This is a genomic window from Polaromonas sp. Polasp52 (assembly GCF_059491565.1).
Map to the genome: position 1 here is coordinate 2,120,203 of NZ_CP168513.1, position 53,642 is coordinate 2,173,844.

General features: G+C 63.6%; 64 protein-coding genes and 1 riboswitch (2 of these 65 only partly in view). Of the genes, 21 read left to right on the top strand and 43 right to left on the bottom strand.

Annotated elements, in window-relative coordinates; all coding sequences use genetic code 11:
• From ACEN9P_RS09865 to ACEN9P_RS09880, 4 genes are all read right to left on the bottom strand, one after another.
• On the bottom strand, window positions 1-153 hold the beginning of the coding sequence (locus tag ACEN9P_RS09865; RefSeq protein WP_495621848.1) for an AbiU2 domain-containing protein. 402 nt of this gene lie to the left of the window's left edge; 153 of the gene's 555 nt are visible here — the first part of the coding sequence; the start codon lies at window positions 151-153; its stop codon lies beyond the left edge, outside the window.
• Between the two features lie 196 nt (window positions 154-349).
• On the bottom strand, window positions 350-1,093 hold the full coding sequence (locus ACEN9P_RS09870) for a hypothetical protein (RefSeq protein ID WP_495621849.1): 744 nt from the start codon (window positions 1,091-1,093) through the stop codon (window positions 350-352).
• 114 nt (window positions 1,094-1,207) lie between these two features.
• Window positions 1,208-1,678, bottom strand: coding sequence for a GIY-YIG nuclease family protein (locus ACEN9P_RS09875; RefSeq protein WP_495621850.1), 471 nt, complete (start codon window positions 1,676-1,678; stop codon window positions 1,208-1,210).
• Window positions 1,679-1,738: 60 nt separating this feature from the next.
• Complete coding sequence (locus tag ACEN9P_RS09880; RefSeq protein ID WP_495621851.1) at window positions 1,739-2,188, bottom strand: GIY-YIG nuclease family protein; 450 nt, start codon at window positions 2,186-2,188, stop codon at window positions 1,739-1,741.
• A 277-nt stretch (window positions 2,189-2,465) separates the two neighbouring features.
• Between ACEN9P_RS09880 and ACEN9P_RS09885 the strand changes: the two genes are divergently transcribed.
• From ACEN9P_RS09885 to phnD, 8 genes are all read left to right on the top strand, one after another.
• The gene (locus ACEN9P_RS09885; RefSeq protein WP_495621852.1) at window positions 2,466-3,698 is read left to right on the top strand and encodes a CaiB/BaiF CoA transferase family protein; all 1,233 of its coding nucleotides are present in this window, start codon (window positions 2,466-2,468) and stop codon (window positions 3,696-3,698) included.
• Window positions 3,699-3,728: 30 nt separating this feature from the next.
• Complete coding sequence (locus ACEN9P_RS09890) at window positions 3,729-4,463, top strand: alpha/beta fold hydrolase (RefSeq protein ID WP_495621853.1); 735 nt, start codon at window positions 3,729-3,731, stop codon at window positions 4,461-4,463.
• The gene (locus ACEN9P_RS09895; protein WP_495621854.1) at window positions 4,460-4,942 is read left to right on the top strand and encodes a thioredoxin fold domain-containing protein; all 483 of its coding nucleotides are present in this window, start codon (window positions 4,460-4,462) and stop codon (window positions 4,940-4,942) included. Before ACEN9P_RS09890 ends, ACEN9P_RS09895 begins: the two co-directional genes overlap by 4 nt.
• Window positions 4,943-4,964: 22 nt before the next feature.
• Complete coding sequence (locus ACEN9P_RS09900) at window positions 4,965-5,498, top strand: GrpB family protein (RefSeq protein ID WP_495621855.1); 534 nt, start codon at window positions 4,965-4,967, stop codon at window positions 5,496-5,498.
• A gap of 194 nt (window positions 5,499-5,692) precedes the next feature.
• A riboswitch (glycine riboswitch) is annotated at window positions 5,693-5,802 on the top strand.
• Window positions 5,803-5,910: 108 nt separating this feature from the next.
• On the top strand, window positions 5,911-7,224 hold the full coding sequence (locus ACEN9P_RS09905) for a D-amino acid dehydrogenase (RefSeq protein ID WP_495621856.1): 1,314 nt from the start codon (window positions 5,911-5,913) through the stop codon (window positions 7,222-7,224).
• 70 nt (window positions 7,225-7,294) lie between these two features.
• The gene (locus ACEN9P_RS09910; protein WP_477663911.1) at window positions 7,295-7,504 is read left to right on the top strand and encodes a DUF1737 domain-containing protein; all 210 of its coding nucleotides are present in this window, start codon (window positions 7,295-7,297) and stop codon (window positions 7,502-7,504) included.
• A gap of 14 nt (window positions 7,505-7,518) precedes the next feature.
• A complete protein-coding gene (locus tag ACEN9P_RS09915) occupies window positions 7,519-8,034 on the top strand; it encodes a DinB family protein (RefSeq protein ID WP_477663922.1) in 516 nt (171 codons plus the stop codon).
• Window positions 8,035-8,248: 214 nt separating this feature from the next.
• Entirely contained in the window at window positions 8,249-9,208 is a 960-nt protein-coding gene (gene phnD / locus ACEN9P_RS09920; RefSeq protein ID WP_495621857.1) for a phosphate/phosphite/phosphonate ABC transporter substrate-binding protein, read from the top strand.
• Window positions 9,209-9,433: 225 nt separating this feature from the next.
• On the opposite strand, the gene ACEN9P_RS09925 is transcribed toward phnD, so the two are convergent.
• The 3 genes from ACEN9P_RS09925 to ACEN9P_RS09935 form a co-directional block, all read right to left on the bottom strand.
• Window positions 9,434-12,265 (bottom strand): DAHL domain-containing protein, encoded by a 2,832-nt coding sequence (locus ACEN9P_RS09925; protein ID WP_477663913.1) that lies wholly within the window; start codon window positions 12,263-12,265, stop codon window positions 9,434-9,436.
• Entirely contained in the window at window positions 12,262-13,182 is a 921-nt protein-coding gene (locus tag ACEN9P_RS09930; protein ID WP_495621858.1) for a cytochrome-c peroxidase, read from the bottom strand. Before ACEN9P_RS09930 ends, ACEN9P_RS09925 begins: the two co-directional genes overlap by 4 nt.
• A 318-nt stretch (window positions 13,183-13,500) precedes the next feature.
• Window positions 13,501-14,214, bottom strand: a complete 714-nt coding sequence (locus tag ACEN9P_RS09935; RefSeq protein WP_477663915.1) for a DUF4197 domain-containing protein — start codon at window positions 14,212-14,214, stop codon at window positions 13,501-13,503.
• Between the two features lie 13 nt (window positions 14,215-14,227).
• Between ACEN9P_RS09935 and ACEN9P_RS09940 the strand changes: the two genes are divergently transcribed.
• On the top strand, window positions 14,228-14,743 hold the full coding sequence (locus ACEN9P_RS09940) for a TlpA disulfide reductase family protein (RefSeq protein WP_477713839.1): 516 nt from the start codon (window positions 14,228-14,230) through the stop codon (window positions 14,741-14,743).
• Window positions 14,744-14,899: 156 nt separating this feature from the next.
• Here ACEN9P_RS09940 and ACEN9P_RS09945 read toward each other — a convergent pair whose 3' ends face one another.
• Window positions 14,900-15,355 carry a c-type cytochrome gene (locus ACEN9P_RS09945; RefSeq protein ID WP_477663916.1) on the bottom strand — a complete coding sequence of 152 codons (456 nt, stop codon included), beginning with the start codon at window positions 15,353-15,355 and terminating at the stop codon, window positions 14,900-14,902.
• Window positions 15,356-15,556: 201 nt separating this feature from the next.
• Between ACEN9P_RS09945 and ACEN9P_RS09950 the strand changes: the two genes are divergently transcribed.
• On the top strand, window positions 15,557-16,243 hold the full coding sequence (locus ACEN9P_RS09950) for a cytochrome b/b6 domain-containing protein (RefSeq protein ID WP_477663917.1): 687 nt from the start codon (window positions 15,557-15,559) through the stop codon (window positions 16,241-16,243).
• Window positions 16,244-16,334: 91 nt separating this feature from the next.
• Window positions 16,335-16,823: a GNAT family N-acetyltransferase gene (locus ACEN9P_RS09955; protein ID WP_477663918.1), complete on the top strand. Its 489-nt coding sequence runs from the start codon at window positions 16,335-16,337 to the stop codon at window positions 16,821-16,823.
• Window positions 16,824-16,898: 75 nt separating this feature from the next.
• Here ACEN9P_RS09955 and ACEN9P_RS09960 read toward each other — a convergent pair whose 3' ends face one another.
• The 22 genes from ACEN9P_RS09960 to ACEN9P_RS10065 form a co-directional block, all read right to left on the bottom strand.
• Window positions 16,899-17,405 carry a peroxiredoxin gene (locus tag ACEN9P_RS09960; RefSeq protein ID WP_007866529.1) on the bottom strand — a complete coding sequence of 169 codons (507 nt, stop codon included), beginning with the start codon at window positions 17,403-17,405 and terminating at the stop codon, window positions 16,899-16,901.
• Between the two features lie 213 nt (window positions 17,406-17,618).
• Window positions 17,619-17,888, bottom strand: a complete 270-nt coding sequence (gene rpsQ / locus ACEN9P_RS09965; RefSeq protein ID WP_007866526.1) for a 30S ribosomal protein S17 — start codon at window positions 17,886-17,888, stop codon at window positions 17,619-17,621.
• The gene (rpmC, locus tag ACEN9P_RS09970; protein ID WP_007866523.1) at window positions 17,885-18,094 is read right to left on the bottom strand and encodes a 50S ribosomal protein L29; all 210 of its coding nucleotides are present in this window, start codon (window positions 18,092-18,094) and stop codon (window positions 17,885-17,887) included. Before rpmC ends, rpsQ begins: the two co-directional genes overlap by 4 nt.
• Window positions 18,095-18,106: 12 nt before the next feature.
• Complete coding sequence (gene rplP / locus ACEN9P_RS09975) at window positions 18,107-18,523, bottom strand: 50S ribosomal protein L16 (protein ID WP_007866520.1); 417 nt, start codon at window positions 18,521-18,523, stop codon at window positions 18,107-18,109.
• A 24-nt stretch (window positions 18,524-18,547) separates the two neighbouring features.
• The gene (rpsC, locus tag ACEN9P_RS09980; protein ID WP_007866518.1) at window positions 18,548-19,453 is read right to left on the bottom strand and encodes a 30S ribosomal protein S3; all 906 of its coding nucleotides are present in this window, start codon (window positions 19,451-19,453) and stop codon (window positions 18,548-18,550) included.
• A gap of 12 nt (window positions 19,454-19,465) precedes the next feature.
• Complete coding sequence (rplV, locus tag ACEN9P_RS09985; protein WP_007866508.1) at window positions 19,466-19,795, bottom strand: 50S ribosomal protein L22; 330 nt, start codon at window positions 19,793-19,795, stop codon at window positions 19,466-19,468.
• Window positions 19,796-19,804: 9 nt separating this feature from the next.
• Window positions 19,805-20,083, bottom strand: a complete 279-nt coding sequence (gene rpsS / locus ACEN9P_RS09990) for a 30S ribosomal protein S19 (RefSeq protein ID WP_007866503.1) — start codon at window positions 20,081-20,083, stop codon at window positions 19,805-19,807.
• Between the two features lie 9 nt (window positions 20,084-20,092).
• The gene (gene rplB, locus ACEN9P_RS09995; RefSeq protein ID WP_074578631.1) at window positions 20,093-20,917 is read right to left on the bottom strand and encodes a 50S ribosomal protein L2; all 825 of its coding nucleotides are present in this window, start codon (window positions 20,915-20,917) and stop codon (window positions 20,093-20,095) included.
• A complete protein-coding gene (gene rplW / locus ACEN9P_RS10000; RefSeq protein WP_007866498.1) occupies window positions 20,917-21,252 on the bottom strand; it encodes a 50S ribosomal protein L23 in 336 nt (111 codons plus the stop codon). Before rplW ends, rplB begins: the two co-directional genes overlap by 1 nt.
• Window positions 21,249-21,869, bottom strand: a complete 621-nt coding sequence (gene rplD / locus ACEN9P_RS10005) for a 50S ribosomal protein L4 (RefSeq protein WP_007866495.1) — start codon at window positions 21,867-21,869, stop codon at window positions 21,249-21,251. The genes rplW and rplD overlap by 4 nt, the downstream gene beginning before the upstream one ends.
• Complete coding sequence (gene rplC, locus ACEN9P_RS10010; protein WP_007866493.1) at window positions 21,869-22,552, bottom strand: 50S ribosomal protein L3; 684 nt, start codon at window positions 22,550-22,552, stop codon at window positions 21,869-21,871. Before rplC ends, rplD begins: the two co-directional genes overlap by 1 nt.
• A gap of 217 nt (window positions 22,553-22,769) precedes the next feature.
• Window positions 22,770-23,084, bottom strand: a complete 315-nt coding sequence (gene rpsJ / locus ACEN9P_RS10015) for a 30S ribosomal protein S10 (protein WP_068836214.1) — start codon at window positions 23,082-23,084, stop codon at window positions 22,770-22,772.
• A 24-nt stretch (window positions 23,085-23,108) separates the two neighbouring features.
• The gene (tuf, locus tag ACEN9P_RS10020; protein WP_036840184.1) at window positions 23,109-24,299 is read right to left on the bottom strand and encodes an elongation factor Tu; all 1,191 of its coding nucleotides are present in this window, start codon (window positions 24,297-24,299) and stop codon (window positions 23,109-23,111) included.
• A gap of 147 nt (window positions 24,300-24,446) precedes the next feature.
• Window positions 24,447-26,549: an elongation factor G gene (gene fusA / locus ACEN9P_RS10025; protein ID WP_413330606.1), complete on the bottom strand. Its 2,103-nt coding sequence runs from the start codon at window positions 26,547-26,549 to the stop codon at window positions 24,447-24,449.
• A 222-nt stretch (window positions 26,550-26,771) separates the two neighbouring features.
• Complete coding sequence (gene rpsG / locus ACEN9P_RS10030; RefSeq protein WP_011481226.1) at window positions 26,772-27,245, bottom strand: 30S ribosomal protein S7; 474 nt, start codon at window positions 27,243-27,245, stop codon at window positions 26,772-26,774.
• A gap of 236 nt (window positions 27,246-27,481) precedes the next feature.
• Window positions 27,482-27,859: a 30S ribosomal protein S12 gene (rpsL, locus tag ACEN9P_RS10035; RefSeq protein WP_007851137.1), complete on the bottom strand. Its 378-nt coding sequence runs from the start codon at window positions 27,857-27,859 to the stop codon at window positions 27,482-27,484.
• A 248-nt stretch (window positions 27,860-28,107) separates the two neighbouring features.
• Window positions 28,108-29,322, bottom strand: coding sequence for a D-alanyl-D-alanine carboxypeptidase family protein (locus tag ACEN9P_RS10040; protein ID WP_495621859.1), 1,215 nt, complete (start codon window positions 29,320-29,322; stop codon window positions 28,108-28,110).
• 53 nt (window positions 29,323-29,375) lie between these two features.
• Complete coding sequence (locus ACEN9P_RS10045) at window positions 29,376-30,017, bottom strand: alpha/beta hydrolase (protein WP_477664295.1); 642 nt, start codon at window positions 30,015-30,017, stop codon at window positions 29,376-29,378.
• A gap of 27 nt (window positions 30,018-30,044) precedes the next feature.
• Window positions 30,045-30,383 (bottom strand): (2Fe-2S) ferredoxin domain-containing protein, encoded by a 339-nt coding sequence (locus ACEN9P_RS10050; RefSeq protein ID WP_074578239.1) that lies wholly within the window; start codon window positions 30,381-30,383, stop codon window positions 30,045-30,047.
• Window positions 30,384-30,426: 43 nt separating this feature from the next.
• A complete protein-coding gene (locus tag ACEN9P_RS10055; RefSeq protein WP_083336882.1) occupies window positions 30,427-30,699 on the bottom strand; it encodes a DUF2798 domain-containing protein in 273 nt (90 codons plus the stop codon).
• A 177-nt stretch (window positions 30,700-30,876) separates the two neighbouring features.
• Complete coding sequence (locus ACEN9P_RS10060; RefSeq protein WP_477664294.1) at window positions 30,877-31,989, bottom strand: VanZ family protein; 1,113 nt, start codon at window positions 31,987-31,989, stop codon at window positions 30,877-30,879.
• Window positions 31,990-32,135: 146 nt separating this feature from the next.
• Complete coding sequence (locus ACEN9P_RS10065; RefSeq protein ID WP_477664293.1) at window positions 32,136-32,564, bottom strand: CopD family protein; 429 nt, start codon at window positions 32,562-32,564, stop codon at window positions 32,136-32,138.
• A 464-nt stretch (window positions 32,565-33,028) separates the two neighbouring features.
• Between ACEN9P_RS10065 and hemB the strand changes: the two genes are divergently transcribed.
• Genes hemB through ACEN9P_RS10090 form a run of 5 tightly spaced genes read left to right on the top strand, consistent with a single transcriptional unit; the run spans window position 33,029 to window position 37,183 of the window.
• Window positions 33,029-34,045 (top strand): porphobilinogen synthase, encoded by a 1,017-nt coding sequence (gene hemB / locus ACEN9P_RS10070; protein WP_477664292.1) that lies wholly within the window; start codon window positions 33,029-33,031, stop codon window positions 34,043-34,045.
• A 3-nt stretch (window positions 34,046-34,048) separates the two neighbouring features.
• Complete coding sequence (locus ACEN9P_RS10075) at window positions 34,049-35,164, top strand: magnesium transporter CorA family protein (RefSeq protein WP_495621860.1); 1,116 nt, start codon at window positions 34,049-34,051, stop codon at window positions 35,162-35,164.
• Between the two features lie 40 nt (window positions 35,165-35,204).
• Window positions 35,205-35,813 carry a DUF2799 domain-containing protein gene (locus ACEN9P_RS10080; RefSeq protein ID WP_495621861.1) on the top strand — a complete coding sequence of 203 codons (609 nt, stop codon included), beginning with the start codon at window positions 35,205-35,207 and terminating at the stop codon, window positions 35,811-35,813.
• Between the two features lie 11 nt (window positions 35,814-35,824).
• Window positions 35,825-36,592 (top strand): DUF72 domain-containing protein, encoded by a 768-nt coding sequence (locus ACEN9P_RS10085; protein WP_495621862.1) that lies wholly within the window; start codon window positions 35,825-35,827, stop codon window positions 36,590-36,592.
• Between the two features lie 33 nt (window positions 36,593-36,625).
• Window positions 36,626-37,183, top strand: coding sequence for a DUF1003 domain-containing protein (locus tag ACEN9P_RS10090; protein ID WP_495621863.1), 558 nt, complete (start codon window positions 36,626-36,628; stop codon window positions 37,181-37,183).
• 4 nt (window positions 37,184-37,187) lie between these two features.
• Here ACEN9P_RS10090 and ACEN9P_RS10095 read toward each other — a convergent pair whose 3' ends face one another.
• The 4 genes from ACEN9P_RS10095 to ACEN9P_RS10110 are packed head-to-tail and all read right to left on the bottom strand — an operon-like array spanning window position 37,188 to window position 40,089.
• Window positions 37,188-37,850, bottom strand: a complete 663-nt coding sequence (locus ACEN9P_RS10095; protein WP_495621864.1) for a glutathione S-transferase family protein — start codon at window positions 37,848-37,850, stop codon at window positions 37,188-37,190.
• Window positions 37,851-37,854: 4 nt separating this feature from the next.
• Window positions 37,855-38,733, bottom strand: coding sequence for an amidohydrolase family protein (locus tag ACEN9P_RS10100; protein ID WP_495621865.1), 879 nt, complete (start codon window positions 38,731-38,733; stop codon window positions 37,855-37,857).
• A gap of 2 nt (window positions 38,734-38,735) precedes the next feature.
• Complete coding sequence (locus tag ACEN9P_RS10105) at window positions 38,736-39,425, bottom strand: dienelactone hydrolase family protein (RefSeq protein ID WP_495621866.1); 690 nt, start codon at window positions 39,423-39,425, stop codon at window positions 38,736-38,738.
• Window positions 39,426-39,480: 55 nt separating this feature from the next.
• Window positions 39,481-40,089: a 2-hydroxychromene-2-carboxylate isomerase gene (locus tag ACEN9P_RS10110; RefSeq protein WP_495621867.1), complete on the bottom strand. Its 609-nt coding sequence runs from the start codon at window positions 40,087-40,089 to the stop codon at window positions 39,481-39,483.
• A gap of 139 nt (window positions 40,090-40,228) precedes the next feature.
• Here ACEN9P_RS10110 and ACEN9P_RS10115 point away from each other — a divergent pair, with 139 nt between their 5' ends.
• From ACEN9P_RS10115 to creC, 4 genes are all read left to right on the top strand, one after another.
• The gene (locus tag ACEN9P_RS10115) at window positions 40,229-40,975 is read left to right on the top strand and encodes an SDR family oxidoreductase (protein WP_495621868.1); all 747 of its coding nucleotides are present in this window, start codon (window positions 40,229-40,231) and stop codon (window positions 40,973-40,975) included.
• Between the two features lie 155 nt (window positions 40,976-41,130).
• Window positions 41,131-41,763, top strand: a complete 633-nt coding sequence (locus ACEN9P_RS10120; protein WP_477664282.1) for a MarC family protein — start codon at window positions 41,131-41,133, stop codon at window positions 41,761-41,763.
• A 6-nt stretch (window positions 41,764-41,769) separates the two neighbouring features.
• Window positions 41,770-42,468: a two-component system response regulator CreB gene (gene creB, locus ACEN9P_RS10125; protein WP_495621869.1), complete on the top strand. Its 699-nt coding sequence runs from the start codon at window positions 41,770-41,772 to the stop codon at window positions 42,466-42,468.
• A 1-nt stretch (window position 42,469) separates the two neighbouring features.
• A complete protein-coding gene (gene creC, locus ACEN9P_RS10130) occupies window positions 42,470-43,864 on the top strand; it encodes a two-component system sensor histidine kinase CreC (RefSeq protein ID WP_477664280.1) in 1,395 nt (464 codons plus the stop codon).
• 14 nt (window positions 43,865-43,878) lie between these two features.
• On the opposite strand, the gene creD is transcribed toward creC, so the two are convergent.
• The 6 genes from creD to ACEN9P_RS10160 form a co-directional block, all read right to left on the bottom strand.
• The gene (creD, locus tag ACEN9P_RS10135; RefSeq protein WP_495621870.1) at window positions 43,879-45,240 is read right to left on the bottom strand and encodes a cell envelope integrity protein CreD; all 1,362 of its coding nucleotides are present in this window, start codon (window positions 45,238-45,240) and stop codon (window positions 43,879-43,881) included.
• Window positions 45,241-45,346: 106 nt separating this feature from the next.
• Window positions 45,347-45,940, bottom strand: coding sequence for a Crp/Fnr family transcriptional regulator (locus ACEN9P_RS10140; protein ID WP_477664278.1), 594 nt, complete (start codon window positions 45,938-45,940; stop codon window positions 45,347-45,349).
• Between the two features lie 13 nt (window positions 45,941-45,953).
• The gene (locus ACEN9P_RS10145; RefSeq protein ID WP_495621871.1) at window positions 45,954-46,628 is read right to left on the bottom strand and encodes an ABC-type transport auxiliary lipoprotein family protein; all 675 of its coding nucleotides are present in this window, start codon (window positions 46,626-46,628) and stop codon (window positions 45,954-45,956) included.
• Window positions 46,625-47,557, bottom strand: a complete 933-nt coding sequence (locus ACEN9P_RS10150; RefSeq protein ID WP_477701134.1) for an MlaD family protein — start codon at window positions 47,555-47,557, stop codon at window positions 46,625-46,627. The genes ACEN9P_RS10145 and ACEN9P_RS10150 overlap by 4 nt, the downstream gene beginning before the upstream one ends.
• Before the next feature lie 12 nt (window positions 47,558-47,569).
• Window positions 47,570-48,358, bottom strand: coding sequence for an ABC transporter ATP-binding protein (locus tag ACEN9P_RS10155; protein WP_495621872.1), 789 nt, complete (start codon window positions 48,356-48,358; stop codon window positions 47,570-47,572).
• Window positions 48,355-49,485 carry an MlaE family ABC transporter permease gene (locus ACEN9P_RS10160; RefSeq protein WP_495621873.1) on the bottom strand — a complete coding sequence of 377 codons (1,131 nt, stop codon included), beginning with the start codon at window positions 49,483-49,485 and terminating at the stop codon, window positions 48,355-48,357. The genes ACEN9P_RS10155 and ACEN9P_RS10160 overlap by 4 nt, the downstream gene beginning before the upstream one ends.
• Window positions 49,486-49,818: 333 nt before the next feature.
• Here ACEN9P_RS10160 and ACEN9P_RS10165 point away from each other — a divergent pair, with 333 nt between their 5' ends.
• Entirely contained in the window at window positions 49,819-51,552 is a 1,734-nt protein-coding gene (locus ACEN9P_RS10165) for a GMC family oxidoreductase (protein ID WP_495621874.1), read from the top strand.
• A gap of 20 nt (window positions 51,553-51,572) precedes the next feature.
• Here ACEN9P_RS10165 and ACEN9P_RS10170 read toward each other — a convergent pair whose 3' ends face one another.
• From ACEN9P_RS10170 to ACEN9P_RS10180, 3 genes are all read right to left on the bottom strand, one after another.
• Window positions 51,573-52,031, bottom strand: a complete 459-nt coding sequence (locus ACEN9P_RS10170; RefSeq protein WP_477664273.1) for a MarR family winged helix-turn-helix transcriptional regulator — start codon at window positions 52,029-52,031, stop codon at window positions 51,573-51,575.
• 117 nt (window positions 52,032-52,148) lie between these two features.
• Complete coding sequence (locus tag ACEN9P_RS10175) at window positions 52,149-53,138, bottom strand: Bug family tripartite tricarboxylate transporter substrate binding protein (protein WP_477664272.1); 990 nt, start codon at window positions 53,136-53,138, stop codon at window positions 52,149-52,151.
• 93 nt (window positions 53,139-53,231) lie between these two features.
• Window positions 53,232-53,642, bottom strand: the 3' portion of a protein-coding gene (locus tag ACEN9P_RS10180; protein WP_495621875.1) for an acyl-CoA thioesterase. Its footprint extends 9 nt past the window's final position; 411 of the gene's 420 nt are visible here — the last part of the coding sequence; its start codon lies off the right edge, out of view — the gene reads right to left on this strand; it ends in the stop codon at window positions 53,232-53,234.

The window sequence follows — 53,642 nt, forward strand, 5'->3', positions numbered from 1 at the left end:
GTCGTAGGAAGCAAAAAAGAAGTCGCTGTGAGCGTTCATCGCCGCGAGCAACTGGGGTTTGGCCTCGCTAGCCTGCGCCCACCATACTTCGTAATGGACCTTCGCTGCTATTGCCGAATCCACCAAGTCATTCAGAATTTTTGTCGGCACCATAGAAATTACGTCGCAGGGTGGAAGATTCGACGCAGCGTGACAAAGCTCCTTTGTACGCATGCATTCCAGGCCTTTCCGAGATTTTTAAATCGCCCTCTTATGCAATTTAGATTTGACATGAAAAACTCACTCTCGACGAGCTTTGGCGAAGCTCTATCGATTGCCGGGTTGCGCGACGGCGAAATTGGCTCTGATATTAGGAGTTGAATTCTTTGCTTTGCAGAATCAGCTGAGAGATCACGCCGCCTATACCGCCGACATGCGTGATCAGCCGTGGCATAACGGCCATGAAGGCGTGCGTACCAGCATAGAACTCAGCGGCGGTCTGGACAATGGCGAGACTGTCAAGCTCGGTGATCTTTCGGTACTGAGTTAATGCGTCAGCGTCACGGTGAGCAATCGTCGAATGGCGAAGATTGGCGAACTGCTTCTGAGCCTTCTGCTGCGCTGCTCTAATCAATCGGAGCGCTGCCGTTACTTCTTGCCTTAGCTCGGGGCTAACGCCGGTATCGTCTAGCGCCTGCCGTAATCGATTACCGCCCGCCTTATCCAGCTCAAGCTCATGAATTGTCAGCAGGATCACGCGTGCGCAAAGAGATCGAGTCCAAGCATCTGAGTGCGTGAGAGCGTCAATCTTTACGGTCTGAATATCACGTTCGGCGACGAGGAAATATAAAGCGAGATTGAACACTGCTTCTGAAGCAGAGAGCCGATTTCGCCTAGCTCGCATGGCCTCGCGACCGCAAGCTTCAAGGGCGCCGTTTAGCGCCTTCAAGCGGAGGCGTTCAGTGCGCCTCATTTTCCGTCTAGACAATCGTCGTGCGAGTGCTCGACCAATCTCGCGCCCTTTGCGGATCATAAATATCCGCACAAATCGACGAATCAGTTCAGGCCGCTGCTTGAACAGGTTTCGCTTCTCGGAGGAGTTTCGATCACGCATGAGATAGCCAGCTCCACTCGGACGCCTAACGTCGGAGTTGACCGGCGACCGAGAGAAGCATGCGCGAAACGTACAGGGGTACTTGGAAGTCCGTATCGAACGAACTCTTAGAGTTCATGCGTGCGTGTTCCACGGCAAGTTAGCCTTGTTTGAAGCAATGATGGCCTCCTCGATATACAGGCGCAAGGACTCTGGCTGAACCTTGATAAAAGAGATCGCAATGCTTTCCCCCGCTGTAACTGCAGTTTGTACCGCGGCGAGCATCGAGCCGGTCTGCTCGTTCCTTGAAATTAAATGATGACTGATGCGCTCCCGAAGACTGATGCTCTTTCTCTGGCCAACGTAGACGGGAAGCCAATCTTCGTCTTTGGATGCCCTCACATATAGAGCATAGACATTTCCACGACCTCGGAGCCTTCCGAGGAGAGCCGTATTTGCGCGCTTGATTTCCGACACAGGCCAATTCGTGAGCGAGCAACCGATCGGGCACTTGAATTCGTGCCGCTCCCCGCCCAGGAGGGCGCCCGCACATTCTGCAGCGAACTCGTCGAGCCCTTCCGGGCCAATATGAGTAGGCGGGTGCATGTGAGCTTAATGTGAAGCTAGCGAGCAGCGTCTTATCTTTGGTTCTAATGGATTACGAAATCAGGCTTCAACCTGCATGCGAATTGGGATCAACTTCTTAAGGTCTACAGGACGCTCATTCTTCAATGTTTGCAGACGAATTTTGACGCCTTGAATGTTAATCAGCTCATGCCCTTCATCCACAAAATGCCGAATTAAGAGTTTTTCCGCCGCACGGATAGCTGATGCAGCTTTCTGGCCAGGTTTGAGAACAATCTCGCCATATGCGAGATGTCTAGCGCCGTTTGAGGCGTACTTTATTCCGTTCATAAGCTTGAGATTATTCAACTGCCCTTTTAGTCGAGACCGGAGATTGAGCGCCTTACCTACATAGAAGACCTGAAAAGTCGAACCATACTTTCTATAGAAGACGTAAACGCCTGGGGACTTGGGAATGAGGTCGAGATTCGGCGCATATGGATACGACCTAAGAGGCTGCGGCTTACGCCACAGAAGGGATGGATTGATCATTTATTTAGGAGGCCTTGTGAGATGTGAAATGCAACCTGCCGCAATGTGTGCAGCAAACCCTATCGTGAGACCGGACACCGAGTGACTAACTTGAACTGCTCGCCAGCAAATTCTAGGCCGGAGACGAATTTGGACCATCCCCTAATCAGAGGAGTGTGTCCCCTATTGGCGCAACCAATCTACTCACATACCCGCTCTTATTTGTTTTTGCGAGCAGCTAAGAGAGTCTCACTTACCGCGATCAAGAATTTTTCAGCGTTAAAGGCAAAATGCCCCCATGAACTCTTTAGACGGCATCCGCATCCTAGACCTCTCCCGCGTGCTCGCGGGCCCCTGGTGCACCCAGACTTTGGCCGACCTCGGGGCCGATGTGATCAAGATCGAGCGGCCCGGCACGGGCGACGATACGCGGACCTGGGGGCCGCCCTTCTTGAAGGATGCCGATGGCGCGGACACCGAAGCGGCCTATTACCTGGGCACCAACCGCAACAAACGCTCCGTGACCTGCGACATTGCCCAGCCCGCGGGCCAGGCGCTGGTGCGTGAGCTGGCCGCGCATTGCGACGTGTTTGTCGAGAACTTCAAGGTCGGCGACATGGCGCGTTACGGCCTGGATTACGCCTCGCTCAAGGCCATCAACCCGCGCATCGTGTACTGCTCGGTCACGGGTTTTGGGCAGAACGGGCCTTATGCCGAGCGCGCGGGGTATGACTACGCGATCCAGGGCATGGGCGGGCTCATGAGCGTGACGGGCGAGCGCGACGACCTGGGCGGCGGGCCGCAAAAGGTGGGCGTGGCGGTGGCCGATTTGATGACGGGCATGTATGCGACGGTGGCCATCCTGGCCGCGCTGCGCCATGCCGAAAAAACCGGCGGGGGCCAGCAGGTGGACATGGCGCTGCTGGACACGCAGGTGGCCATGCTGGCCAACCTGGGCGCCAACTATCTGGTCAGCGGCAAGGCGCCGGGCCGGGCCGGCAATGCGCACCAGAACATCGTGCCCTACCAGGTGTTTGAGGTGGCGCCGGCGGCTGACGGAAGCAAGGACCATTTGATCCTGGCCGTGGGCAATGACTCGCAGTATGCGAAGTTCTGCGCGGTGGCCAATATCCCCGAACTCGCGACCAACCCGCTGTTTGCCACCAACCGCAACCGGGTACAGAATCGGGCCAAGCTGGTGCCCATCCTGGAAGCCGTGATGAAGACGCGCGGCAAGGCCGACTGGCTGGCGGCGCTGGAGGCGGCCAAAGTGCCTTGCGGCGCGATCAACAACCTGGCCGAGGTGTTTGCCGACCCGCAGATCGCGGCGCGCGGCATGGTGACCGAGTGGCAGCATCCGGTGAAGCAGGACTTGAAGCTGGTCTCCAGCCCCATTCGCCTGAGCGCGACGCCGGTGCGCACCGATTTGCCGCCGCCGCTGCTGGGCCAGCACACAGATGAGGTGCTGCGCGAGCTGCTGAACTATTCCGAGGCGAAACTGTCCGAACTAAAGGGCGGCAAGACAATTTGAGGCGGCAAACCCCAAGCAGGAGGTGATGCAATGAAACACAATTTTGTTCTGGTGCATGGCGCATGGCATGGCGGCTGGTGCTGGCGGCGTGTGGCGCAGGTCTTGCAGCTGGACCACCACAAGGCTTTTGCGGTGACGCTGACGGGCCTGGGCGAGCGGGCGCACCTGCTGTCGCCCGCGATCAACCTCGATACCCACATCAACGACGTGATCAATCTGATCGAGGCCGAGGAGCTGCACGAGGTGACGCTGGCCGTGCATTCCTACGCGGGGATGATAGGCACGGCGGTGGCGGATCGCCTGGGCGAACGGCTCAAGCACCTGGTCTATGTGGATGCGGTGCTGCCGCAGCCGGGCGAAAGCTGGAGCAGCACGCACGATGCCGCCACGCAGCAAAAGCGCATGGTGGCGGCGCAGGCCTCGACCTGCTTCAGCTTTCCGCCGCCCGACCCCGAGGTGTACGGCCTGGCCGGCGCCGACCACGACTGGGTGCAGCGCCGGCAGACGCCGCACCCGGGCAACACCTACCAGGCGCCGCTGGATTTTGATGTGCAGCGCGTGGCGGCCGTGCCGCGCACTTTTGTGAGCTGCACCGCGCCGGCGCTGGCGACCATCACGCCCAGCCGGCTGCGTGCGCGCGACCCGCAATTCTGGGGCGGTGCCTGGCTGCCGAATTCGCGTGTGCTGGAGCTGGCCACCGGCCATGACCCCATGGTCACCGAGCCCGCGGCGCTGGCGCGCATCCTGCTGGAGTGCGCCGAATGAAGACGGTGGGCCGCCGCGGCTTCACGGCCGCGCTGGCAGGCAGCCTGGCCTGGCCGCTGCAGGCCCAGGCCAAGGACAGCGCCCTGCCCGTGCCGGCTTCGCTGCCCGAGGCGGCCGGGCTGGCCGCCGCGCGCAGCGAGCCGCTGGTGCTGCTGGTCACCCTGCCCGGCTGCCCGTATTGCGAGCTGGTGCGGCGCAACTACCTGCTGCCCGCGCGCCAGGAAAACGGCCTTCAGGCCTGGCAGCTCAATGTGACCGACAACCGCACGCCGCTGGCGGGTTTTGACGGCAAGCCCACGACGGCGGCCGCCTGGACCCGGGCCGCCAAGGCGACGTTCACGCCCACGGTGCTGTTTCTGGGCCCGCAGGGGCAGGCGCTGGCCGAGCCGCTGGTGGGCGCGGCGATTCCGGATTTTTACGGTGCCTACCTGGACGAGCGCCTGGTGCTGGCGCGCCGGGCCGTGGTGGCGCTGCGCTGAAGGCGCTAAAGCGGGGAAGGCCATGACGGACGCTGAGTCGCTGCAGGCCGCCATCCACGAGGAGGTGGCGCTGCGGGCCTACGACCCGCACTGGCCCGCGATGTTTGAGGCCGAGCGGGAACGGCTGCTGGCGCTCTTTCCCGGCGACTTCATGGCGATTGAGCACATGGGCAGCACGGCGGTGCCGGGGCTGGCGGCCAAGCCGGTGATAGACATCCTGGGCGGTGTGGCCTCCATGGCGGCGGCCAGGGCGCTGGTGGCGCCGCTGTGCGCGCAGGGTTATACGACCTCAGCCGAATTCAACGCGACGCTGGCCGACCGCCAGTGGCTGATGCGCTGGGCCGACGGCCACCGCACCCACCACCTGCACCTGGTGGTGCACGGCGGCCCGGTGTGGGCGCAGCGCCTGCAATTTCGGGATGCGCTGCGCGCCGATGCCGCGCTGGCCTGGCACTATGCGGCGCTCAAGGCCGAGCTGGCGGCCAAATACCCGGCCGACCGCGAGGCCTATACCGAGGCCAAGGCGGCCTTTGTGCGGTCGGTATGCGAAGGCTGAAGCCCCCGGCTGCACCCTGGCTACTATTAAGCCGCCAAATCACCCCGCTGGACCTGTACTAATGCCCCCTGGGCCCTTGGCGAACAGGGCTTAGGTGGTAAATTCAAGCCGTTCAAGCAGGAGAGCGCTGCCGCAAGGCAGCCACCGAAGGCGCAAACTTCCATAATCGCTCAGGTCCCGTACTGCCCGGAAACACACAGCCGTCTGGAGAGACGCCGCATGCAAGGTGCGGCGCACCGAAGGAGCAAAGCCCCAAGCGTAAGCCGCGGCTGAATCTCTCAGGTAACAAGGACAGTGGAAGCGGCCGCAAGCACCTGATGGCTTGGCGGTTGCCATGATTCTTTTTTTGATTCAAGCACCCCCAGGCCATGGCGCTTGCGCAACTGCCATTTCTGCTTGAGAAGGAATCACCATGAAAGTCATGGTTTTGGGTGCGGGTGTCACGGGGGTCACGACGGCCTGGTATCTGGCGCAGCGCGGACACGAAGTCACGGTCATCGAACGGCGCGGCGCGGCCGCGATGGAAACCAGTTTTGCCAACGGCGGGCAGATTTCCGTCAGCCATGCGGAGCCCTGGGCCAACCCGGGCGCGCCGCTCAAGGTGCTGCAGTGGCTGGCGCGCGAGGACGCGCCGCTGTTGTTCCGGCTGCGCGCCGATGTGAACCAGTGGCTGTGGGGCCTGGAGTTTCTGCGCAACTGCACGCCGGCGCGCACCGCGCAAAACATCCGCCAGATCGTGAACCTGGGCATGTACAGCCGCGGCGCGCTGCAAAAACTGAGGGCCGAACTGGGCCTGCAGTACGACGCGAAGACCCAGGGCATTTTGCATTTCTACACCAGCCAGGCCGAGTACGACGCCGCGCAGGAGCCGGCGCGCATCATGCGTGAGCACGGCTGCGAGCTGGACATGAAAACCGCCGAAGAGTGTGTGGCCATAGAACCCGCGCTGGCGCAGTGCCGCGCCAGCATCGTGGGCGGCAGCATGACGCCCAGCGACGAGTCGGGCGATGCCCAGGCCTTTACCACCGCGCTGGTCGCGCGCTGCGAGCAGGCGGGCGTGAAGTTTCTCTACAACACCACCATCCTCGATGTGCAGGCCAGCGGCGGGCAACTGGACGGCGTGCAGGTCGCCCGAGGCAGCGGCGAAGCTGGCGGGCGTGTGGAGACCCTGAAGGCCGACGCCTATGTGATGTGCCTGGGCGCCTTCAGCGCGCCCTGGGCCAAAAAACTGGGGCAAAGCCTGCGCATCTACCCGGCCAAGGGTTATTCGGTGACGCTGCCGGTGATCAACGCGGCGGCCTCTTACCAGGTGAGCCTGACCGACGACGAGTACAAGCTGGTGTTCTCGCGCCTGGGCAATCGCCTGCGCATCGCGGGCACGGCGGAGCTCAACGGCTACAACACCGAGCTGAACCTGGTGCGCTGCCAGGCCATCGTCCGCCGCGTGAAGCAGCTCTTCCCGGAGATGACAGACGGTGAAGGTGCGCAGTTCTGGACCGGCCTGCGCCCGGCCACGCCCAGCAACGTGCCTTACATCGGCAAAAGCAAAACGTCCAATCTGTTCCTCAACACGGGCCACGGCACGCTGGGCTGGACGCATGCCTGCGGCTCGGGCGCGGCGATTGCCGACATCGTGAGCGGGCGCGTGCCGGAAGTGGATTTTGCGTTTACCGGCATGCCGGCGCGGGGGCACGGCATGCTATTGCCGGGCATGGCGAAAGCCTGAGGGCGGGCGCCTGTGCAGCATGGGGGCGAACACGGTAATATCGCCCTCCGTTCACCAGCCCCATGCCGCCATGACATCAGCCACGAACATGCCGCCCGACGGCCTTCCCATCTACCGACTGCTGACCGGCCCGGATGACGCGAGTTTTTGCCACCGGGTCAGCGAAGCGCTCGCGCTCGGTTACACGCTTTACGGCTCGCCGGCGGCGACCTTTAACGGCGAGCGTGTCATCGTGGCGCAGGCGCTGCTCTGGCCTTCGGCGCACAGGAGCGCTCAATGAGCGTTCCCGCGCCGCTGAACCCGGCAACCCTGCAGGCCATGGCGGATTTCCCGCGCCAGCTGGAGCTGTTTTACGCGGCCATTCCTGAAAGCCACCGCAACTGGACACCTTCGTCCTGGGACGGCATCCCCAGCGAGACCTTCTCGGCGCTGGGCCAGGTCTGCCATGTGCGGGACATAGAGATCGATGGCTACCATGTGCGCATACAGCGCACGCTGGCGGAGACAAACCCGCTGCTGGCATCGCTGGACGGGTATGCGCTGGAGCGCGAACGCGGCTACGCAACAGCCGACGCGCGGGAAGCCCTGGCGGCTTTTCGCGCGGCGCGCGCCAAGACCCTGGAGCTTCTCGCGAGCGTCACGCCAGAGGCACTGGAGCGCACCGCCGAATTCGAAGGCTATGGCGCGCTGACCTTGCGCAGCCTGGTGCACTACCTGTGCAGCCACGACCAGCAGCACCTGGCCGGACTGCAGTGGCTGCTCGGCAAGATCGATGCGTCGCGCGCCACGACCGCCGGCCGCGATTTGTAACGCCGACTTATCAGAAAAGGCGCTTGGCGCGCTACCTTGGCGCCCTCTTCTTTCGACAAAAAAACCACGGATCACCCCGGGGTATTCCCGCTGCTTGTCGCTTTTGCGTCCGTCTTTTTGTAAGTAAAAGTTGGTTTGGCCGCACACTGGGTGCACGGCCCTGCGGCCGTGCTTGCCGTGGGATGCGGTTCATCAATGACTAGGGGCGATCAACATGATGGTTTTATTGCGTAATGTGGCGGTGCTGTCGGGTGCGGCGCTGGCTCTGGCTTCTGCCGTGGCACAAACCGAAACCCCGCCCTCGAAAAAAACCAAGGCCACGGCCGCGCCGGCGGTGGAAAAATTCACCGGCCCACGCGAAAAAATGGTGGTGGCCATGCCCAAGACCTACGGCAAGACCGAGACCATGGCCTTGTGGGGCGACTACTTCAGCCACCTGTCGCGCTGCGCCAATGTGGAGCTGCAAAATGCCCAGGGCGATTCCCTGGAGCGCACCAGCAACGTCGACATCCTGGGCGAAAAAGAGCTGATCGAGGCTCTTTCGACCGGCAAGGCCCAGATCGGGCAGGTGAACCCGGGGCTGGCCGCGCAAATGGTGACGGCCGGGCAGGCGCCGCCCTTCGCGGTGCCGGGCAACAAAGCCACGGGCCAGCGCAACTCCTACAAACTGATCCTGATCACGCGCATCGACAGCCCCTACCGGGAACCCAAGGACCTGGTCGGCAAGAAGATCGCCCACACCACGCCGACCTCCAACTCGGGCAACCTGGCGCCGCGCGCGCTGTTCCCGGCCCTGGGCCTGACGCCGGACAAGGACTACGAGGTGGTGTTCTCCAACGGCCATGAGCGCTCGGTGACGGGCGTGATGCACGGCTTCTTTCCGGCCGCGGCCGTGGCCAGCGATTTGTACCAGCGCATGGTCGTCAAGGGCGACGTCAAGGGATCGAGCATACGCACGATCTGGGAGAGCCCACCCTTCATGACGGAAACCTGGACCATGAACAAGGACGTGTCGCCCGAGCTGCAGGCCAGGGTCAAGAAATGCTCGTTCAACTACAGCTTCTCGGCTACGCTGAAGAAGCAGCTGCCCGGCAACGACACCTTCCTGCCGATCAACTTCGACCGCGACTTCGCCACGGTGATGCAGGTCTACCGCTCAAGCCAGAAGAAGTAGCACCCCGTCCGGGCTCACTGCGTGTAGCCCGTTCCCCCCTCAAGGGGGCGGCGCCTGGGGCCGGCGAAGCCGGACCCTCGGCCCCCACTGGCGGACTGTGCCCATTGAATACACCCTGAATCTGCAACCCAGCAGGGGCCGCGGGACTGGCTTTGCCAGACCGCAGGCGCCGCCCCCTGGAAGGGGGGAAGGCGCTACACGAAGTGAGCGTCCGACGGGGGTGGGCTAAACACTCAACGGCGGATGCACCGTCCCCCACAGGCTTTCGTCGAGCACGCGCTGCAGGGTGCGCAGCAGCTGGTCGTTGGAGGTGTGGGCCTTCACCAGCACGGCCTCCACGCGGTCGCTGTCCAGGGCCACCGCGTCGCTCGCGGAGAACACGACCACTGGCGGCGCCGGGTTGAGGTCCTCTATGGTGTCCAGCAATTCCCAGCCCGAGCCGTCCTTGAGCGTGAGGTCCAGCAGCACCAGGTCGTAGTGGTGTTTGCCCAGCTGTTCGCGCGCTTCGCGCAGGCTGGCGGCGAACTCGAAGGTGGCGAAGTCCTGGGCGATGGTGGCGGCGATGCGCTGGATGTCCAGGTCGTCCTCGACATGCAGGATGCGCGGCCTGCCTTCGGCCATGTTGGCGATGGCGCGTTGCAGGCTGAGGATCAGCTTGTTTTCGTCGATGGGCTTTTCCAGCCAGGTCGACACCGCCAGCGGCTGGTTGTTGAATTCGAGCTCGCCGGCTTCGGCGTTGGCCGACACCACGACGATGGGCAGCTCGCGCGTGCGCTCTTCCAGGCGTAGCTTGCGGATCAGGCTGATGCCGTCCAGGTCCGGCAGGCCCAGGTCGACGGTCATGGCGGCGTAGGGCCGTTTCACCACCTGCTCCATGGCCTGCGCGGCGCGGTAGACCATGTCTGAATCGAACCCGCCCTTGTCGAGCATCAGCTTGATCAGGTGGGCGATGTCGGGGTCGTCCTCGCAGACCAGGATCAAGGGCCTGGGCGGTGAGCCGGCCTTGGTTTTGCTTTCATCGACGCTGGCCTCTTCCACCGGCCGCGCCACTGCTTCGGGCAGTTCGAAATAAAACACCGTTCCCACGCCGGTCTGCGAGGTGAAGCCCACGCTGCCGCCCATGCGCTCCACGATGGCGCGCGAGATGTTCAGGCCCAGGCCGGTGCCGCCTTTTTGCCGGGTGTCGGAGGTGTCGGCCTGCGAGAACTTCTGGAAGATGCGCTTGCGGAATTCCTCGGGGATGCCGGGGCCGCTGTCGGCGACCTCGACCCGGACCCGCCTGTTGCTGCACAGCAGCCTGATATAGACAAAGGAATCCGCCGGTGAGAACTTCACGGCGTTGGAGATCAGGTTGGTGGCGGCCTGGGTCAGCCGGTCGCTGTCGACACTGACCATGACCCCTTCGGCCTGGACATCCAGCGCCAGCTTGACCTTGTGCTGCTCCGCGAAGCCTTCATTGGCCACCAGGACCTGGGCCAGCAGCGGCGCCAGTTCCGTGACCTGCATGTCAAAGCGCATCTTGCCGGATTCGATTTTTTCGCTGTCGAGGATGTCGTTGATCAGCCGGATGAGCCGCTCGCAGTTGCTGGTGGCGATGCCGACCAGATTTTTGGCCATGGGCGGCAGCTCCCCGGCGACGCCGCCGACGATCAGGCCCAGCGAACCGCGTATGGAGGTCAGCGGCGTGCGCAGCTCGTGGCTGACGGTGGAGACGAACTCGCTCTTCATGCGGTCGACGCGCTTGAGCGCGGTCACGTCGGTGCCCAGCGAATAGAAGCCCAGCACCTTGCCCTCATCCTCGCCCTCGCCATAGCGCGGGAAGTACTGCATGACGTAGTCGTGCAGCTGGCCGTCGGCGGCTTCCTGGGTGCGGTCGTACTCCGCCGCGTAGCCCGCCAGGGCTTCCTGGATCTTGCCGCGCTCTTTCTCGTAGAGCTCGTGCCCCATCATCTGCCGCATGGTCTTGCCGTGGATCTGCTCGCGCTTCAAGCCAAAGCGTTCTTCATACGCCAGGTTGTGAAACTGGAAACGCTGGTCGGCGTCGATATAGGCAATCAGGGCCGGCACCGTGTCCGTGATCAGGTGCAGCTGGGTTTCGCTGGCATGCAGCGCGAGGGTGCGCTCCCGCACGCGCTGCTCCAGGGTTTCATTGGCGCCCTGGAGCTCCTCGTTGACGCGCCGTATGGTCGAGTGGCTGCGCAGGAGGTCGACCGCGGCGTACAGCAGCAGCGCCACCAGCACCGCCGAGAAGATCAGCAGGTAGCGGCCGTAGCGCTCGCCCTCCACGCCGGCCTGCTGCTGCTCGACCGTCAGGGCGTCGTTGGCGTCATCAAGCAGCTTTCCGGTGGGCGCCACGGAAATGCCGGCGAGGAGCTCATTGACGGTTTTCTGCTCGCGCAAAATGGCCTGGACATGCGCACGAAAGATATCCAGCCTGTCGCGTATGCCCGGCGGCGCAAGGTGCAGCGTGCCATCCAGCCGGCCCAGCTCGTCGTGTATTTCGGCGCCCTTCTCACCGGTCGGGCTCTGGCTGTACAGCATGCTTGCGAGCAGCAGCCTGCTCACGCCGGCCGAAATCAGCTGGAACGCCGGCTGCGCGGCGCCGCGGCCGGTTCCGAGCGACTGCTGGACGTCCTCCGCCGCGGTGGGGAGAAAGGCCAGCGAGTTGCGCAGCACCGAGTTGTGCGACTTGAACTGCTCGATCAGCTGGGCCTTGTCCTGGATGGCCCGTTGCAGCGCCGCGAGCTTGTCCGCCCGCCCGGGCGCATCGTGGTGATGCTCGTCCGTTTCCGACTGCAGTTGTTCCATGAGCCGGGCCATCTCGCCCTGGTTGTCGGCCAGCGCGTCGTAGTGCGTGGTGATGCCTATCCTGGACTTGAGCACGTCCAGTTCCCATTGCGCGTCGAGCTGCTTGAGGTGGCGCAGCACGGCGATATCCTCAAAGTAATGCGACTCGTCGAAGCTCTGGGTCTTGGCGAACAGAAACACCAGGATGGACAGCAGCACGGCGGTAACCGCCGCCATGGGCGCCCAGGCCAGTCGATTCGTTTTTTTCACGGTTTGGGATCCAGTTCACCGGTGAGTGTGTTGAGGAAGCGGATGATGGCCTCCTTGTCTTCCTTGGAAGCGACGCGGCCGAGCTGGTAACGGAACATGATGTCGACGGCCTCGTCCAGGGTTTTTGCCGAGGCGTCGTGGAAGTAAGGTGCGGTCAGCGCGATATTGCGCAGGCTGGGAACCTTGAAGACGTGCTTGTCGCTTTCCACCTTGGTGACCAAGTAGCGGCCCAGGTCGGCTTCCGTCGGGTTGCCGCGTTTGGCGAAGTAGTCGCCCATGACGCCGAACTTCTGGAACATATTGCCGCCGACATTCACGCCCTGGTGGCAGGCGACGCAGCCATACTGCTTGAACTTCGCATAGCCGGCTTTCTCCGCGGCCGTGATCGCGTTGGCGTCGCCGCGCAGGTATTTGTCAAAACGCGAGTTAGGCGTGATCAAGGTGCGCTCGAAAGTGGCGATCGCATTCTGGATGTTGGCTTTGGTGACGCCGTCCTTGTAGGAGGCGGCGAACGCGGCCTTGTACTTGGGGTCCTGCGAGACCTTCTGGACCACCTCCGCCCATTGCGAGCCCATCTCGACCGGGTTCTGCATGACGTGGTCGGCTTGCGACTCGAGCGATTCGGCGCGGCCGTTCCAGAATTGCTTGAAGTTGAGCGCGGCATTGAGCACGGTCGGGGCATTGACGCTGGTGAGGCCGCCGTGAAGGCCGACCGAGCGGTCGCGCCCGTCGCCGCCGCCCTTGCTGATGTCGTGGCAGCTGGCGCACGAGATGCGGCCGTTGCCGGACAGGCGGGTGTCACGAAACAGCTGGCGCCCGATGTCCGCGCGGGCCGGGTCCTGTTTAAGCGTCAGGGGAACCGGTTGTATTGGTTCGTCGAGCAGGGGCGCGGCGATAGCGGTGGGAGCCGTCCACACAGCCGCAGCCGCTAGAAGCAGTGCCGCAAGACGCGCTGCGGCCAGGTGTGCACCGGCCTTCGCAGGCCGTATGCAGTGCCTGCTCCCGCGGACGTACGCCAACACCGACTTTGTTATTTGCACGGCTGCTGTCCTCCTGATCGTTAACTGCAACCAGTCTCAATCAGAGCACGTTTATCCGCCGTGCCGCAAGGGCATTTCCCGTGTGGGCACATTTACCAACACTATGTAAGGAAATGCTTCGCCTCCTCCAAATAGAGGAGAGCCGGAATCGCCGATCCGCTCAGTCTTTCGTCACACCCGGTTCGTTAGAACTTTTTATTTCATTGACCCGAAGACCTTCTTGAGGATCGCGCTGCCGGTGCCCACCGGATCCTGGCGGATCTTCTTTTCTTCCTCGCCGATGATGAGGTAGAGGCCGTCCAGGGACTTGCCGGTGACATATTGCTGGATGTTGGCGTCTTCTTTTTTGACCAGGCCGAAACCGGCGGCCTTGCCGGCAAACTCGTTGTACTTGTTGGCCAGCCCGACCTTTTCGGTGGCCTTGGTGACCACGGGCAGGAATTTGACGCCCAGCGGCGCGCGCGTTTTTTCCGCGAAAAAGGCGGTGACCGAGGTTTCGCCGCCGGTCAGGATGTTCTTGGCATCGTTCACGTTCATGGTGCGCACCGCATTGACCAGCAGGTCCTTGCCCATGGGCACGGCCGCTTCGGCGGCGCGGTTGATGGAGGTGACCAGCTCGTCGACCTGCTTGCTCTTGCCGATGGTTTTCAGGATTTTCGACGCATCTTCAAGGTAACCGGGCAAAGGAATGCGAACTTTTGGGTTTCCGAGGAATCCATCCGTCTTGCCCAGCAGGGCGACGGCTGCGATGGCGCCCTTTTCGAGGGCGGTTTTGAGGCCGGCGCTGGCGTCGGCGTTGCTGATGCCGGACAGGTCCCCCAGCGACAGCGCCTGGGCCTGGTGGTAAGTGGCCAATATCAGTGCGCCCAACGCGCTGACGCCGGCCTGGTTAAAATTGCGACGTTGCATGATGAGGTCTCCCATGAAATTGACATCCAGCTGGACAGTATGCCGCATGGCGCTGGCCGGTATTTTGGCGCTGGCGGCTTTCGCCAGCCTGCCCGGATGCAGCGGTGCGCAGGCCGCGCCCGAGTCGACCTTTGTGCTGCTGGACGGCAGCAAAAAAACCACGGCCGACCTGAAGGGCAAAGTCACCCTCGTCAACTTCTGGGCCACCAGCTGCGTGACTTGCGTGGCCGAGATGCCCAAGGTCATTTCCACCTACAACAAATACCAGAGCCAGGGCTACGACACCCTGGCCGTGGCCATGAGCTACGACCCGCCCAGCTATGTCGTGAATTACACCGAAACGCGCAAACTGCCTTTCAAGGTGGCCATCGACAACACCGGCGCCGTCGCCAAGGCCTGGGGCGATGTGCAGCTCACGCCGACCACCTACCTGGTGAACAAGCGCGGCGAGATCGTCAAGCAGTATGTGGGCGAGCCGGATTTTGCGGCGCTGCACCAGTTGATTGAGAAGCTGCTCGCCGAGACCTGAAGCGATTGAATTTCCCAACAAAAAAAGCCGGTTCAAACGAACCGGCTTTTTTATTGCTCTTTCGAGCATGGGCCGCGGAGCTGGCTTTGCCAGGCCGCAGGCGCAGCCCCCTGCAAGGGGGAAGGCGCTACACGAAGTGAGCGTCCGACGGGGGTGTTACTGATTTCGGTACGCGTCGTGGCAGGCCTTGCAGGTGCCGGCCGTGGAGGTAAAGGCGGTCTTCAGCGTGTCGAGGTTGCCGGTTTTGGCGGCGGCGGCCAGCTTGGCGGTTTCAGCGACCAGCTTTTCATGGCCTTCCTTGAACTTGGCCTGCTCGGTCCAGATTTCGGGCTTGGCCTTGGTGTTGCCGCCCTTGTCGGTTCCGGGTGCGAAACCAGCCCACGGGAGCTTGGCCATGTCGGCCACGATATCGGCGTTCTCGGCAGCGACTTTGGCGTCGAAGGGAACACGGCCGTTGGCCATGGCGCCGACGCGGCCGAAATGCTGGGCCATGACAAACAGCGCGCTCTGGCGGTATTTGATGGCGTCTTCGGGTTTGGCGAACTGCGCGGAGGCCGGGGCGGCCATGGCCGCCAAGGTGGCGGCCGCTGCGATGCTGGCGAAAAATTTCATGGTTTTCCTCGTGAGGTTTTTTTAGGATATGGTCGGTGACGGGCCATGGCAGCGTGCTGGGCTTGCTGCCATGTGGCTGAGTTTAGCCAAGCCTGATAAGTTCCGCAGGAACTTATGCACTACGGGAAAGCACCAAGCCTGCAGCGGGCCGGCTACGGACAATGCCTTGCATAAAACAACCCACATGAACGAGGAGTGAGCGTGTACACCAATAAAAATCTTCACAAGGTGCGTGTGTGGGACCTGCCTACGCGGGTTTTCCACTGGGCGCTGGTGGCCTGCGTGATAGGCTTGGCCATCACCGGCACCGTGGGCGGCAACGCCATGGTCTGGCACTTCCGCTTCGGCTACACGGTGCTGGCCTTGTTGCTGTTTCGCATCGTCTGGGGTCTGGTGGGCGGGCGCTGGTCCCGTTTTGGTGCGTTCATTTATGCGCCGCAAAGCGTCATCAATTACCTCAAGGGCCAGGGCAAGCCCGAGCACGGTATCGGCCACAGCCCGATAGGCGCCGGGTCGGTGTTCGCCATGCTGGGTTTCCTGGTGGCCCAGGTCGGCACGGGGTTGCTCAGCGACGACGAGATCGCTTTTGCCGGCCCGCTGACGCGCTTTGTCTCCAACGCCACCGTCAGCCTGACGACCAATTACCACAAGAACATCGGCAAGTGGGTGCTGCTGGCGCTGGTGGTGCTGCACATCGCGGCCATTGTTTTTTACCTGAGCCGCAAGCACAACCTGGTGGGCGCCATGCTGCACGGTGACAAGGAGCTGGTGGTGCAGGCGCCGCCCTCGCGCGACGACACGGTGTCGCGTGTTGCCGCGGTGCTGATCCTGGCGGTGTGCGCCGGCGTGGCCTATTGGGTTTCGACGCTGGCGGCGCCGGCGTTCTGAGACTCCACGGCAGGCCGGGGCCGGGCTTGCGCCGGCCGGCGATGGCGGCAAATCACGTTAAACTGGTTGTCGACTTTTCATCGCCGACCCCGTGCAGCGTCCTTCCATCCAGTTCATCACACCCGACTCGCCCGAAGAGCTGGCCGCCACGCGGCTGATCTTTCGCGAGTATGCGCAGCAGCTGGGCGTGGACCTGTGCTTCCAGAACTTCGAGGCCGAACTGGCCGAGCTACCCGGTGAATACGATGTACCCGAAGGCGCGCTGCTGCTGGCGCTGGTGGACGGTGAAGTCGCGGGTTGCTGCGCGCTGCGCGCGCTGGACTCGGTCGACTATCCCAATGCCGGCGAGATGAAGCGCCTGTATGTGCGCAAGCCCTTTCGCCGCTTCGGCCTGGGCCGCCAGCTCGCGGAGGCCGTCCTGGACGCGGCGCGTGTGGCGGGCTACCACTCGGTGCTGCTGGACACGCTGGACGACATGGAGTCGGCGCGCGCACTGTATGCCGAGCTTGGCTTTGCCGAGATCCCGCCCTACTATCACAACCCCATCGCCGGGGCGCATTACCTCAAGGTGGATCTTTAAGTTTTTCCGGAGGCGGAAACAACAAAGCCACCGGGCTTGCGCGCGGTGGCTTTTTTCATGGCGAAGACGCCGCGCTCAGCCCTTGGCTTGCGCCAGCAGCGTGGCCGCATCGCTGACTTCAAACTTGCCGGGGCCTTCCACATTGAGGCTGGCGACCTTGCCGTCCTTGACCAGCATGGAGTAACGGTTGCTGCGCAGGCCCATGCCGCGCGCCGTCAGGTCCAGCGTCAGGCCCGCGGCTTTCGCGAAGTCCGCGCTGCCGTCGGCCAGCATGCGCACCTTGTCGCCGGTCTTCTGGTCGCGCGCCCAGGCGCCCATGACAAAGGCGTCGTTGACGCTCAGGCACCAGATCTCATCGACACCGGCGGCCTTGAACTCGGCGAATTTCTCCACATAGCCGGGCACGTGCTTGGCCGAGCAGGTGGGCGTGAATGCGCCGGGCAAGGCAAACAGGGCGATGGTCTTGCCGGCCGAGGCCTTGGCCACGTCGACCGGGTTGGGGCCTATGCTGCAGCCGTTGCCTTCGACTTCGGAAAATTCCATCAGCGTGGTGGCCGGAAGGGTGTCGCCTACTTTGATCATGGTGTGCTCCTCTGAGAATAATGAAGGGGTTGGAAATCAACCCTCGAAGTGTAGTGCGAGGCCGGCAAGCGTGCGCTCACTGTACGGAAACTGGCTCGCCTCTGAAGGTCATCTTCGGGGAAGTGGCAAACATCGGCACAAACAAAAACGGCCCACCAAGGTGAGCCGTTTTTGAGAGAGTGACTTGACGCCAGCCCCAGGTAAACCCGGGCCTTAAACGATCGCAGCCTTTTCAACCAGACGGGTCACAACCCAGTTCTTGGTCTTGGAGATCGGACGGCTTTCGGTGATCTCGATCACGTCGCCCGTGTGGTACTCGCCCTTTTCGTCATGGGCGTGGTACTTGCTGGACAGGGACACGATCTTGCCGTAGAGCTCGTGCTTCACACGGCGCTCAACCAGGACCGTCACGGTCTTGGCGCGCTTGTCGCTCACCACCTTGCCGATCAAGGTGCGCTTGAGGGATTTTTTAGCTTCCGTCATTTTTTGGCTCCTTGCTTGACGATGGTTTCGGCCAGGATGGTCTTGGCGCGAGCGATGCTGCGACGCGTGGAACGCAGCGTGGAAGTGTTGGTCAGTTGCTGCGTGGCTTTTTGCATGCGCAGGCCAAAGTGGGCTTTTTGCAGCTCTTTGACTTCAGCTTTCAGGCCGGCAACGTCTTTTTGGCGCAGTTCAGTAGATTTGGTCATTGTCATTTCCCCTTACTGGCCGATCATGCGGCTGACGAAGGTGGTGCGCAGCGGCAGCTTGGCGGATGCCAGGCGGAACGCTTCGCGGGCCAGCTCTTCAGGCACACCGACGATTTCAAAGACGATCTTGCCGGGCTGGATTTCAGCCACGTAGTACTCCGGATTACCTTTACCGTTACCCATACGCACTTCAGCGGGCTTTTGGGAAATCGGCTTGTCCGGGAAGACGCGGATCCAGATACGGCCGCCACGTTTGACGTGACGGGAAATCGCGCGGCGCGCGGCTTCAATTTGACGAGCAGTCAGGCGACCACGGTCGGTGCATTTGAGACCGAAGTCACCGAACGCAACCGAGGAACCCCGGGTTGCGACGCCGGTGTTGCGGCCTTTTTGCTCTTTGCGGTATTTTCTGCGAGCGGGTTGCAGCATTTTGATTCTCCGTTAATAGACCGATTACTCGGTCTTGGCACCGTCAGCTGCTGCAGCTGGCGCGGCTTTGCGGACGCGCTTAACGGTGGTTTTCGGGGCTTCGCTACCAGGGGTAGCTTCGGCCGGCTTGTCGCTTCCATCCGCCGGGGCGGTGTTGGTCGCGCCACGCGGTGCGCGGGCACCACGGGGAGCGGGACGGTCGCTGCCTGGACGATCACCAGGACGCGCATCACGGCGGGGGCCGCGCGGCTTGCGTTCTTCGTCAGGCACTTCCACCATCTTGGCGCCGGGCGCATCGTTGCGGCCCAGCGTGTCGCCCTTGTAGACCCAGACCTTGACGCCGATCACACCATAGGTGGTCTTGGCTTCGGAGGTGCCGTAGTCGATGTCGGCGCGCAGGGTATGAAGGGGCACGCGGCCTTCGCGGTACCACTCGCAGCGAGCGATTTCAATGCCGTTGAGGCGGCCGGACGACATGATCTTGATGCCCAGGGCACCCAGACGCATGGCGTTTTGCATGGCGCGCTTCATCGCACGGCGGAACATGATGCGTTTTTCAAGCTGCTGCGTGATGCTGTCGGCGATGAGCTTGGCATCAATTTCAGGCTTGCGAACTTCTTCGATGTTCACGGCGACCGGCACGCCCAGCTGGCGGCTCAGTTCTTTCTTGAGGTTCTCGATGTCCTCGCCTTTTTTGCCGATCACGACGCCCGGACGTGCCGAGAAGATCGTGATGCGGGCATTCTTGGCGGGGCGCTCGATCAGAACGCGCGAAACCGCTGCGTTCTTGAGCTTGGCCTTGAGGTACTCGCGAACCTTGATGTCTTCGGCCAGCATGCCAGCGAAGTCACGGTTGCTTGCGTACCAGCGGCTGGCCCAGTTGCGGCTAACTGCAAGGCGAAACCCGGTTGGGTTGATTTTTTGTCCCATATCCTGCTGCCTTTAGTTGCCAACCACCACGTACACATGGCACGTGGGTTTGCTGATGCTGTTGCCGCGGCCTTTTGCGCGCGCGGAGAAACGCTTGAGCGTGGCGCCTTGTTCGACGTAGATGGTTTTCACCTTCAGTTCGTCGATATCGGCACCATCGTTGTGTTCAGCGTTGGCGATGGCGGACTCAACAACCTTCTTGATGATTCCAGCAGCTTTTTTCTGCGTGAAATTCAGGATGTTGAGGGCTTGATCCACTTTCTTGCCGCGGATCAGGTCAGCGACCAGACGGCCTTTGTCGACCGACAGACGAACGCCCCGGAGGGTTGCACGTGTTTCCATGGTCTTTCCTTACTTTCTCACAACTTTTTTATCAGCCGGATGACCCTTGAAAGTCCGGGTGAGTGCGAACTCGCCCAGCTTGTGGCCAACCATTTGATCGGTGATGTAGACAGGCACGTGCTGCTTGCCGTTGTGCACGGCGATGGTCAGGCCGATGAACTCGGGCAGGATCATGGAGCGACGCGACCAGGTCTTGATCGGCTTTTTGTCCTTGTTGGTAACGGCCTTGTCGGCTTTTGCTACCAAATGATGGTCGACAAACGGACCTTTTTTGAGTGAACGTGTCATGGGTTAGCCTTACTTCTTGCGACGCGAAACAATCATCACTTGCGTGCGCTTGTTGTTGCGGGTGCGGTAGCCCTTGGTCAGGTTACCCCATGGGTCGACAGGATGGCGGCCTTCGCCGGTCTTGCCTTCACCACCGCCGTGCGGGTGGTCAACCGGGTTCATCACCACACCGCGAACGGTCGGGCGAATACCCATCCAGCGCTTCACACCGGCCTTGCCGAGGCGGCGCAGGCTGTGTTCTTCGTTGGCGACTTCACCGATGGTGGCGCGGCACTCGATGTGGATCTTGCGAACTTCACCGGAGCGCATACGCACCTGGGCGTAGGTACCTTCGCGGGCCAGCAGCGTTGCCGAGGTGCCGGCGGAACGGGCGATTTGCGCGCCCTTGCCGATTTGCATCTCGATGCAATGGATGGTGGAACCCACGGGAATGTTGCGGATGGGCAGCGTGTTGCCGGCGCGAATCGGCGCTTCCGAACCGCTCACCAGCGTGGCGCCGACTTCAAGGCCGCGGGGGGCGATGATGTAGGTGCGCTCGCCGTCGGCGTAGCAGAGCAGGGCAATGTGGGCGGAACGGTTGGGGTCGTACTCGATGCGTTCGACCTTGGCCGGAATGCCGTCCTTGTTGCGCTTGAAGTCCACCACACGGTAGTGGTGCTTGTGACCGCCGCCCTTGTGGCGCGTCGTGATGTGCCCGTTGTTGTTACGGCCGGCCTTCTGGAATTGCGGTTCCAGCAGCGGCGCGTAAGGCTCACCCTTGTGCAGGTGGTCCCGGGAAATCTTCACCATCCCGCGCATGCCGGGGGAGGTGGGTTTCATTTTAATGACAGCCATTACGCAGTCTCCCCGCCGAGGTTGAGCTCTTGACCGGGCTTGAGCGTCACATAGGCCTTGCGAACGTTGTCGCGGCGGCCGATGGACTTGCCAAAGCGCTTGGTCTTGCCCTTGATGTTGAGAACGGCGACCGACTGGACGTCCACCTTGAACATCAACTGCACGGCGGCCTTGATTTCAAATTTGGTGGCATCCTGCAGCACCTTGAAGGTCACCGCATTGGTCTTGTCGGCGATCATGGTGGCCTTTTCGGACACGATGGGCGCGACCAGGACCTGCATCAGGCGGCCTTCGTCGAATTTCAGTTTTGGAGAAGATGGGTTACGGGCGCTCATGCGAACATCTCCTTGAGTTGGTCCATGGCGGCCTTGGTGACCAGAACCTTCTTGTAGTGGACCAGCGACACCGGATCGGCGTAGCGGGGCTCAACCACGAGGATGTTCACCAGGTTGCGGGAAGCCAGGTACAGGTTTTCATCAACTTCATCAGCGATGACCAGCACCGAGTTGAGGTTCATGGCCTTGAACTTGTCGGCCAGGACCTTGGTCTTGGGCGAGTCCACGGTCAGGGAGTCAACCACAGCCAGGCGGCCTTCACGGGCCAGCTGCGAGAGGATGGACGCCATGCCGGCGCGGTACATCTTCTTGTTGATCTTCTGCGTGAAGTTTTCGTCAGGCATGTTCGGGAAGATACGACCGCCGCCGCGCCACAGGGGCGAAGACGTCATACCGGCACGTGCGCGACCGGTGCCCTTTTGTTTAAAAGGCTTCTTGGTCGAGTGACGAACCTGCTCACGGTCCTTCTGGGCACGGGTGCCTTGGCGGGCGTTGGCCTGGAAGGCCACGACCACCTGGTGAACCAGGCTTTCGTTGTATTCGCGACCAAACACGGTATCAGGCACGTCCACTTTGGACGAAGCCAGACCTTGGTCATTCAGGAGTTCGACCTGCATCAGTTCGCTCCTTTAGCAGCGTTGGCGGGCTTGGCCTTGATCGCGGCGCGAACCGTGACAAAACCACCTTTGGAACCAGGCACAGCGCCGCGGATCATGAGCAGCTGACGGGCTTCGTCGATGCGCACGATGTTGAGGTTTTGCGTGGTCACGGTGACGTCGCCCAGATGGCCCGTCATGCGTTTGCCGGGGAACACGCGGCCGGGATCCTGCGCCATACCGATGGAGCCGGGAACGTTGTGCGAACGGCTGTTACCGTGCGACGCGCGCTGCGAGCTCATGTTGTGGCGCTTGATGGTGCCGGCGTAGCCTTTACCGATGGAGGTGCCTTGCACGTCCACCAGCTGGCCCACGGCAAACACGTCGGCTGCGGGCACAACGGTGCCGGCGGCGTATTTGCCTGCGACGTCTGGCGTCACGCGGAATTCTTTCAGGATTTCACCAGCTTCAACGCCTGCTTTCGCAAGGTGGCCGGCGGCCGGCTTGGTCACGCGCGATGCTTTGCGTGCGCCAAATGCCACTTGAAGGGCATCGTAGCCGTCATTTGCTTCGGTTTTAACCTGGGTCACGCGGTTGTTGGATACATCCACCACGGTGACAGGAACTGTGTCCCCATCATCCGTGAACAGACGCATCATGCCAACTTTGCGGCCCAGCAACCCGAGGGAGTTGCTCAGACTCATGATGTGTTCTTTCGTAACTTTCACCGCTGCGACTTCAATTGGCCGCAGACGTTTTGATGTGAAAGACAGTTAATAAAACCGCCCAATCCATACCGGCAACAAAGCCAATATGCAATGGACAGCCCAAGAGTATAGCCCAGGCTGCCAAAAATGGCAAACCTGGGCTAAAACCTGTCGATTTGGGGCCCGGCTTGTGGCCGAAACCCCGATTTTTCGCTTACTGCAGCTTGATTTCGACGTCCACGCCGGCCGGCAGGTCGAGCTTCATCAGGGCGTCCACGGTTTTGTCCGTGGGGTCCACGATGTCCATCAGACGCTGGTGGGTGCGGATTTCCAGCTGGTCGCGGCTCGTCTTGTTGACGTGGGGCGAACGCAGGATGTCGAAACGCTTCATGCGGGTTGGCAGGGGCACGGGGCCCTTGACAATCGCGCCGGTGCGCTTGGCGGTGTCAACGATTTCAGCTGCCGACTGGTCGATCAGCTTGTAATCAAACGCCTTCAGACGGATGCGGATTTTTTGCTTGGCGGCCATGGTAATTCCTTGGTTTTTTCAGAATTACGCGATGATCTTGGCCACGACGCCGGCGCCGACGGTCTTGCCGCCTTCACGGATGGCGAAGCGCAGGCCTTCTTCCATGGCGATCGGGTTGATCAGCTTGACGGTGATCGACACGTTGTCGCCTGGCATGACCATTTCCTTGCCTTCTGGCAACTCGATCGCACCGGTCACGTCCGTCGTGCGGAAGTAGAACTGGGGACGGTAGTTGTTGAAGAAAGGCGTGTGGCGGCCGCCCTCGTCCTTGCTCAGAACGTAGATCTCGCCGGTGAAGTGCGTGTGCGGCTTGATGGAGCCGGGCTTGCACAGCACCTGGCCGCGCTCGACGTCTTCGCGCTTGGTGCCGCGCAGCAGGATACCGACGTTGTCGCCGGCCTGGCCCTGGTCCAGCAGCTTGCGGAACATTTCCACGCCGGTGCAGGTGGTCTTTTGCGTGTCCTTGATACCGACGATTTCGATTTCCTCGCCGACCTTGATCACACCGCGCTCGACACGGCCGGTCACGACGGTGCCGCGGCCGGAGATCGAGAACACGTCTTCCACGGGCATCAGGAAGGCGCCGTCAACAGCGCGCTCTGGCAGGGGGATGTAGGTGTCCAGGGCTTCGGCGAGCTTGAAGATCGCGCCTTCGCCGAGTTCGCCCTTGTCGCCTTCCATGGCCAGCTTGGCCGAGCCGTGGATGATGGGGGTCTTGTCGCCGGGGAAGTCGTACTTGTCCAGCAGTTCGCGCACTTCCATTTCAACGAGCTCGAGCAGTTCGGCGTCGTCGACCATGTCGCACTTGTTCAGGAACACGATGATGTAAGGAACACCCACCTGGCGGGCCAGCAGGATGTGCTCACGGGTCTGGGGCATGGGGCCGTCAGCGGCCGAGCACACCAGGATAGCGCCGTCCATCTGGGCGGCGCCGGTGATCATGTTCTTCACATAGTCGGCGTGGCCTGGGCAGTCCACGTGGGCGTAGTGGCGATTGGCCGTTTCGTACTCGACGTGGGCGGTGTTGATCGTGATGCCGCGCGCTTTTTCTTCCGGTGCCGCGTCAATTTGGTCGTAGCCCTTGGCTTCGCCGCCGAACTTCGATGCCAGAACCGTCGTAATCGCCGCCGTCAGCGTCGTCTTGCCATGGTCCACGTGGCCAATCGTGCCTACGTTGACGTGCGGCTTGGTCCGCTCAAATTTGCCTTTTGCCATTTTTCTCTCCAGATAAAGAACATGCCCGTGTACGGTTTAACGTCTGCACTGTGTTGCTGGTTCGCTTCGCACGGGTACAAAGCGGCACACAATCGCAGACAAGGAAAAAAGCTGCCGGCCCCACGCGGGACCGGCAGCTGAACTTTCTTACTTGGCGCGGGCAGCCATGATGGCTTCCGACACGTTGCGCGGAGCTTCAGAGTAGTGCTTGAACTCCATGGAGTACGTTGCACGGCCCTGCGACATCGAACGCAGCGTGGTCGAATAACCGAACATTTCCGACAGGGGCACTTCGGCCTTGATGGCCTTACCGCCACCGACCATGTCTTCCATGCCCTGCACCATGCCGCGGCGTGAGGACAGGTCGCCCATCACGTTGCCGGCGTAGTCTTCAGGCGTTTCGACTTCCACAGCCATCATCGGCTCCAGAATCACCGGGCCGGCTTTCTTGCAGCCTTCCTTGAAGCCGAAGATGGCGGCCATCTTGAAGGCCAGTTCGTTCGAGTCCACGTCGTGGTACGAACCGAAGTGCAGCGTGACCTTGACGTCGACCACGGGGTAGCCGGCCAGCACGCCGGACGTGACAGCTTCGTTGATGCCCTTTTCCACGGCGGGGATGAATTCACGGGGAACCACACCGCCCTTGATGGCGTCGACGAACTCGATGCCCTTGCCGGCTTCGTTGGGTTCGATCTTGAGCACAACGTGGCCGTACTGACCCTTACCGCCGGACTGGCGCACAAACTTGCCTTCGGCTTCTTCCACCGTTTTACGGATGGTTTCGCGGTAGGCCACCTGGGGTTTGCCCACGTTGGCTTCCACGCCGAATTCGCGCTTCATGCGGTCGACAATGATTTCCAGGTGCAACTCGCCCATACCGGCGATGATGGTCTGGCCGGATTCTTCGTCGGTCTTGACGCGGAAAGAAGGATCTTCCTGCGCCAGACGCTGCAGGGCGATGCCCATTTTTTCCTGGTCGGCCTTGGTCTTGGGTTCCACGGCCTGTGCAATCACGGGCTCGGGGAAGACCATGCGCTCGAGCATGACGATGGCATCGGGATCGCACAGCGTTTCGCCGGTGGTCACGTCCTTGAGGCCCACGCAGGCGGCGATGTCGCCGGCGCGGATTTCGCTGACTTCTTCACGGTTGTTGGCGTGCATCTGCACGATACGGCCGATACGCTCTTTTTTGCCCTTGACCGGGTTGTAGACGCTGTCGCCCTTTTTCAGGACGCCGGAATACACGCGCACAAAGGTCAGCTGGCCCACGAACGGGTCGGTCATCAGCTTGAAGGCCAATGCGGAGAATTTTTCTTCGTCGTCGGCCTTGCGAAACACGGGCGCTTCGTCTTCGTCGGTGCCGCTCACGGGTGGAATGTCCACGGGCGAAGGCATGAACTCGATCACGGCGTCCAGCATGCGCTGCACACCCTTGTTCTTGAAGGCGGAGCCGCAGTACATCGGCTGGATTTCGCTGGCGATGGTGCGCGTGCGGATGCCCAGCTTGATTTCGTCTTCGGTCAGGTCGCCTTCTTCGAGGTACTTGTTCATGAACTCTTCAGACGCCTCGGCAGCAGCCTCGACCATCTTCTCGCGCCATTCCTTGGCGGTCGCCACCAGCTCAGCGGGAATCTCGCTGTAGGTGAATTTCATGCCCTGGGACGCTTCGTCCCAGATGATGGCCTTCATCTTGATCAGGTCAACCACGCCGGTGAAGTTTTCTTCGGCGCCGATGGGGATCACCATGGGCACGGGGCTGGCCTTCAGGCGCAGCTTCATCTGCTCAACGACCTTGAAGAAGTTCGCGCCGGTGCGGTCCATCTTGTTGACGAACGCAAGGCGGGGAACCTTGTACTTGTTGGCCTGGCGCCAGACGGTTTCGGACTGGGGCTGAACGCCGCCCACGGCGCAGTACACCATGCAGGCGCCGTCAAGCACGCGCATGGAACGCTCCACCTCGATGGTGAAGTCCACGTGGCCCGGGGTGTCGATGATGTTGATGCGGTGCTCGGGCAGGGACGTGTCCATGCCGCGCCAGAAGCAGGTGGTGGCGGCGGAGGTAATCGTGATGCCACGCTCCTGCTCCTGCTCCATCCAGTCCATGGTCGCTGCGCCGTCGTGCACTTCACCAATCTTGTGGTTCACGCCGGTGTAAAAAAGGATCCGCTCGGTGGTGGTGGTCTTGCCGGCGTCGATGTGCGCGGAGATACCAATGTTGCGGTAGTTTTGAATGGGGGTAGCGCGGGACATAAATTACTTTCAGTTCGGGGTTACGAACAAAGACTCGTTGAAAGACTGCCCGGCACCCGGACATCCTTCATTTCTTCTACGCGTCTGCCTGCAGGGAATCATGTTGTGCACGACACCCGGCTGGCAGAAACTGGGGCTGAACCGCCGGCGATCAAGGTGGCTCACACCTTCAAATCACCCGGCAACCCCTCAATTCAGCGCAGCAAATACTGCGCTCAACAATCAGAAGCGGAAGTGGCTGAACGCCTTGTTGGCTTCTGCCATGCGGTGAACTTCGTCACGCTTTTTCATGGCACCGCCGCGGCCTTCGGTCGCCTCCATCAGCTCATTGGCCAGGCGCAGCGACATGGACTTCTCGCCGCGCTTCTTGGCGGCTTCCTTGAGCCAGCGCATGGCCAGGGCCATACGGCGGACGGGACGCACTTCAACCGGCACCTGGTAGTTGGCGCCGCCGACGCGGCGGGACTTCACTTCAACCATGGGCTTGATGTTGCCGATGGCCATGTGGAAGGCCTCGAGCGGATCTTTGCCGGGGTTCTTTTTCTCGATAAAGTCGAGCGCGCCATAAATGATGCGCTCTGCGACGGCCTTCTTGCCGCCTTGCATGATCACGTTCATGAACTTGGCGAGATCAACATCGCCAAATTTCGGATCAGGAAGAATTTCACGTTTAGGGACTTCGCGACGACGTGGCATTTTTTCACCTCTTTGCTTCAGTTGGCATTGCCCAGACATCCTGTCTTTGCAACACCGCGAGAGTTATCAAAACCCTCACTTACTCGACCGGTGCAACCATTTGCACTTGGGTCACTTCGTTTCAAACACCTGCCAAGGCGAGTGAAACACCTGTTTTTTGAAGAACTATCACAGACTTTCGTGACAGCATCCTCTGGCGCGAGCTCTCAATGAAGAGACAACCCGAGCCGATTGGCTTATTTGGCCTTTGGCTTCTTCGCACCGTACTTGGAGCGCGACTGCTTGCGGTCTTTCACGCCTTGCAAGTCGAGCGAACCACGGACGATGTGGTAACGCACACCGGGCAAGTCCTTGACACGACCGCCGCGAACCAGCACCACACTGTGTTCCTGCAGGTTGTGGCCTTCGCCGCCGATGTAGGAGATGACCTCAAAACCGTTGGTCAGGCGCACCTTGGCGACCTTACGCAGAGCGGAATTGGGCTTTTTAGGCGTCGTGGTGTACACACGGGTGCACACACCGCGGCGCTGCGGGGAATTTTCCATCGCAGGGCTCTTGGACTTGATCTTTTCGACCTCGCGCCCCTGACGGACTAACTGATTAATGGTTGGCATTGAAAACGTCCCTAAACGTCTGAAAACTGATTTACCGTGTTGATACGGGCACAAATATTTCCCGCCGTGAAAGCGGAAAAGCCTTCTAGTATAAACCGGTTGGGGGAAACGCTCAAGCAAAAGGCGGAAAGCGCCAGACCATGCCTGCGCGCGCAAGGCAAGGCCAGCTGGCCTTTTCGGGGTTTTGACGCCCCACCGGGCTCAAATTATCAGGAATGTTAGTGCACACTCCCGATTTTCGACTTGGCTTATTTGATCCAAAGCCGGATGGCATCCCAGGCACGGCCCAGAATCCCGGCTTCTTCCACCGCTTCCAGGGCCACCAGCGGCACCTCGGCCACGGGCGCCGGGTTGTCACCCAGCATGACCTTGAGCGTGCCGACCGCTTGCCCTTTGGCAAAAGGAGCGACCAGCGGGTCCGGCCGGGCCACCTGGGTTTTGACCTTGGGCGCGCTGCCGGCGGCCACGGCCACCACGATGGCCTGGGGACGGCCCAGCTTCACGGTGGACGATTTGCCCTTCCAGACGGACGGCGTGACCACGGCCTGGCCGGCGTCAAACAGCTTGACGGCTTCATAGGCGGTGTAGCCCCAGTTGAGCAGCTTTTGCGATTCATTGGCGCGGGCGCTGTCGCTGGTCGTGCCCAGCACAATGGCCAGCAGGCGCCGTCCGCCCGGCGCGCCGGCCGTGCCCAGGTTGGGGAAGTCGCGCTTGGCCGTGGCGATCATGCAATAGCCGGCGGCGTCGGTATGGCCGGTTTTGAGGCCGTCCACCGTCGGGTCGCGAAACAGCAAAGTGTTGCGGTTGGTGTCGTTGGCGGCCGGCGTGCCGGGGTAGCGGTACTTCTTGATGGCCGAGTAGCCGATGTAGTCGGGAAAATCCGTCATCAGCCGCGTGGCCAGGATGCTCAGGTCGCGCGCCGTGGTGGTGTGGCCCACCTCGGTCAGGCCTTCGGGATTCCTGTAGGACGTCGATTTCATGCCCAGCGCCTTGGCCTGCTCGTTCATGAGCTGCACAAAATGCTCGGCCGTGCCGCCCACGCCCTCAGCCAGCGCCATGGTCGCGTCGTTACCCGACTGCACCACCATGCCCTTGATGAGGTCCTCGACGGGCACCTGCATTTTCGGGTCGATGAACATGCGCGAACCCGGCATCTTCCAGGCGCGCTCGCTGACGCCGAAGGTCTGCTTCAGGTCGATCTTCTTGGACTTGAGCGCGTCGAAGACCAGGTATTCGGTCATCAGCTTGGTCAGCGAGGCCGGCTCAACCGGGGAATCAATGTCCTTGGCGGCCAGGATCTGGTTGGCGGTGACGTCCAGCAGCAAATACGAACGCGCGGCGATTTCAGGCGCTTGCGGCACCTGGGCGTGCGCCTGGGGCAGCACCGCGGAGAAAGCCAGGAGGGCGGCGGCGAAGGCGCGCAGGCCGGGGACCGGGCGGGAAGCCTTGAAGGAAAGGTGCATGGGGTATCGCTGAAAAGTAGGAATTTAAAAAACAAAAAGCCTGGCGGCGCGGGTCAGGCTGGAGGCGAAGACAGGTGGCGGACCACAAGATTTTTCAACAGGGGCAATTGTCCATGAAAGAAATGGCCGCCCCCGGGCACAACCGTAACAGGCAGTGCCTGCGGGCGCGCCCAGTCCATCACGGCCGACAACAGCACGGTATCGTCCTGTTCGCCGTGTACCACCAGGGTTTTGAGGTGTGCGGCCGGGTCAATCGGCGCGGCCGGCGCGCGGCTCACGCTGGTGCCGACCAGCACCAGCTTCTCAATCGTGCGGCCAGCGCCCAGGCGCTGGAAGGCATGCGTGGTCACAAAGGCGCCGAAGGAGAAGCCGGCCAGCGCCAACGGCTGCCCGGCGCCCGCCGGCGCGGCGTGCTCCACCACCGCCAGCAGGTCCTCGAGCTCGCCCCGGCCTTCGTCGTGGCTGCCGGCGCTGCCGCCCACGCCGCGAAAGTTAAAGCGCACCGCCGTCCAGCCACAGTGCACAAAAGCCCGCGCCAGCGTCTGCACCACCTTGTTGTCCATGGTGCCGGCAAACAGCGGATGCGGGTGCGCAATGACTGCCACGCCGCGCGAATCGCCGGCGGGGAGGTCCAGCGCGATTTCCAGCGCGCCCGCCGGGCCCCGGATGATGGATTTTTGGGTTTGGGAGTTCACGAAAACCGCTTTCTTCAATCGGAAGGCCTAGCGCCCCAGGTGCGCGGGCGTGAGCAGGCGCTCGACCACCTTGCCGTTTTTGAGGTGTGATTCGACGATCTCGTCGATGTCGCTGGCGTCCACATAGGTGTACCAGACCGCTTCCGGGTACACCACGGCCACCGGGCCGCCGGCGCAGCGGTCCAGGCAACCGGCCTTGTTGACCCGCACCTTGCCGGGCCCGGCCAGCCCGGCGGCCTTGACCTGCGACTTGCAGCGGTCAAAGCCTTCCTGGGCGCGGTGGTTGGCGCAGCAGTCTTCACCGTTGGCGCGCTGGTTCAGGCAGAAGAAGATATGGCGTTCGTAATAGGAATTGTGTTCAGGCATGTGGTGACTTTAGAGGATGTGGTGGTCGATATGTTCCGCGGGCTCAGGCGGCTTCGACGACAAAAGCCGTCGCCTTCCTCACCAACGGGAGGACCAGCAGCAAGGTCGGGAAGGCAATGACCCAGGAAACGGCCCAGGCGCCCAGCCAGATGCGCAGGACGCCGGGCGCCAGGCCCACGCCTTTGAACGTGCTGATGAGCGAGACGATGCAGGTCATGAAAAGCGACAGCAGCAAGGGCGTGACCCAGCGCGCGCTGCGTGCGGGGAGCTTGGCGAAACCGAAAGGGGTGCGCGATGAAGATTTCGAAGAGTTCATACAGGTTTCCATAAGCCGTCCAGTCAAGGCGCCTTTCCCGCGGCCAGCAGGCCCGAGGGAAAACACACGCCCGGCATGGCCGGCGGTGGTTGGCGCGTTGATTGACGTAAACGCTTACGGCAACTCTTGAGGGAGATCGCCCGGCGATGGTAGCAGATGAAGGGATGCCGCGTGCGGCTAGGCCTTGGGTTCCCGGCCCGACAGCCGCACCAGCACATACAGAAGCGCCGCGTACGGCCAAAGCCAGCCCAGCCATTGGACCACCCCGTGAAAGCGGATGAAACGACCCTGCTCCCAGGTCTGCAGCGTCTGCGCGAAATAGGGGTCCGCCGGCGCCTGGTTGAGCAGCCCCAGGTGAATGGCCAACGCCAGCAGTGCCAGCGCGGCCGCCGCGCGGCGCGGCACGGCCAGCAGCAGCATGGCCAGCACGGCCGCCAGGCCTATACCCGCCTGCACCGGTATGTCCAGCCAGGCCCAGGCATGGTCGGGGCCGTAACTCAGGGCCGCGGAGAGGGCCGATGCCACGATGCCGGCCGCGATCACCGCCGCCGAGAAGGCCGCCCGCTGCCAGAGCGTGCGGATCACGCAATAGCCGAGCAGGCAGGGAACCAGCGCGCCCAGCGCCACGCAAACCAGTTCCGCGATGGGCACCAGGGGTTGCAGTTCCACATCGCGCACCGGCAGCCACTGCAAAAAAGGCGTGTCGGCCAGCGCATCGGCCAGGGCCGCCTCCAGCCGCTCGAACACCTGCCCCAGCCCCATGGGCACGGAGGCCGGAAACAGCAGCGCCATAGGCCAGAGCACCAGCAGCACCAGCGCGCCCCGCGCGTCATGGGCAAACCAGCGCGCGCGAAAGCGGCTCCAGCGGTCCACCACGCCGGTTTTTTCGAGCGCCCAGGCGAAGCAAGCCCCCAGCCAGGCGCCCAGCGTGTTCAGCAGCAGGTCGACGTTGGAGGGAATGCGCACCGGCAGATAGCTTTGCAGCGTCTCCATGGCCAGCGACAGCAGGCCGCTGGCCAGCACCGCCACCGTCACGGCCCAGGACACGCGCCGGCTGCGCAGGGCCGACAGCGCTAGCAAAAAGCCCAGCGGCGCGTACCCGAGCAGGTTGGCGCCCACGTCAAACCCGGTCCAGTACTGCGGCAGCGGCGCCGTCAGGAAGCGAAAGGGCGAGATGCCCTGGTCGCGCCAGTCCGTGAAGGGATAGAGGCTGGCGTAAACAATCAGGCAGATGGCGGCCAGCGCGAGGGGCCAGGCCGTGGTCTTGTGCACACCCCTGGAATTTGGCACACCCCCGCCGTCCTCACTGCGCTTCGCTTCGTGTAGTTCCTCCCCCCCTTGCAGGGGGCGACGCCTAGCGTCCGGCAAAGCCGGTCCGCTGGCGCCTGCTGGTTTGGGGGGGGCCTTCTTTTTCACTGCGATGCCCGCTTGTGATCCTAAAAAGGCTTGACCACGACCAGGATGACCGCGGCCAGCAGCAGCAGTACCGGCACTTCATTGAACCAGCGGAACCACTTGTGGCTGCGCGTGTTGCGGTTGGCGACGAACTTCGCGAGCAGGCGGCCGCAGGCATGGTGGTAGCCGATCACCAGCACCACTACGGCAAATTTGGCGTGCATCCAGCCGTTGCCGGGGCCGCGGCCTATGCCGTAACCCAGGTAGAGCCACAGGCCAAAAGCCAGCGCCGGCACGGCCAGGATGGTGGTGAAGCGCATCAGCTTGCGCGCCATCAGCACCAGCCGCTCGCGCTCGGCCACACTTTCCGGCGGCACCATCGCCAGGTTCACAAAAATGCGCGGCAGGTAAAACAGCCCGGCAAACCAGCTGGCGATAAAAACAATGTGGAGTGATTTGACCCAGAGCATGGAGCTAGTTTAGTCCGCCGCCTGCATGGCCCGTCCCGACTTGGGAGCGCGGACTCGCGCGTTCAGAAATTCGTTTGCCGGGATGAAGCGCAAGGCGCCCGGAGCGCAGGACACCGGAATGCACCCCAGTGCATGAGGATTCCGAGCACCGCGCAACGCCGCGATTCGCCCGGCAAACGGATTTATGAATGCGCGAGGGGCAAAAAAATGCCCGGAGGCATAAGCCACCGGGCTGGTAAGCCTTTTTGCTGTCACACGCAAAGGCCCCGCTCAGGGAGGAAAAGCGGGATGCAGCCACCAAATGGTAACCACACGTATCAATTCTAACCACGGCCGTCCGGCCTTGGCAATGCTTTTCTAAGTAACCTAAGAAACAATCATGTAAAGCTGTCCCAGCCGCCCCTGTGCGCGGGCAGCCCGCCAAATACCTCATGGCATTGCGAAAGCTTTGGCACAATTTGCGCATGACTTTCCACGCCTCCAACTTTGCCCCCTTTCCGGCAGGCCGCCCCCGGCGCCTGCGCCGTGATGCCTTCACCCGCAACCTGGTACGCGAGCACACACTTACCGCAAACGACCTGATTTACCCTGTGTTTGTGGTGGACGGCAGGCAGCAGCGCCAGCCGGTGGCCTCCATGCCCGGCGTTGAAAGGCTGAGCCTGGACCTGCTGCTGCCGGTGGCCGAGGAATGCGTGAAGCTGGGTATCCCGGTCATGGCCTTGTTCCCGGTGGTCGACACCTCGCTCAAGACCTATGACGGCAAGGAAGCCACCAACCCGGACGGCCTGATCCCGCGCGTGGTGCGCGAACTCAAGAAGAATTTCCCCGGCCTGGGCGTGATGACCGACGTCGCGCTGGACCCCTTCACCACGCACGGCCAGGACGGCCTGCCGGATGAAAACGGTTACATCCTGAATGAAGAGACGGTGGCCATGCTGGTCCGGCAGGCGATGTGCCAGGCCGAAGCCGGCGTGGACATGGTCGCGCCCAGCGACATGATGGACGGCCGCATAGGCGCCATTCGCCAGGCGCTGGAAGCCCAAAAGCTGATCCACACGCGCATCATGGCCTACAGCGCCAAGTACGCGAGCGCCTTTTACGGCCCCTTCCGCGATGCGGTGGGCTCGGCCGGCAACCTCGGCAAGGCCGACAAAAAGGTCTACCAGATGGACCCGGGCAACAGCGACGAAGCGCTGCGCGAGGTGGCCATGGACATCGCCGAGGGCGCCGACATGGTGATGGTCAAGCCCGGCATGCCTTACCTGGACGTGGTGCGCCGCGTGAAGGACGAGTTCAAGGTGCCCACCTTCGCCTACCAGGTCAGCGGCGAATACGCCATGATGAAGGCCGCCGCGCAGAACGGCTGGCTGGACCACGACGCGGTCATGATGGAAAGCCTGCTGGCCTTCAAGCGCGCCGGCGCCGACGGCGTGCTGACCTATTTCGCCATCGATGCCGCGCGCAAGCTGCGCCAGGCCTGAGCGGTGCGCGTTTTCACCATCACGGCCGGCAGCCAGGGCGTCGTCGAAACCGAGGCCCTGCCGACCCAGCTGCCGGCGCAGGGTTTTGTCTGGATTGCCTGCGCGCGCCGCGAGTTCGAGGTGCTGCAGGCCCAGATCCAGGCCAGCCTGCAGCTGCTGTGCGGCACCCAGCTGGTGGACCTGCATGTCTCCGACCTGCTGAACAACCAGCTGCCCTCGCACTATGACTACACCTCGCAGTACGACATCCTGGTGTTCCGCCGCCTGGCCGCCAGCCAGACCGAAACCGACCTCAGCCAGCCCGGCGAGCCGCTGCAGGCGCGCCTCAAACGCAGCGGGCCGCCGGTGCTCAAGCGCATAGACACCAGCCCGGTCGGCTTCGCCGTGTTCGACCAGTTGCTGCTGACGGTGCACCCCGCCGATTGCGCGGTGCGCGACGCCTACGCGTCCCGGCTGCTGAACGCGACCACCGCCGAGTCGCGCTCCAGCGGCGTCAAGCTGCCCGCCAGCCCCGCCGACATGATGCTGCGCATCGTCAACCAGATCGTGGACGGCTACCTGGAGTTGCGGCGTGAGCTCACGCGCCAGCTCGACCACTGGCAGTCCGAACTGCTCAGGCCCGGCACGCGCTTTACAAACTGGAGCTCGGTGCTCGACGCGCGGCTGGCCATGCACCAGCTGGACGAAATCTGCGAGGACCAGCGCTCGGCCGTGCAGGACTGGATCGACTCCGTGGAGACCTGGCCCGAAGGCGGCACGCCCGCCCTGGTGCGCGAACGCGAGCTGCTCAAGGTGCGCTCGCGCGACGTGCTGGAGCACATAGAGCGCGTGGTCCACCATGTGCGCCGCATGGAGCAAAGCGCCGAAACCGCGGTGCAGATGCATTTTTCGGCGCAAAGCAACCGCACCAACGACATCATGCGCACGCTCACGGCGCTGACCGCCATCTTCCTGCCGCTGAACCTGATCACCGGCTTCTTCGGCATGAATTTCGAGTTCATGCCTTTTCTCCACACCAGCGCCGGCTTCTGGTGGACCGCCGGTTTTATGGTCCTGATCGTCGCCGTGGTCGGGACGGTGTTCTGGCGCAAGCAATACATCGCCCGAACTCGCGGCTAGGCGCGCCGCAATCCCCAGTCCATTCACAGGAGACACCGCCATGCCTGTTGCCTTCACCCGCCTCCTCTTCGCCGGCTCTTTCTTGCCGCGGGCGTCCTGGCTGGCCCTGTTGGCAGTCTCGGCACTGCTGGCCGGCTGCGAGAGCCTGAGCCCGGCAGAATGCGCCACCGCCGACTGGCGCCAGCTGGGCGTGCAGGACGGCAGCCGCGGCCGCACCGACCGCGCCGCCGACTACTACGAGTCTTGCGCCAAGGCCGGCATTGCCGTGAACGTCGCCGTCTACCGCGCCGGCCGCAACCAAGGCCTGCAAAGCTACTGCCAGCCAGCCAACGCCCTCAACGAAGGCCTGGCCGGCAACAGCTACGAAGGCGTCTGCCCCGCGCCCATGGACCAGAACTTCCGCAACATCCACGGCATCGCCTGGCGCGAGCAGGACGCCCGCAAGACCCTGGCGCGGCTGCAGCGCGAGCAGGACCAGATGCAGGCGGAACTGCGCGACGCCAAAACCGCCGAAGACCGCAAGCGCACGCTGCGCGAGCAGCTCGCGCGCTCGGACCGGCGCATTGAAGAAGCCCGCTACGCGGTGCGCGATGCCAGCTACCAGCTGGACCGCCTGCGCAGCGACATGCGCCAGCGCGGCCAGTACTGACGAAAGCCTTCATGCCCGCCATGCAGGCCGGCTCCCGCTCTCGCGAAGCCGCGGAAGTGCGGGTGGGTTGCGCGGGCTGGAGCCTGCCGCGCGAAACCTGGCCCGAGTTTCCCGACGCCGGCAGCCACCTTGAGCGCTACGCCGCGCGCCTGAACGCCGCCGAAATCAATTCGTCGTTCTACCGTCCGCATCAGCCCGCCACCTATACGCGGTGGGCCGAAAGCGTGACGCCGGATTTCCGTTTCAGCGTCAAGCTGCCCAAAACCATCAGCCACGAAAAGCGCCTGCGCGATTGCGAAAGCCTGCTGGACGAATTCTTGCTGCAAGTCACAAGCCTCGGCGAAAAGCTCGGCTGCCTGCTGGTGCAATTGCCGCCCAGCCTGGCTTTTGACGCAGCCTCGGCCGGCGGCTTCCTGGCCGCGCTGCGACGTCGCCACACCGGCAAGGTCGCACTCGAGCCACGCCATGCGAGCTGGTTCACGGCGCCCGCCGACGACTTGCTGAAGGAATTCAAAGTCGGCCGCGTATTGGCCGACCCGGTGCTGCTTGACGCGGGCCGCGCGCCCGGCGGCGACCCGGCCACGGTGTATGTGCGCTTGCACGGCTCACCGCGCATGTATTACTCGGCCTATGCGCCGGAAGTACTTGATGCGCTGCTTGTCCGGCTCAAAAGCGCGGCGGCGTCTGACGCCGCGGTCTGGTGTGTCTTCGACAATACTGCCAGCGGCGCCGCGGTGCCCGACGCGCTGTATCTCGCACGGGGCCTGGCGCAGCGCTAATCCACCGCCGCGCCGCCTGCGAAAGGAGGACGCATGAAAAACCGCTTCAAGGGGAATACCCCGCCCAAGGTCTGCGCGGACGACCTCACCCGTGAAAACGTGCAGTCCATGCGGCGCGTGGAGGAGATGGCGCTGGCCAACCGCAGCCGCACCGACCGCATGGCGGCTTTTATCGCCGGCTTCTGCGGCTCCATGCCTTTTGTCTGGCTGCACGCAGCCGCCTTCGCGGGCTGGATAGCCCTCAACACCTGGCCGGGGCTCGCGCATTGGGACCCGTATCCCTTCACCTTCCTCACGCTGGTGGTATCGCTCGAGGCGATTTTTCTCGCGTCCTTCATCCTGATCAGCCAGAACTACGAGCTGCGCATCAGCGACAGGCGCAACCAGCTGGACCTGCAGATCAACCTGTTGACCGAGCAGGAAAACACCAAAATGATCCAGATGCTGGAGCGCATCGCCAAAAAAGTCGGCGCCGACAGCGGGAGCGACCCGGATATCCGCATCCTCAAGGAAAACACCAACCCGGAAAAACTGGTCGCCCAGATTGAGCAGGCGCAGCAGGAGGATTCGCCTGCCGCGAAGAAAAACTAGCGTTTCAGACCCAGGGCTGGGCGAGGCCTTCGGCCTCGAAGGCCTTGATCACTGCGGGGCGTGCCAGCACGCGCTTCAAATAGGCACCCAGGTGCGCACGGTCACGCGCGGGTTTGGACGCAAAGTTGCGCGTCCAGCGGCACAGCATCAGCGTGTAGATGTCCACCGCCGAATACTTCGCGCCCAGCAACCAGGGCTGCTCATGTATTTTTTCCAGCCGCGCGAGTTCCGCGTCCAACTGGTCCAGCATCAGGCCGACCTTGGCTTCGGCGTGCGATTTCAGTTCGGCCACGCCCGCGCTGTTGCCCGCATCCATCCAGCGGTCGGTGTAGAAATAAACAATCAACGTAGACTGCACGGTATTGGTCAGCCAGACCAGCCACTTGTAGAAATGCGCACGCTCCACGGTGCCCAGTGGGGGCGCCAGCCCGGCCTCGGGGTGCCTGTCGCACAGGTGCAGGCAGATTGCGGCGGTCTCGTAAAGCACCAGCTCGCCGTCGACCAGCGTCGGGATCAGGCCGTTGGGATTGAGCTTGCGGTAGGCCTCGGAACGATGCGCACCCGTGCTGGTGTCGACCAGGATTTTTTCAAAGGGAACGCCCAGTTCCTGCAGCAGGATATGGGGCGCCATGGCGGCGGTGCTGGGAGAAAAATGAAGTTGGTACATCAAGCTATTGTGCCGTGACGCCGAAGATGCCAGCCGCATTGCCCCAGGCAACTTTGCGCGCCACGTCGGGCGGCAGATCGCCCAGCCAGGCCCGGTAGCCCTTCATGAGTTCGTCGTAATACAGCCAGCGCTGGTTGACCCAGGTGTCGGAGCCGATCATGAAGCGGCCCGGGTGCTTGAGCAGCAGCGCGCGCCATTCGGGACACAGCTTTCCGGCGTCGCAGGTCAGGCCCGGCCGGTAAGACAGCTCGCCCATGAGCTGCGGGTATTTGCCCAGCAGTGCGTCGACCCTCTCCACGGGTGCGCCGCCTATGCCGGTGTGCGCCCAGACCAGCCGGGCATCGGGCGCATGGGCCATCAGCAGGTCTATGGCCGTGTCGTCCACATGGGCCAGCACCGCGAGCTTGTTCTTCGCGGCGAACTGCATGAGCTTGCGGGCCACCGGGCCGTTGGCATTGGCGCTGTCATACAGGTGGAACTCGCCTATGCCCTTGTACGGCCCGGCCTGGTCGCCGGCCACGCCGCGCGCGAACTCGGCCTGCACCATCTCATAGATGGACTCGTCGCGAAACCAGTTGTCGTAATCGGCGCGGTTGCGGTACAGGCGGATAAAGGGAACCACGGTGACACCGGCCTTGCGCGTCTCGACCATGGCGGCCAGCGACTTGGTGCCGTCGTTGGGCCGCGAGTTGGCGACGATGGCCTTGACGCCGTTGCGCTGCATGCGCGCCAGCACGTCGGCCGGCGAGTGCGGACCCGTGCTCCCGTTCCACGCCTCCTCGTTGTAATGCAGGTGCGTGTCAAACAGCGGCCCCGCATAGTCGGCCGCAAAGCCCGGCGCTGCGCATGCCGCCAGGACGAGGGCTGCCCACGCGCAGCGCATGCTCAAGCCAGCTTGGCGGCAAAGAAGGCCAGCGAACGCTCGCGCGCCAGCTTGGCCGCCGCTTCGTTGTAGGAGCCGCGCTGGTCGCAGTTAAAGCCATGGTTGGCCGGGTAGACGTGCACCTCGACCTCGGGGTGCGCCTTGGTGAAGGCCTCTATGCCCTCCATGGGGATCCAGTGGTCCTGGTCGCCGAAGTGGGCCATGACGGGGCATTTGGGCTGGCGCGCGATTTCTTCCTCGGCCGTGATGCCGCCGCCGTAATAGGGAATCGCCGCCGACAGGCCGTCCAGCAGGCAGGCCGCCCGCCAGGTCAGCAGCCCGCCCCAGCAAAAACCGATGATGCCGACCTTGCCGCCGCTGGCCTTGGCCGCATGGTCTATCGCCGCCTGCAGGTCCTGCAGCACGCCGGCGCCGGGCAAGGCGCTGACGGCGGTTTTGAGCTCGAAGCCGGCTTTCATGTCTTCCTCGCTGTAGCCCATCTCGACGCCGGGCTTGATGCGCTCAAAGGTCGCGGGCGCCACCGCGAGGTAACCCTGGGCGGCAAAACGGTCGGTGACGGCGCGTATGTGCGAGTTGACGCCGAATATCTCCTGCACCACCACGACGCCGCCGCGCGGCTTGCCTTCGGGTTGCGCGACATAGGCCGGCACGACAAAGCCGTCGGCGGCGGTAAGTTGGATAAATTGGCCCATGGGATGCTCCTTGAAGATTGCGTAAGTCGGGTTGGTGGATGAATCAGCAGCCGCTTCAGGCGCCCGCCATGAGTTTGCGCTCGACGAAGTCGAGCCGGTCCTGGCCCCAGAACAGTTCGCCGTCCACCACATAGCTGGGCGCGCCGAAGACGCCGGCGTCTATCGCCTGCTGGGTGTTGGCCTCATAGCGCTCCTGCACGGCCTGGCTGAAGGACTGCTCCAGCCGCTCTGCCGGCAGGCCGCATTCGGCGAGCAGCTCGGCCAGCACCTTTTCATCGGCGATGTGGCGCTCGCGCACCCATACGGCGCTGAAAATGGCGCCGCCGATTTTCATCGCGGCTTCGCTGCCGTCGTGCAGGTCCACGGCAATGATGAGGCGCGCCGCATCGTCGCCGGAAACCGGGAAGTACTTGGGCTTGAGGTTCAGCGGCGCATGCAGGTAGTCCGAATAGCGCTGCAGCTCCAGCAACCGGTAGGCCTGGCGCTGCGGCGCCCGCTGGGCCAGCGGCAAGCCGCCCGAGATCGGGAACACCTTGCCGCCCAGGTCTATGGGCAGCACCCGCACGGTGGCGCTCGCCGCCCGGGCGATCTGCGCAAAGCGCTCATGCCCCAGGTAGGTCCAGGGGCTTTGCGGCGTGAAATAGTAGTCCACGGTGGTGCTCAAGAGTGTCTCCGTCAGTGTCTGTGGATGGGTGGGCCGCGCCGCCGGCGGCCGGGCATTGCGCAAGATACGGCTTAGGGTACATTGATCCGCCCAATCCTTGTTTTTACCCGGGATTGCCATTTTCTGCAGGAGGTGCGGTTTGTCAAAAGTTGTTCTGATCACGGGTGGCTCGCGCGGCATAGGCGCGGCTTCGGCGCTGCTGGCGGCGCGCCAGGGCTGGGCGGTGGCCGTCAACTACGCCAGCAACTCCCTGGCCGCCGACGAGGTGGTGCGGCAGGTCCGCCAGGCCGGCGGCAACGCCATCACGGTGCAGGCCGACGTGGCCGATGAGGCGCAGGTGCTGGCCATGTTCGAGAAAGTGGACGCCAAGCTGGGCCGGCTGGACGGCCTGGTCAACAACGCCGGCGTGGTGGACCGCACCACCCGCGTCGACGCCATCACCCTGGCGCGGCTCAAGCGCATGTTCGAGATCAATGTGTTCGGCTCCTTCCTCTGCGCGCGCGAAGCCGTCAAGCGCATGAGCACGCGCTACGGCGGCGCGGGCGGCTCCATCGTCAATGTCTCCAGCGCGGCGGCGCGGCTGGGCGCGCCGGGCCAGTATGTGGACTACGCGTCGGCCAAGGGCGCCATCGACACCTTTACCGTCGGGCTGGCCAAGGAAGTCGCCACCGAGGGCATACGCGTGAACGCCGTGCGCCCCGGCATCATTGACACAGACATCCACGCCTCGGGCGGCCTGCCCGACCGCGCCCGCGACCTGGCGCCCCAGGTGCCCATGCAGCGCCCGGGTACCGCCGACGAGGTTGCCGCCTCGATTGTCTGGCTGCTCGGCGACAATGCGGGCTATACCACCGGCGCGTTGCTGGATGTGGCAGGAGGCAGGTAGTCGTGCCCCCACGTTCGCTCACTGCGTGTAGCTCTCTGCCCCCCGAGGGGGCGCTGCGCCTGCGGCCCGGCAAAGCCGGTTCCGCGGCCCCTGCTGGAATCCGCTGCGCAGTCCGCCACCCTACTTGCCACTTGAGTTGCCTTTAAGGAATAACGATGGACTTTAAACCGCTTGTGACCTTGCTGGCCATCGTCAACCCGCTGGCCATCGTGCCCTTCTTCATCCATTACACGCAGGACTTTTCCGACGAGCAGCGCCGCCGCACCGTGCTGGTCGCGTCCTTCACCGCCTTTGTCGTGATCGCCATCAGCGCATTGCTGGGCCTGCAGATCCTCGACTTCTTCAGCATCTCGCTGGCGAGCTTCCAGGTCGGCGGCGGCATGCTGCTGTTGATCAGCTCCATGAACATGCTGAACGCCCAGCCGGCCGAAGCCAAGCCGCAGACCAATGAAATGGAAGACGGCGCGGCCAAGGCCGCGCGCGGCGCCAGCATCGCCGTGGTGCCGCTGACCATTCCGTTGCTGACCGGGCCAGCCACCATGTCCACCGTCGTGATTTACGCCGAAAAGGCCAAGACCGCCCTACAGCTGTCCATGCTGGTCGGTTACGGCATCGTGATCGCCCTGGCCACCGCCATCTGCTTTTCACTGGCCGAGCCGATTGCCCGCGTTCTGGGCAAGACCGGCATCAACGTCATGACGCGGCTGATGGGCCTGATCCTGGCCGCGCTGGCGGTTGAAGTGATGGCCGATGGCCTGGGCAAGCTGTTCCCAATTCTCCGTTCCTGAACCCCGATGGCTGGTGCGCGCATCCTGCTGGTGGAAGACGACCCGGCGATTGCCCGCTCCATCATCTACACACTGGAGCGCGACGGCCTCACTGTGACCCACAGCCTGCTGCTGGGCGATGCGCGCGCCCAGATCAGCCGGCAGCCGCCCGATGCCGTGATCCTGGACGTCGGCCTGCCCGACGGCAGCGGCCTGGACTTGTGCCGCGAGCTGCGCGCCGCCGGCAGCCTGCCGGTGCTGATGCTCAGCGCCCAGGGCGAGGAAATCGACCGCGTACTGGGCCTGGAGCTGGGTGCCGACGATTACGTGAGCAAGCCCTTCAGCCCGCGCGAGTTGCTGGCGCGCGTGCGCAGCCTGCTGCGGCGCGCGCGCATGCCGGCCCCCGCGCCAGCACCGGCGGCCGGCCCTTTCGAGATCGACACCGCCGGCCAGCGCGTGAGCCTGCACGGCCGCCCGCTCAACCTGACACGCCGCGAGTTCGGCCTGCTGGCCGATTTGCTGCGCCACCGCGGCCGCATACGCTCGCGCGATGAACTGCTGGACGCCGTCTGGGGGGCCGGCACGGACAGCGCGGACCGCACCGTCGACACCCACATCAAGACCCTGCGCGCCAAGCTGCAGGAGGCCAGCCCTGGGCACGACTGCATCACGACGCACCGCGGCATGGGCTACAGCCTTGACATAGACCGCATCCAGGGCGACTGACGTGCGTTTAGGCATACGCCTGCTGTTCGGTTTTTTCCTGGTCACCGGGCTGGCGGCGTTTTTCACGCTGCGCGTTTTTGTGGCCGAAGTGAAGCCCAGCGTGCGCGAAGTCATGGAAGACATGATGGTGGACACCGCCAACATCCTGGCCGAACTGGCCGGCGACGACCTGGCGGCCGGGGCCATCGCCGATGGCCGCTTTGCCGGCCATGTGCGCAACTACGCCAGGCGCCCCATAGACGCGAAAATCTGGGGCCTGGCCAAGCAGTCACTGGATTTTCGCGTTTACGTCACCGACGCCGGCGGCAAGGTGGTGTTCGATTCGGAGAACGCGGCGACCGGGCAAGACTATTCGCGCTGGCGCGACGTCGCCTTGACCCTGCGCGGCGAATACGGCGCGCGCGCCACCCGCGAGGTGCAGCAGGACGACCGCAGCTCGGTGATGTACGTGGCCGCGCCGGTGCAGCGGGACGGAAAAATCATCGGCGTGCTGACCGTCGCCAAGCCCATGTCCACCATACAGGCCTTTATAGACCGGGCCGAGCGCAAGATCCTGCTAAGCGGCGCGCTGCTGCTGGTGTTGTCGCTGGCCATCGGCGTGGCGGTAACGCTGTGGGTGGTGTGGAGCATTCGCAAGCTGCGCCGCTATGCCAACGCCGTCGGCCAGGGCGAAAAACCCGCGGTTCCGCAAATACCGGGTGAGCTTGGCGAGCTGGCCATGGCAGTCGATGCCATGCGCCTGAAGCTCGAGGGCCACGAGTACATAGAAGATTACGTGCGCGCCCTGACGCACGAGCTCAAAAGCCCGCTCGCCGCCATCCGCGGCGCCGGCGAGCTGCTGCAGGACGAGCTCCCCGAAGACGCGCGCCGCGAGTTTTCGGGGCAGGTACTGGCCCAGTCCGGCCGCATGCAGGCGCTGGTGGACCGCATGCTCGAGCTGACGAAGCTGGAGCAGCGCCATGCAAAGGTAGAGCGCGAGCGCCTTCCTTGGGCCGGCGTCCTCAAACCCTTTGAGGTGGCGCCCGGCGGCCGGGCCCAGCATGCGGTCAAAGTCGTAATCAGCCCGGAACATGCCGACGTGCATGCGGAGCCCGGCCTGCTGGGCCTGGCGCTGAGCAACCTGGTGGAAAACGCGCGCTCGTTCGCGCCCCAGGGCTCGACCATCACGCTGGAGGCAGGGCCGGACCGCATCGCCGTGCAGGACAGCGGCCCCGGCGTGGCCGACTACGCCCTGCCCCGGCTGGGTGAACGCTTTTTCTCGACCGTGCGCCCCGACGGCCATACCAAAGGCTCGGGCCTGGGGCTGGCCATCGTGCGGCAGATCATGCTGCTGCATGGCGGCCGCATGGTGGTACGCAACACCCAGCCCGGCTTGCGGGTCGAGCTGCATTTCTAGGCGGGCCGCGCCCATCACCCGGCCGCCTTCACGGCTTCGGGCTGCTTGAAGCGCGCATACCAGTCAACACGGCGCGTCAGCATCATCACGGCGGCCAGCACCGCGAACAGCGCCACGGCACCCAGCAGCAGGGCCGTCTGCTCCATACGCAGCAGCACAAACAGCATGCCGTACAGCGTGGCAATGCCCAGGCCAAAAGGCAGGCCGCGCGACCAGTGGCCCAGCATGTGGCTGGCGTAATAAGTCAGCAGCAGCACGCAGGCGGCCGACGCAATCGCGTAAGCCGACTCGAAAGGCATGTGCTCCGAAAGGCTGACCAGCAAGAGGAAAAACATGCTCATCGCCGCGCCCACCAGCAGGTACTGAATCGGGTGCACGCGCAGCGACTTCATGAATTCAAACAGTCCCACGGCCAAAAAAGTCAGGCCTATGAACAGCAAGCCGTATTTGGTGGCCCGGTCGCTGAGCGCATACGTGTTGGAAGGGTCGACAAAGGTCACGCTGAAGGCCTCGACGCAGCTATTGTCGGCCGAGCCGTCGCCGTAAGACGGGCAAACGGCCTTGCGCTTGCCCGCATCCACTTGCGTCACCTCCTGCTGCGCGGTGCTGGCCAGCGAGCTGACGCGCCAGTTGGCCTCAAAGCCCTCCTCCGTGACCTTGCGCTCCACCGGCAGGAACTGCCCGCCAAAACTCGGGTGCGGCCAGTTGGAGCTGAGCTGCACGCGGGTATCGCCGCCCAGCGGCACGACTGAAATGCTCTCGGTGCCCGTCAGCTCGAGTTGCAGTTGCGCCTGCAGCGGCATGGCACCAATCAGGGCCATTGACAGTGGCGCATGCACGCCGCGCGGATAGCTGCCGTAAAAGGTGCCGGGCTTGAGCGCCAGCAACTGCTCGCCGATCTTGACGCTGGCATGGCGTATGCCGCGCGCGTCGGACACCGCCATCATGAGCAGCGGCTGGCCGCAGTTCATGCGCGAGCCGGCATGTTCGGCCACCGGCTTGAGAGATTCGGTGTCGGCCCATTCGGCCACGATGTCGGCTTTGAGGTTGAAAACCTGCGTTGCATGCAGGCCACGAGCCCGCGCCTCGAGCTTGCTGCCACCCTTGAGCGTTAATGAAGCCGGCGCAGCGATCAGCGTGAACTCGCGCCGCTCGCTGCGCACTTTCTTGTCGCCATCCTTGACGTCCCACTCCTCGGTGCAGGCCCGGTGGATCAGCGGGCCGGTCAGCGTCTGCGGACCGGCCAGGCTCTGGGCCACGCTTTGAATGGCAATATGGCGGTAGGTCTGGCGGTCCTGCACCACATCGCTGATCTTCATCAACGCGACGACCAGCAGCACGATCACCAGCGCGAGTGCGGCGACTTTCTGTTTCATGACTTCCTTTCGTTTTTGGACAACGAAGGGGAGTTTGCAAACCGCGTGTGAAGGCAGCATGAGCTGCACACGGCCTGTGTGAAGTGAAAGTGAGGTGCGGGGCGCTTCAGCGCGCCGGTGTTTCCGCGGCTGCGGCGGCTTGTTTTCTAAGTAGCCTGACCAACTGGTTGCTGGTATTGCGCAGGCGCTGCGCCATCATCTGGGTGATCTTGACCAGCAGCTTGGCGCCCACGCCGGGGTGGTCGCGGATCAACAGGGCGATTTCACGGCGGCCCCAGACGCCGGCCTCCACCGCCTCGATGGCGGTGCAGGTGGCATAGCGCGGCTCGCTGTCGAGCATGGACATGTCGCCCACCGCCGCGCCGCTACGCACCACCGCCACGCGCGACACGGCCGCTTCGGTGCCGGCATCGGCGTCGGCATCAGCGTCGGCCGGCAACTCCAGGCGCTTGGTGACGTCCACCGTGCCTTTAAGGATCAGCATCATCCAGTCGCCGGCTTCGCCTTCGCGGATCATCACCTGGCCCGGCTCGGCCCGCACCAGCAGCATGGAGGCACCCAGGATGTCGGCCTCGGCCGGCGTGAAGTCCTGCAGCAATTGCGAGGTCTGCAGCAGGTCCGGGCCGTAGGCGCTCAGGCGTTCGCAGCAGCCGAAGACCTGCAGCCCGGCGGCGTCCAGCTGTTCTTGCAGCGTTTTCATGGCGCAGCACGCCTCAGCGCGCGGGGGTTTGCTGCAGCCATTGGTCGATCTCGGCGATGGCCGCGTCGGTGGCGGCCGTCAGGGCCTGGACGCCGCCGGGCGCGTCGCTGCTGGGCGCCGGACGCTGCACGATGACATTGCGCTGGCCGACCAGTTTTTCGCCCGCGGGCGTGATTTCCAGCAACGTGGCGCGCAGGCGGATCAGGCCGACGCTGTCCGTGGGCGAGCTGAACAGGTGGCTGAATTCTTCAAGGTCCAGGCGTAGCAGCAGCGGCAGCACCGCATTCTGGCTGCGGTTCAACGCCACGCTGGTCCCGGCGTTGAACACGGCGCGGCGCTGGCCCAGTTGCTCGCGCACACGCTGGCGCACCAGCTGCGCGGGCGGCATGCTCCAGCGCGCCTGCGAATAGGGGCGCAGCTGCTGCGTGTCGGCATAGCCGAGGCGGTACAGCACCGCCATGTTGTCCAGCGCGCCGCCTGGAGTGGAGACATCGTCCAGGGCCAGCGGCGGCAGCGGCGCCTGGCGCGTGGTGGGCAGGGTGGCGGTCGGGCCCGGGCCGAAGTCATACATGGTGGCGCGCGTGGGTTTGTCGGGCAGGCCCGAACAGCCGGCCAGCGCCAGGGCGGCCAGCAGCGCGCACAGCAAGCCGCCGGCCCGCGAAGGGGGTTTGGAAAAAGTGGACGTCATTTTTTCACTCCAGAGGCGGAAAAACCGGGTTCGCCGGGGCCGGGCACGGGTGGGCCGTTGCCGAAGATCAGCGACTGCGGGTTGTCGTCGACGGCGCTCACGGTGCGGCGCATCTGGCGCATGGCGCGCGCGGTTTCGTCGGCGACCTCGCCGAGCTTGGGCAGCGTTGCGGCGCTGAAGGTCTCCACGCCCGCGGCCAGCGCGGTGCCGCCTTCGGAAAGCTTGTCCAGCGGCCCGCCCTTTTCATTGAGGCGGGTGGCGGTCGTGCTGATGTCATCGGCGGCCGTCTTGACGGACTTCAGCGTGGCCGTGGTGTCGCGCGACAGGGCCGGCAGGGATGCCACCGTGGGCTCCAGCCCTTTGGCGACCCGGTCCATGCTGCCGGCGGCGTTGCCGAGCTGCTTGACGGCCGCGGTCATGGCCTGCTGGTTTTCGTCGGACAGCAGCTTGTTGAGCCGCGTGCTGGCCTCCTCGACCTGGTTGAAGATCACCTCGCTTTGTTTGAGCAGCTTGTCCAGGCCGCCGGGCTTGAGCGGAATGCGCGGTGGGTCGTCGTCGTTGACGGCCAGGCGCTCGGCGGACTTGCCGTCGTCGTCGAGCTGGATAAAACCCAGCCCGGTGACACCTTGCGAGGCGACAGTCGCGAACGTGGACTTGGTGACGGGCGCGCCGCGGTCTATGGAGACGCGGATCAGCACATTGCCCTTGACCTTCTCGTCAAAGCCTATGAGCTCGATTTTTCCCACCGGCACACCGCGAAAACGCACCGCCGCCTGCGGCTGCAGGCCGGAGACGGTCTCGCTGGTGCTCATGTCGTAGAGGTCGCGCTGGGTGTTGTCCCGCGTGAGCCAGACGGCCAGCAGGACCAGCAAGGCGGTGACCACCAGCACAAAAGCGCCGGCGGCCATGGCATGGGCTTTGTTTTCCATAGTGATGCCTTTCTAGACGGTAAAAGGGTATTCGCGCAACAACTCCATCGCGCGTTGTCCCCTTTCGCCGAGGAAAAATTCGTGGATAAAGGGGTGCGGGAAGGCCACCACTTCCTTGGGCACGTCGTTGACGATGACCTTCTGCTCGGCCAGCACCGCGATGCGGGTGCTGAGTTCAAACAGCGTGTCCAGGTCGTGCGTCACCATGACCACCGTGAGTTCCATGTCGCGGTGCAGCGAGCGCAGCAGCGAGACAAAGCTGTCGGAGCTTTCCGGGTCCAGCCCGGCCGTGGGTTCGTCAAGCAGCAGCAGCGGCGGGTCCATGATGAGGGCGCGCGCCAGGGCCACGCGCTTGATCATGCCGCCCGAGAGGTCGCTGGGCATCTTGTCGGCCGCATCGGGCCCCAGGCCCACCATCTGCAGCTTGACCATGGCCGCCTCGTAGACCAGCGCGCGCGGCAGGGTCTTGAGTTCACGCAGCGGAAAGGCAATGTTCTCCAGCACGGTGAAGGCCGAGAACAGCGCGCCCTGCTGGAACAGCATGCCGACACGGCTGGCCGCGCCCTGCTTGCCGAGCTCGGCCGCCGGCTTGCCCAGCACCGTGATCTCGCCCTGGGTCGGTTTCTCCAGCCCCAGCATCTGGCGCAGCAGCACGGTCTTGCCGGTGCCCGAGCCTCCCACCAGGGACAGCACCTCGCCGCGCTCCACCGTCAGGTCCAGGTCTTTGTGCACCACGGCTTTTTTATCGCCGTTAGGGAACACGGTCCAGAGTTTTTTAATGTCGACGATGGGGTCGCTCATATGCCGACACTCTTGAACAGAACGGCGAACAGCGCGTCGACGAGGATGACCACGGTGATCGACGTCACCACCGAGGCCGTGGTCCCCTGCCCCAGGCTTTCGGTGTTGGGTTTGACGCGCAGGCCGTAGTGGCAGCCGACCAGCGCGATCAGCACGCCGAAGACCACCGACTTGCCCGTGGCCAGCGTGAGGTTGGCCACGTCCACCGCGGCCGGCAGCGAGTTGATGAAGTAGGACGGCGTGACGTCCATGGAGATGTCGGCGGCCAGCATGCCGCCCAGCAAGGCGGCGATGGTGGTCCAGACGCTGATCAGCGGCATCACCACGGCCAGCGCCAGCGCGCGCGGCATGACAAGGCGAAAGCCGCGTGCGATGCCCATGACGCGCATGGCGTCGAGCTCCTCGGTGACGCGCATCACGCCGATCTGCGCCGTGATGGCCGAGCCGCTGCGCCCGGCAATCAGGATGGCGGCCAGCACCGGCCCGAGTTCGCGGATCAGCGAGATGCCCAGGATGTTGACGATAAACGCGTCGGCGCCGAACTGGCGCAGCTGCTGCGAGATCAGGTAGGCCAGCACCACGCCGATCAGAAACCCGACCAGCGCGGTAATGGGCAGCGCGGTGGCGCCTATGTGAAACAGATGGCCCGACAGGTCGCGCCAGGGGCCGTCCTGCGGGCGCCGCACCAGGTGGATGATGTCCAGCAGCAGCTGCCCGATCAGGCGCACCAGGCCCTTGAGGTGGTCCAGCAGCCGCAGCACCCGTGTACCCAGCAGGATAAAGGGCTGGCTCCAGTCGGGCTTGCGGGGTTTGGGCGGGTCGGCGCTGAATTTGGCGACGGTTTCCAGCACCGCGCGCTGGCTGGGCTCAACCTGCAGCTGCGCCGGCCAGCTGCGGCCCCAGTGGTTCCACAGCACCTGCGCGCCCAGGTGGTCGAGTTTGCCGACCTGTTCCAGACTCCAGCCTGCAGGGGAAGCCCCGCCGTCTTTCAGGCCCTGGAGCTGCGCGGTCAGCGCATCCCAGACGCTCTCACCGGTAAGGCCGGCGGCTGTCCACGCACCTTGCACGACAAACAGCCGGCCTTGCGGCGTGTCCTGCAGTGCGATGCGGGGCGTGGAGTCTTCCATAAACATTAGTCAGGCCAGGCGCAAGCCGGCAGTTTGCAATGTACGAAACACAAAGTTGCATGGTAACTGCTGAAAACACACTTGCCGCACGCACGCCCCTGCTGTCGCCTTGGTCCTACATCGTGACTGGAAGACGGCCAGAGCCCACGCGCCATGGCCCCAGCGGGTAATCCCCGCCGTGCGGCCATCCGGGTTTTGCCACAATCGGCCAGGGTGCGGTGGTCAGCCCCGCGTTAGGCTGGGCTGGCAGCATGGGCCCTGCAGTGCGCTCCGGCCGCCGCCAGCCCGGTTTTCCCGGTTACATCTTCTAAAAACGACGAGACAAAGGCATCCATGCAAGACGAGAGCCAGGTTTTTGACTACATCATCATCGGTGCCGGAACCGCGGGCTGCCTGCTGGCCAACCGCCTGAGCGCCGATGCGTCCAAGCGCGTGCTGCTGATCGAAGCGGGCCGCAAGGACGACTACCACTGGATCCACATTCCGGTGGGCTATCTCTACTGCATAGGCAACCCGCGCACCGACTGGCTTTACAACACCGAGCCCGACGCCGGGCTCAACGGCCGGGCGCTACGCTACCCGCGCGGCAAGACCCTGGGCGGCTGCTCCAGCATCAACGGCATGATCTATATGCGCGGCCAGGCGCGCGACTACGACCAGTGGGCCCAGCTGACCGGCGACATGGCCTGGCGCTGGGAAAATTCCCTGCCGCACTTCAAGCTGCACGAGGACCACCACAAGGGCGCCGACGCGATGCACGGCGCGCGCGGCACGGCACCCGAGCTGATGCAGGACAAGAGCCAGCCCTACCAGAAGGTGCTGCGCCATCGCAACGCCGGCGGCGAATGGCGCGTTGAAAAGCAGCGCCTGCGCTGGGACATCCTGGACGCTTTTGCCGAAGCCGCGCAGCAAGCCGGCATCCCGGCCAGCGGCGACTTCAACCGCGGCGACAACGAGGGCGTGGGCTACTTCGAGGTCAACCAGAAAAACGGCTGGCGCTGGAACACCGCCAAGGCTTTTTTGCGGCCCGCCTGCTACGCGCGCCCCAATTTTGAGTTGTGGAACAACGCCCAGGTGTGCAAGCTGGTGATAGAAGCGCAGCCCGACGGCGGCCAGCGCTGCACCGGCGTGGAGGTATGGGCCGGCAGCGAGCGCGTCACGGCGCGCGCCACGCGCGACTCCGGCCCCATGGGCGAAGTCATCCTGTGCGCGGGCAGCATAGGCTCGCCGCAGATCCTGCAGCTCTCGGGCATAGGCCCGGCCGCCCTGCTGCAGCAGCACGGCATCCCCGTGCTGCAGGACCTGCCCGGCGTGGGCGCCAACCTGCAGGACCACCTGCAGATCCGCTCGGTCTACAAGGTGCAGGGCGACAAGCGCTGGGGCCTGTCGCTCAACACCATGGCCAATTCCTTCTGGGGCAAGGCCCGCATCGGGCTGGAGTACGCGCTGCGCCAGACCGGCCCCATGAGCATGGCACCCTCGCAGCTGGGCGCGTTCACGCGCAGCTCGCCCGACCAGCCCTATCCCAACATCGAGTACCACGTGCAGCCGCTGTCGCTGGACGCCTTCGGCGAGCCGCTGCACGGCTTCAATGCTTTTACCGCCAGCGTCTGCAACCTGAACCCGACCAGCCGCGGCACGGTGCACATCAAGAGCGGCCGCTTCGAGGATGCGCCGGCGATTGCGCCCAACTACCTGAGCACGGCCGAAGACCGCAAAGTGGCGGCCGATTCGCTGCGCGTGACGCGCAAGATCGTGAGCCAAAGCGCGCTGGCCAAATACCGGCCCGAAGAGTTCAAGCCGGGCGTGCAGTTCCAGACGGACGAGGAACTCACGCGGCTGGCCGGTGACATCGCCACCACCATCTTCCACCCGGTGGGCACGACCAAGATGGGACGTGACGACGACCCGACGGCGGTGGTGGATTCACACCTCAGGGTGCGCGGCATTCGCGGCCTGCGGGTGGTCGATGCCGGCGTGATGCCGCTGATCACCAGCGGCAACACCAACTCGCCCACGCTGATGATCGCGGAGAAGGCGGCGGCCTGGATCCAGGCCGGGATCTGAGCGGCCGCGAGCCGCGCGCTTCAGCGGTAGATCTTTTGCAGAAGGCGCATCAGCGTCTTCTTTTCCGCGGCGCTCAGGCGCTGGGTGGCCTCGGTTTCCAGGTCGACGGCCGTGCCCTCGGCATCGCGCATCAAGGCCTCGCCCGCGGCGGTGAGATAGAGCCCCACGGCGCGGCCGTCCTGCGGATGCGGCTTGCGGTGCACCAGCTTGCGTTTTTCCAGCGTGACGATTTTCCCGACGAGGTTGGGCGGCAGGATGCTGAGCGCGCCGCAAAGCTGGCGCGAGGTGATGCCGGGGTTGTGCGTGATCAGGGACAGGATCGAAAAATCCACATGCCGGAGGTCATAGACCGCCATGCGCTTGCTGAACAACTCAATGACCTTGAGGGAGGCGCGCGTGGCGTTATAGCCCACCAAGGTTTCGAGATAGGAGGTATCCACCTCCTCTACCGCGGGAGCGGGTTTGGACGACACTGGCATAGAGGATCAGGGCGCTTTCTTTATCGGGCAACGCTGCGGGCACAGGCAGGTGGCCAGGCTAGCCCCGATTATGCCAACGCGCCCGGCCGGCGCCCGGGCCGGCCGGGCGGAGGGACCTCAGGACTCGGCGGTGAAGCCGACTTTTTTGATCAGCGGACCCCAGCGCTCGAACTCGCGCTTCTGGCTGTAGGCCATGTCGTCCGCCGTGCCGCCGTAGGGAATCAGTCCCACCACCGTGAGCGAGTCGATGACGGATTTGTCCTGGATGGCGGCATTGATGGCGGCGTTGGCCGCGGCCACCGTGCTGGCGGGTGTTTTCGCGGGGGCGTAGAAACCGAACCACTCCTCCACCGTGAGGTCGGCAAAACCCTGCTCGGCGAAGGTCGGCACCTCAGGCACGAAGGGTGAGCGCTGCTTGCCCGAGGTGGCCAGGATGCGCAGTTTGCCGGCCTTGTGGTTGGGAATGAAGTCGCCGTGCGGCGTCACCATCGCCGCGAGCTGGCCGCCGACCACGTCGGTCACGCCGGGCACCGAACCACGGTAGGGCACATGCTTGAGCTCCACATGGTTGTTCAGGCCCAGCAGCGCGCCTATGAAGTGCGGGGTCGACCCTGCCGCGGGCGAGCCGTAGCTGGCGTCCTTGGGGTTGGCCTTGGCCCAGGCGAGAAAGTCCTGCACGGTCTTGACCGAGGCCGGCACCAGCGGCCCGACGGCCAGCCCATGGTGGATCATGGAGGCGGTGCCCACCGTGACGAAATCCGCGAACGGGTCGTAGGACAGTTTTTTGTAGATGTGAGGGTACAGCGACAGGCAGGAGAACGGCGACATCGCCAACACCGAGCCGTCCGCCGGCGCCGTCTTGAGCACCTCCAGCGCGATGCGGCCGCCGGCGCCGGTCTTGGTGTCCACGATACCGTTGTTTTTGGCATAGGCGGTGCCGCCGAGGCGGTCGCCCACGCGGCGCGCGCAGATGTCGCCCGCGCTGCCGGCCGGGAAGCCGTAAATGATCTTGACCTGCTCGAGCGCCCGCGCCAGGGCCGGGAAAGGCGCAAGGGCGGCCGCAGAAAGCGCCGCTGCGCCCTGCACAAAATGACGACGTGTTTGCATGAGATGTCTCCTTGTAGTTAAGTCCACGGGTCGAAAAAGCAAAATCCGCCAAGCGCCAGGGCCGCAGACGCCGGTCGCGTCAGTTGCGCCCGTTCAACTGCATTGGCGGCGGATATCCTGGGGTACGGGAATCGCTTTCATGCGCTCGGGTTTGTCGGGGTGGCGTATGCAGAAGGCGCGGGTTTCGCGGCCTTCGCAAATCATGTCCTCGCCGCGCCGGATCACATGCTTCTGGATAAACACCTTGTCCCGCCACTCTTCCACGCTGGTATGTATCTGCAGGGTCTCGCCATAGGTGGCGGGCAGGCTGAAGCGGGTGTTGATCTCCAGCAGGGGCGTACCTATGATGCCGGTGCTCTTGACCAGCTCTCGCCAGGGCGGCACGCCGCATGCGGCGAAAAAATTCAGCGACGCGGCATCCATCCAGCGCGAGAAGTTGGGGAAAAACACGATCCCCGCGGGATCGCAGTCGCCGAACGCGACCTTCACTTCATAAACCACGGT

Excerpts from the sequence above, each read along its gene's own strand:
- creB (WP_495621869.1), top strand. The coding sequence starts at position 41,770 with ATGGCTGGTGCGCGCATCCTGCTGGTGGAAGACGACCCGGCGATTGCC.
- rplB (WP_074578631.1), bottom strand. The coding sequence starts at position 20,917 with ATGGCTGTCATTAAAATGAAACCCACCTCCCCCGGCATGCGCGGGATG.
- ACEN9P_RS10165 (WP_495621874.1), top strand. The coding sequence starts at position 49,819 with ATGCAAGACGAGAGCCAGGTTTTTGACTACATCATCATCGGTGCCGGA.
- ACEN9P_RS09940 (WP_477713839.1), top strand. The coding sequence starts at position 14,228 with ATGAAATTGACATCCAGCTGGACAGTATGCCGCATGGCGCTGGCCGGT.
- ACEN9P_RS09870 (WP_495621849.1), bottom strand. The coding sequence starts at position 1,093 with ATGCGTGATCGAAACTCCTCCGAGAAGCGAAACCTGTTCAAGCAGCGG.
- rpsG (WP_011481226.1), bottom strand. The coding sequence starts at position 27,245 with ATGCCACGTCGTCGCGAAGTCCCTAAACGTGAAATTCTTCCTGATCCG.
- ACEN9P_RS10040 (WP_495621859.1), bottom strand. The coding sequence starts at position 29,322 with ATGCACCTTTCCTTCAAGGCTTCCCGCCCGGTCCCCGGCCTGCGCGCC.
- ACEN9P_RS09960 (WP_007866529.1), bottom strand. The coding sequence starts at position 17,405 with ATGATCAAAGTAGGCGACACCCTTCCGGCCACCACGCTGATGGAATTT.
- ACEN9P_RS09895 (WP_495621854.1), top strand. The coding sequence starts at position 4,460 with ATGAAGACGGTGGGCCGCCGCGGCTTCACGGCCGCGCTGGCAGGCAGC.
- rpsQ (WP_007866526.1), bottom strand. The coding sequence starts at position 17,888 with ATGACGGAAGCTAAAAAATCCCTCAAGCGCACCTTGATCGGCAAGGTG.
- creD (WP_495621870.1), bottom strand. The coding sequence starts at position 45,240 with ATGAAACAGAAAGTCGCCGCACTCGCGCTGGTGATCGTGCTGCTGGTC.
- fusA (WP_413330606.1), bottom strand. The coding sequence starts at position 26,549 with ATGTCCCGCGCTACCCCCATTCAAAACTACCGCAACATTGGTATCTCC.
- ACEN9P_RS10105 (WP_495621866.1), bottom strand. The coding sequence starts at position 39,425 with ATGGGCCAATTTATCCAACTTACCGCCGCCGACGGCTTTGTCGTGCCG.
- ACEN9P_RS09880 (WP_495621851.1), bottom strand. The coding sequence starts at position 2,188 with ATGATCAATCCATCCCTTCTGTGGCGTAAGCCGCAGCCTCTTAGGTCG.
- ACEN9P_RS10095 (WP_495621864.1), bottom strand. The coding sequence starts at position 37,850 with ATGTACCAACTTCATTTTTCTCCCAGCACCGCCGCCATGGCGCCCCAT.
- ACEN9P_RS10090 (WP_495621863.1), top strand. The coding sequence starts at position 36,626 with ATGAAAAACCGCTTCAAGGGGAATACCCCGCCCAAGGTCTGCGCGGAC.
- ACEN9P_RS10155 (WP_495621872.1), bottom strand. The coding sequence starts at position 48,358 with ATGAGCGACCCCATCGTCGACATTAAAAAACTCTGGACCGTGTTCCCT.
- ACEN9P_RS10145 (WP_495621871.1), bottom strand. The coding sequence starts at position 46,628 with ATGACGTCCACTTTTTCCAAACCCCCTTCGCGGGCCGGCGGCTTGCTG.
- rplW (WP_007866498.1), bottom strand. The coding sequence starts at position 21,252 with ATGAGCGCCCGTAACCCATCTTCTCCAAAACTGAAATTCGACGAAGGC.
- ACEN9P_RS10140 (WP_477664278.1), bottom strand. The coding sequence starts at position 45,940 with ATGAAAACGCTGCAAGAACAGCTGGACGCCGCCGGGCTGCAGGTCTTC.
- ACEN9P_RS10100 (WP_495621865.1), bottom strand. The coding sequence starts at position 38,733 with ATGCGCTGCGCGTGGGCAGCCCTCGTCCTGGCGGCATGCGCAGCGCCG.
- ACEN9P_RS09945 (WP_477663916.1), bottom strand. The coding sequence starts at position 15,355 with ATGAAATTTTTCGCCAGCATCGCAGCGGCCGCCACCTTGGCGGCCATG.
- ACEN9P_RS10050 (WP_074578239.1), bottom strand. The coding sequence starts at position 30,383 with ATGCCTGAACACAATTCCTATTACGAACGCCATATCTTCTTCTGCCTG.
- ACEN9P_RS09900 (WP_495621855.1), top strand. The coding sequence starts at position 4,965 with ATGACGGACGCTGAGTCGCTGCAGGCCGCCATCCACGAGGAGGTGGCG.
- ACEN9P_RS10150 (WP_477701134.1), bottom strand. The coding sequence starts at position 47,557 with ATGGAAAACAAAGCCCATGCCATGGCCGCCGGCGCTTTTGTGCTGGTG.
- ACEN9P_RS09890 (WP_495621853.1), top strand. The coding sequence starts at position 3,729 with ATGAAACACAATTTTGTTCTGGTGCATGGCGCATGGCATGGCGGCTGG.
- ACEN9P_RS10080 (WP_495621861.1), top strand. The coding sequence starts at position 35,205 with ATGCCTGTTGCCTTCACCCGCCTCCTCTTCGCCGGCTCTTTCTTGCCG.
- ACEN9P_RS10160 (WP_495621873.1), bottom strand. The coding sequence starts at position 49,485 with ATGGAAGACTCCACGCCCCGCATCGCACTGCAGGACACGCCGCAAGGC.
- hemB (WP_477664292.1), top strand. The coding sequence starts at position 33,029 with ATGACTTTCCACGCCTCCAACTTTGCCCCCTTTCCGGCAGGCCGCCCC.
- ACEN9P_RS10085 (WP_495621862.1), top strand. The coding sequence starts at position 35,825 with ATGCCCGCCATGCAGGCCGGCTCCCGCTCTCGCGAAGCCGCGGAAGTG.
- rpsC (WP_007866518.1), bottom strand. The coding sequence starts at position 19,453 with ATGGGACAAAAAATCAACCCAACCGGGTTTCGCCTTGCAGTTAGCCGC.
- ACEN9P_RS10175 (WP_477664272.1), bottom strand. The coding sequence starts at position 53,138 with ATGCAAACACGTCGTCATTTTGTGCAGGGCGCAGCGGCGCTTTCTGCG.
- ACEN9P_RS10055 (WP_083336882.1), bottom strand. The coding sequence starts at position 30,699 with ATGAACTCTTCGAAATCTTCATCGCGCACCCCTTTCGGTTTCGCCAAG.
- rpsS (WP_007866503.1), bottom strand. The coding sequence starts at position 20,083 with ATGACACGTTCACTCAAAAAAGGTCCGTTTGTCGACCATCATTTGGTA.
- rpsJ (WP_068836214.1), bottom strand. The coding sequence starts at position 23,084 with ATGGCCGCCAAGCAAAAAATCCGCATCCGTCTGAAGGCGTTTGATTAC.
- rpsL (WP_007851137.1), bottom strand. The coding sequence starts at position 27,859 with ATGCCAACCATTAATCAGTTAGTCCGTCAGGGGCGCGAGGTCGAAAAG.
- rplV (WP_007866508.1), bottom strand. The coding sequence starts at position 19,795 with ATGGAAACACGTGCAACCCTCCGGGGCGTTCGTCTGTCGGTCGACAAA.
- ACEN9P_RS10120 (WP_477664282.1), top strand. The coding sequence starts at position 41,131 with ATGGACTTTAAACCGCTTGTGACCTTGCTGGCCATCGTCAACCCGCTG.
- ACEN9P_RS09875 (WP_495621850.1), bottom strand. The coding sequence starts at position 1,678 with ATGCACCCGCCTACTCATATTGGCCCGGAAGGGCTCGACGAGTTCGCT.
- phnD (WP_495621857.1), top strand. The coding sequence starts at position 8,249 with ATGATGGTTTTATTGCGTAATGTGGCGGTGCTGTCGGGTGCGGCGCTG.
- ACEN9P_RS09885 (WP_495621852.1), top strand. The coding sequence starts at position 2,466 with ATGAACTCTTTAGACGGCATCCGCATCCTAGACCTCTCCCGCGTGCTC.
- rpmC (WP_007866523.1), bottom strand. The coding sequence starts at position 18,094 with ATGACCAAATCTACTGAACTGCGCCAAAAAGACGTTGCCGGCCTGAAA.
- tuf (WP_036840184.1), bottom strand. The coding sequence starts at position 24,299 with ATGGCAAAAGGCAAATTTGAGCGGACCAAGCCGCACGTCAACGTAGGC.
- ACEN9P_RS09905 (WP_495621856.1), top strand. The coding sequence starts at position 5,911 with ATGAAAGTCATGGTTTTGGGTGCGGGTGTCACGGGGGTCACGACGGCC.
- ACEN9P_RS10065 (WP_477664293.1), bottom strand. The coding sequence starts at position 32,564 with ATGCTCTGGGTCAAATCACTCCACATTGTTTTTATCGCCAGCTGGTTT.
- rplP (WP_007866520.1), bottom strand. The coding sequence starts at position 18,523 with ATGCTGCAACCCGCTCGCAGAAAATACCGCAAAGAGCAAAAAGGCCGC.
- ACEN9P_RS10170 (WP_477664273.1), bottom strand. The coding sequence starts at position 52,031 with ATGCCAGTGTCGTCCAAACCCGCTCCCGCGGTAGAGGAGGTGGATACC.
- ACEN9P_RS09935 (WP_477663915.1), bottom strand. The coding sequence starts at position 14,214 with ATGCAACGTCGCAATTTTAACCAGGCCGGCGTCAGCGCGTTGGGCGCA.
- rplC (WP_007866493.1), bottom strand. The coding sequence starts at position 22,552 with ATGAGTCTGAGCAACTCCCTCGGGTTGCTGGGCCGCAAAGTTGGCATG.
- ACEN9P_RS09910 (WP_477663911.1), top strand. The coding sequence starts at position 7,295 with ATGACATCAGCCACGAACATGCCGCCCGACGGCCTTCCCATCTACCGA.
- rplD (WP_007866495.1), bottom strand. The coding sequence starts at position 21,869 with ATGCAGGTCGAACTCCTGAATGACCAAGGTCTGGCTTCGTCCAAAGTG.